Source organism: Pseudomonas sp. PSPC2-3 (assembly GCF_049898265.1).
In the GTDB taxonomy this organism is placed as follows: Bacteria; Pseudomonadota; Gammaproteobacteria; order Pseudomonadales; family Pseudomonadaceae; genus Aquipseudomonas; species Aquipseudomonas veronii.
The window spans coordinates 1-55,874 of the sequence record NZ_JAFCXJ010000007.1 but is presented as its reverse complement, the minus strand read 5'-3'; the positions used below and the strand labels follow the sequence as shown (position 1 = coordinate 55,874).

General features: G+C 61.3%; 54 protein-coding genes, 1 tRNA gene and 1 pseudogene. 22 read left to right on the top strand and 34 right to left on the bottom strand.

From position 1 onward, the window contains the following. Positions 1-36: 36 nt before the first annotated feature. From ACP7E3_RS16760 to ACP7E3_RS16725, 8 genes and pseudogenes are all read right to left on the bottom strand, one after another. On the bottom strand, positions 37-1,080 hold the full coding sequence (locus ACP7E3_RS16760; protein ID WP_426123766.1) for a hypothetical protein: 1,044 nt from the start codon (positions 1,078-1,080) through the stop codon (positions 37-39). 188 nt (positions 1,081-1,268) lie between these two features. Beyond that, positions 1,269-2,753 carry a 2-methylcitrate dehydratase gene (gene prpD, locus ACP7E3_RS16755; RefSeq protein ID WP_128192315.1) on the bottom strand — a complete coding sequence of 495 codons (1,485 nt, stop codon included), beginning with the start codon at positions 2,751-2,753 and terminating at the stop codon, positions 1,269-1,271. A 199-nt stretch (positions 2,754-2,952) separates the two neighbouring features. Next, a pseudogene (locus ACP7E3_RS16750) lies at positions 2,953-3,135 on the bottom strand (PrpF domain-containing protein); the annotation flags it as partial. A gap of 256 nt (positions 3,136-3,391) precedes the next feature. Continuing rightward, entirely contained in the window at positions 3,392-4,582 is a 1,191-nt protein-coding gene (gene prpF, locus ACP7E3_RS16745) for a 2-methylaconitate cis-trans isomerase PrpF (protein ID WP_017848471.1), read from the bottom strand. Between the two features lie 11 nt (positions 4,583-4,593). After that, positions 4,594-7,188, bottom strand: a complete 2,595-nt coding sequence (acnD, locus tag ACP7E3_RS16740) for a Fe/S-dependent 2-methylisocitrate dehydratase AcnD (protein ID WP_426123763.1) — start codon at positions 7,186-7,188, stop codon at positions 4,594-4,596. A 129-nt stretch (positions 7,189-7,317) separates the two neighbouring features. Further along, positions 7,318-8,445 (bottom strand): bifunctional 2-methylcitrate synthase/citrate synthase, encoded by a 1,128-nt coding sequence (gene prpC, locus ACP7E3_RS16735; protein WP_046382416.1) that lies wholly within the window; start codon positions 8,443-8,445, stop codon positions 7,318-7,320. A 41-nt stretch (positions 8,446-8,486) separates the two neighbouring features. Next, complete coding sequence (prpB, locus tag ACP7E3_RS16730; protein ID WP_017848474.1) at positions 8,487-9,380, bottom strand: methylisocitrate lyase; 894 nt, start codon at positions 9,378-9,380, stop codon at positions 8,487-8,489. After that, a complete protein-coding gene (locus ACP7E3_RS16725) occupies positions 9,377-10,099 on the bottom strand; it encodes a GntR family transcriptional regulator (protein ID WP_046382415.1) in 723 nt (240 codons plus the stop codon). The genes prpB and ACP7E3_RS16725 overlap by 4 nt, the downstream gene beginning before the upstream one ends. 272 nt (positions 10,100-10,371) lie before the next feature. Here ACP7E3_RS16725 and ACP7E3_RS16720 point away from each other — a divergent pair, with 272 nt between their 5' ends. From ACP7E3_RS16720 to ACP7E3_RS16695, 6 genes are all read left to right on the top strand, one after another. Then, positions 10,372-10,920 carry an ATP-dependent zinc protease family protein gene (locus ACP7E3_RS16720; protein ID WP_026140213.1) on the top strand — a complete coding sequence of 183 codons (549 nt, stop codon included), beginning with the start codon at positions 10,372-10,374 and terminating at the stop codon, positions 10,918-10,920. Positions 10,921-10,925: 5 nt separating this feature from the next. Then, on the top strand, positions 10,926-12,458 hold the full coding sequence (locus ACP7E3_RS16715; RefSeq protein ID WP_046382414.1) for an inactive transglutaminase family protein: 1,533 nt from the start codon (positions 10,926-10,928) through the stop codon (positions 12,456-12,458). Continuing rightward, positions 12,458-13,444: an alpha-L-glutamate ligase-like protein gene (locus ACP7E3_RS16710; RefSeq protein WP_057003801.1), complete on the top strand. Its 987-nt coding sequence runs from the start codon at positions 12,458-12,460 to the stop codon at positions 13,442-13,444. The genes ACP7E3_RS16715 and ACP7E3_RS16710 overlap by 1 nt, the downstream gene beginning before the upstream one ends. 99 nt (positions 13,445-13,543) lie before the next feature. Then, complete coding sequence (gene pabB, locus ACP7E3_RS16705; protein WP_426123759.1) at positions 13,544-14,887, top strand: aminodeoxychorismate synthase component I; 1,344 nt, start codon at positions 13,544-13,546, stop codon at positions 14,885-14,887. Between the two features lie 227 nt (positions 14,888-15,114). Continuing rightward, the gene (locus ACP7E3_RS16700; protein WP_046382411.1) at positions 15,115-15,417 is read left to right on the top strand and encodes a type II toxin-antitoxin system HigB family toxin; all 303 of its coding nucleotides are present in this window, start codon (positions 15,115-15,117) and stop codon (positions 15,415-15,417) included. Further along, positions 15,417-15,773: a helix-turn-helix domain-containing protein gene (locus tag ACP7E3_RS16695; RefSeq protein WP_017848481.1), complete on the top strand. Its 357-nt coding sequence runs from the start codon at positions 15,417-15,419 to the stop codon at positions 15,771-15,773. Before ACP7E3_RS16700 ends, ACP7E3_RS16695 begins: the two co-directional genes overlap by 1 nt. A gap of 115 nt (positions 15,774-15,888) precedes the next feature. Here the strand turns inward: ACP7E3_RS16695 and thrH are convergent, their stop codons facing one another. Then, entirely contained in the window at positions 15,889-16,506 is a 618-nt protein-coding gene (gene thrH, locus ACP7E3_RS16690) for a bifunctional phosphoserine phosphatase/homoserine phosphotransferase ThrH (protein ID WP_017848482.1), read from the bottom strand. A gap of 152 nt (positions 16,507-16,658) precedes the next feature. Here thrH and ACP7E3_RS16685 point away from each other — a divergent pair, with 152 nt between their 5' ends. The 3 genes from ACP7E3_RS16685 (at position 16,659) to ACP7E3_RS16675 (ending at position 20,066) form a co-directional block, all read left to right on the top strand. Beyond that, entirely contained in the window at positions 16,659-17,393 is a 735-nt protein-coding gene (locus ACP7E3_RS16685) for a phosphoadenylyl-sulfate reductase (protein WP_017848483.1), read from the top strand. A gap of 408 nt (positions 17,394-17,801) precedes the next feature. Next, positions 17,802-19,331 carry an NCS1 family nucleobase:cation symporter-1 gene (locus tag ACP7E3_RS16680; protein ID WP_046382408.1) on the top strand — a complete coding sequence of 510 codons (1,530 nt, stop codon included), beginning with the start codon at positions 17,802-17,804 and terminating at the stop codon, positions 19,329-19,331. 12 nt (positions 19,332-19,343) lie between these two features. After that, complete coding sequence (locus ACP7E3_RS16675; protein ID WP_046382407.1) at positions 19,344-20,066, top strand: aspartate/glutamate racemase family protein; 723 nt, start codon at positions 19,344-19,346, stop codon at positions 20,064-20,066. A gap of 15 nt (positions 20,067-20,081) precedes the next feature. Here ACP7E3_RS16675 and ACP7E3_RS16670 read toward each other — a convergent pair whose 3' ends face one another. Then, on the bottom strand, positions 20,082-21,005 hold the full coding sequence (locus ACP7E3_RS16670) for a LysR family transcriptional regulator (RefSeq protein WP_017848486.1): 924 nt from the start codon (positions 21,003-21,005) through the stop codon (positions 20,082-20,084). A 126-nt stretch (positions 21,006-21,131) separates the two neighbouring features. On the opposite strand from ACP7E3_RS16670, the gene ACP7E3_RS16665 reads away from it, so the two are divergent. Further along, positions 21,132-21,878 carry a 3-oxoacyl-ACP reductase family protein gene (locus ACP7E3_RS16665; protein ID WP_017848487.1) on the top strand — a complete coding sequence of 249 codons (747 nt, stop codon included), beginning with the start codon at positions 21,132-21,134 and terminating at the stop codon, positions 21,876-21,878. An 18-nt stretch (positions 21,879-21,896) separates the two neighbouring features. Here the strand turns inward: ACP7E3_RS16665 and ACP7E3_RS16660 are convergent, their stop codons facing one another. After that, complete coding sequence (locus ACP7E3_RS16660) at positions 21,897-22,586, bottom strand: HAD-IA family hydrolase (RefSeq protein WP_017848488.1); 690 nt, start codon at positions 22,584-22,586, stop codon at positions 21,897-21,899. Positions 22,587-22,676: 90 nt separating this feature from the next. Continuing rightward, entirely contained in the window at positions 22,677-23,645 is a 969-nt protein-coding gene (locus ACP7E3_RS16655; protein ID WP_426123755.1) for an NAD-dependent epimerase/dehydratase family protein, read from the bottom strand. Positions 23,646-23,738: 93 nt separating this feature from the next. Here ACP7E3_RS16655 and ACP7E3_RS16650 point away from each other — a divergent pair, with 93 nt between their 5' ends. From ACP7E3_RS16650 to ACP7E3_RS16625, 6 genes are all read left to right on the top strand, one after another. After that, positions 23,739-24,623: a LysR family transcriptional regulator gene (locus ACP7E3_RS16650; protein WP_046382404.1), complete on the top strand. Its 885-nt coding sequence runs from the start codon at positions 23,739-23,741 to the stop codon at positions 24,621-24,623. 54 nt (positions 24,624-24,677) lie between these two features. Then, positions 24,678-25,256, top strand: coding sequence for a DUF4337 domain-containing protein (locus ACP7E3_RS16645; RefSeq protein WP_017848491.1), 579 nt, complete (start codon positions 24,678-24,680; stop codon positions 25,254-25,256). Positions 25,257-25,333: 77 nt separating this feature from the next. Beyond that, a complete protein-coding gene (locus ACP7E3_RS16640) occupies positions 25,334-25,993 on the top strand; it encodes a M24 family metallopeptidase (RefSeq protein WP_046382403.1) in 660 nt (219 codons plus the stop codon). An 18-nt stretch (positions 25,994-26,011) separates the two neighbouring features. Beyond that, the gene (locus tag ACP7E3_RS16635; protein ID WP_046382402.1) at positions 26,012-26,365 is read left to right on the top strand and encodes a gamma-glutamylcyclotransferase family protein; all 354 of its coding nucleotides are present in this window, start codon (positions 26,012-26,014) and stop codon (positions 26,363-26,365) included. 92 nt (positions 26,366-26,457) lie between these two features. Beyond that, positions 26,458-26,793, top strand: a complete 336-nt coding sequence (locus ACP7E3_RS16630) for a hypothetical protein (protein WP_046382401.1) — start codon at positions 26,458-26,460, stop codon at positions 26,791-26,793. Between the two features lie 77 nt (positions 26,794-26,870). Then, positions 26,871-27,911, top strand: coding sequence for a DMT family transporter (locus tag ACP7E3_RS16625; RefSeq protein WP_177029511.1), 1,041 nt, complete (start codon positions 26,871-26,873; stop codon positions 27,909-27,911). On the opposite strand, the gene ACP7E3_RS16620 is transcribed toward ACP7E3_RS16625, so the two are convergent. Next, positions 27,908-29,500: a sensor domain-containing diguanylate cyclase gene (locus ACP7E3_RS16620; RefSeq protein ID WP_426123751.1), complete on the bottom strand. Its 1,593-nt coding sequence runs from the start codon at positions 29,498-29,500 to the stop codon at positions 27,908-27,910. The genes ACP7E3_RS16625 and ACP7E3_RS16620 overlap by 4 nt on opposite strands. Positions 29,501-29,787: 287 nt before the next feature. After that, positions 29,788-29,877: transfer RNA gene (locus ACP7E3_RS16615), tRNA-Ser, on the bottom strand. A gap of 320 nt (positions 29,878-30,197) precedes the next feature. Here ACP7E3_RS16615 and ACP7E3_RS16610 point away from each other — a divergent pair. The 3 genes from ACP7E3_RS16610 to ACP7E3_RS16600 all read left to right on the top strand — a co-directional run bounded on the left by ACP7E3_RS16610 (position 30,198) and on the right by ACP7E3_RS16600 (position 32,866). Next, positions 30,198-30,890, top strand: coding sequence for a crotonase/enoyl-CoA hydratase family protein (locus ACP7E3_RS16610; protein WP_108524793.1), 693 nt, complete (start codon positions 30,198-30,200; stop codon positions 30,888-30,890). 215 nt (positions 30,891-31,105) lie between these two features. Further along, on the top strand, positions 31,106-31,852 hold the full coding sequence (locus ACP7E3_RS16605; protein ID WP_108524795.1) for a lysophospholipid acyltransferase family protein: 747 nt from the start codon (positions 31,106-31,108) through the stop codon (positions 31,850-31,852). 42 nt (positions 31,853-31,894) lie between these two features. After that, entirely contained in the window at positions 31,895-32,866 is a 972-nt protein-coding gene (locus ACP7E3_RS16600) for a magnesium and cobalt transport protein CorA (protein ID WP_201021445.1), read from the top strand. Here ACP7E3_RS16600 and ACP7E3_RS16595 read toward each other — a convergent pair. The 3 genes from ACP7E3_RS16595 to ACP7E3_RS16585 form a co-directional block, all read right to left on the bottom strand. Beyond that, the gene (locus ACP7E3_RS16595; protein WP_017848503.1) at positions 32,844-33,587 is read right to left on the bottom strand and encodes an amidotransferase; all 744 of its coding nucleotides are present in this window, start codon (positions 33,585-33,587) and stop codon (positions 32,844-32,846) included. The two genes, ACP7E3_RS16600 and ACP7E3_RS16595, sit on opposite strands and share 23 nt — an antisense overlap. Positions 33,588-33,672: 85 nt before the next feature. Further along, positions 33,673-35,820 carry a 3-hydroxyacyl-CoA dehydrogenase NAD-binding domain-containing protein gene (locus ACP7E3_RS16590; RefSeq protein WP_426123748.1) on the bottom strand — a complete coding sequence of 716 codons (2,148 nt, stop codon included), beginning with the start codon at positions 35,818-35,820 and terminating at the stop codon, positions 33,673-33,675. 15 nt (positions 35,821-35,835) lie between these two features. Then, positions 35,836-37,041 carry an acetyl-CoA C-acetyltransferase gene (locus ACP7E3_RS16585; RefSeq protein WP_046382396.1) on the bottom strand — a complete coding sequence of 402 codons (1,206 nt, stop codon included), beginning with the start codon at positions 37,039-37,041 and terminating at the stop codon, positions 35,836-35,838. A 640-nt stretch (positions 37,042-37,681) separates the two neighbouring features. On the opposite strand from ACP7E3_RS16585, the gene ACP7E3_RS16580 reads away from it, so the two are divergent. Further along, the gene (locus ACP7E3_RS16580; protein ID WP_426123745.1) at positions 37,682-38,488 is read left to right on the top strand and encodes a c-type cytochrome; all 807 of its coding nucleotides are present in this window, start codon (positions 37,682-37,684) and stop codon (positions 38,486-38,488) included. A 1-nt stretch (position 38,489) separates the two neighbouring features. Here ACP7E3_RS16580 and ACP7E3_RS16575 read toward each other — a convergent pair whose 3' ends face one another. The 14 genes from ACP7E3_RS16575 to ACP7E3_RS16510 all read right to left on the bottom strand — a co-directional run bounded on the left by ACP7E3_RS16575 (position 38,490) and on the right by ACP7E3_RS16510 (position 50,052). Further along, positions 38,490-39,293 carry a transglutaminase family protein gene (locus ACP7E3_RS16575; protein WP_017848508.1) on the bottom strand — a complete coding sequence of 268 codons (804 nt, stop codon included), beginning with the start codon at positions 39,291-39,293 and terminating at the stop codon, positions 38,490-38,492. Beyond that, the gene (locus ACP7E3_RS16570; RefSeq protein ID WP_026140215.1) at positions 39,290-40,240 is read right to left on the bottom strand and encodes an alpha-E domain-containing protein; all 951 of its coding nucleotides are present in this window, start codon (positions 40,238-40,240) and stop codon (positions 39,290-39,292) included. Before ACP7E3_RS16570 ends, ACP7E3_RS16575 begins: the two co-directional genes overlap by 4 nt. A gap of 4 nt (positions 40,241-40,244) precedes the next feature. After that, positions 40,245-41,654, bottom strand: a complete 1,410-nt coding sequence (locus ACP7E3_RS16565) for a circularly permuted type 2 ATP-grasp protein (protein ID WP_046382394.1) — start codon at positions 41,652-41,654, stop codon at positions 40,245-40,247. A gap of 447 nt (positions 41,655-42,101) precedes the next feature. Then, positions 42,102-42,443, bottom strand: a complete 342-nt coding sequence (locus ACP7E3_RS16560) for a ribonuclease E inhibitor RraB (protein ID WP_003193463.1) — start codon at positions 42,441-42,443, stop codon at positions 42,102-42,104. Between the two features lie 213 nt (positions 42,444-42,656). Further along, positions 42,657-42,893 (bottom strand): hypothetical protein, encoded by a 237-nt coding sequence (locus ACP7E3_RS16555; RefSeq protein ID WP_046382393.1) that lies wholly within the window; start codon positions 42,891-42,893, stop codon positions 42,657-42,659. A gap of 103 nt (positions 42,894-42,996) precedes the next feature. Further along, a complete protein-coding gene (locus tag ACP7E3_RS16550) occupies positions 42,997-43,602 on the bottom strand; it encodes an START domain-containing protein (RefSeq protein ID WP_057003791.1) in 606 nt (201 codons plus the stop codon). 40 nt (positions 43,603-43,642) lie between these two features. Then, on the bottom strand, positions 43,643-43,897 hold the full coding sequence (locus ACP7E3_RS16545; RefSeq protein WP_017848513.1) for a YkgJ family cysteine cluster protein: 255 nt from the start codon (positions 43,895-43,897) through the stop codon (positions 43,643-43,645). A gap of 162 nt (positions 43,898-44,059) precedes the next feature. Next, on the bottom strand, positions 44,060-44,551 hold the full coding sequence (locus ACP7E3_RS16540) for a hypothetical protein (protein WP_057003790.1): 492 nt from the start codon (positions 44,549-44,551) through the stop codon (positions 44,060-44,062). A 104-nt stretch (positions 44,552-44,655) separates the two neighbouring features. Beyond that, a complete protein-coding gene (locus tag ACP7E3_RS16535) occupies positions 44,656-46,095 on the bottom strand; it encodes a PLP-dependent aminotransferase family protein (protein ID WP_017848515.1) in 1,440 nt (479 codons plus the stop codon). 205 nt (positions 46,096-46,300) lie between these two features. Further along, on the bottom strand, positions 46,301-47,116 hold the full coding sequence (locus tag ACP7E3_RS16530; protein WP_426123741.1) for an OmpA family protein: 816 nt from the start codon (positions 47,114-47,116) through the stop codon (positions 46,301-46,303). Further along, positions 47,113-47,475 carry a DUF4398 domain-containing protein gene (locus ACP7E3_RS16525; protein ID WP_026140217.1) on the bottom strand — a complete coding sequence of 121 codons (363 nt, stop codon included), beginning with the start codon at positions 47,473-47,475 and terminating at the stop codon, positions 47,113-47,115. The genes ACP7E3_RS16530 and ACP7E3_RS16525 overlap by 4 nt, the downstream gene beginning before the upstream one ends. 9 nt (positions 47,476-47,484) lie before the next feature. Further along, a complete protein-coding gene (locus ACP7E3_RS16520; RefSeq protein ID WP_046382389.1) occupies positions 47,485-48,303 on the bottom strand; it encodes a substrate-binding periplasmic protein in 819 nt (272 codons plus the stop codon). A gap of 67 nt (positions 48,304-48,370) precedes the next feature. After that, positions 48,371-49,300 carry an electron transfer flavoprotein subunit alpha/FixB family protein gene (locus ACP7E3_RS16515; RefSeq protein ID WP_017848519.1) on the bottom strand — a complete coding sequence of 310 codons (930 nt, stop codon included), beginning with the start codon at positions 49,298-49,300 and terminating at the stop codon, positions 48,371-48,373. A gap of 2 nt (positions 49,301-49,302) precedes the next feature. Beyond that, positions 49,303-50,052 carry an electron transfer flavoprotein subunit beta/FixA family protein gene (locus tag ACP7E3_RS16510; protein WP_017848520.1) on the bottom strand — a complete coding sequence of 250 codons (750 nt, stop codon included), beginning with the start codon at positions 50,050-50,052 and terminating at the stop codon, positions 49,303-49,305. Positions 50,053-50,582: 530 nt separating this feature from the next. Here ACP7E3_RS16510 and ACP7E3_RS16505 point away from each other — a divergent pair. Next, positions 50,583-52,247 (top strand): electron transfer flavoprotein-ubiquinone oxidoreductase, encoded by a 1,665-nt coding sequence (locus tag ACP7E3_RS16505; RefSeq protein WP_017848521.1) that lies wholly within the window; start codon positions 50,583-50,585, stop codon positions 52,245-52,247. A gap of 180 nt (positions 52,248-52,427) precedes the next feature. On the opposite strand, the gene ACP7E3_RS16500 is transcribed toward ACP7E3_RS16505, so the two are convergent. Continuing rightward, on the bottom strand, positions 52,428-53,321 hold the full coding sequence (locus ACP7E3_RS16500; protein ID WP_046382388.1) for an AraC family transcriptional regulator: 894 nt from the start codon (positions 53,319-53,321) through the stop codon (positions 52,428-52,430). A gap of 181 nt (positions 53,322-53,502) precedes the next feature. On the opposite strand from ACP7E3_RS16500, the gene ACP7E3_RS16495 reads away from it, so the two are divergent. After that, positions 53,503-54,555: an NAD(P)-dependent alcohol dehydrogenase gene (locus tag ACP7E3_RS16495; RefSeq protein WP_201021447.1), complete on the top strand. Its 1,053-nt coding sequence runs from the start codon at positions 53,503-53,505 to the stop codon at positions 54,553-54,555. On the opposite strand, the gene ACP7E3_RS16490 is transcribed toward ACP7E3_RS16495, so the two are convergent. Both ACP7E3_RS16490 and ACP7E3_RS16485 read right to left on the bottom strand, forming a co-directional pair. Further along, positions 54,556-55,359: an IclR family transcriptional regulator gene (locus ACP7E3_RS16490; protein ID WP_046489321.1), complete on the bottom strand. Its 804-nt coding sequence runs from the start codon at positions 55,357-55,359 to the stop codon at positions 54,556-54,558. A gap of 188 nt (positions 55,360-55,547) precedes the next feature. Further along, positions 55,548-55,874: ABC transporter permease subunit (locus ACP7E3_RS16485; protein ID WP_426123737.1), on the bottom strand; the 327-nt coding region annotated here is incomplete at its 5' end.

Here is a 55,874-nt window from a genome sequence, read left to right as displayed (position 1 = left end):
ACCGCCCCACATTGACCCGTTTTTCTATCGCTGAACTTAACCCTTCAGCGCTTTGATCTGGTTATTCAGCTGCTCGATTTGCTTCTGCAGTTCGGAAATCACCTTGGAAAATTCAGCCATCATCTGGTCGATGCGTGTGCGAAGTTGCTCATTGTCGCGTGCGAGATCCTCGAGGGTACGAGGCGCCTGGTTTGATTCATCGGACCGGGCCGACGGGTTGCTTTCGTTGGACTGCGCCGCACCTTGCTTGCCTTGACCGGAAGAAGCACCCTGATTGGCCTGCCCCTGACCCTGACCCTGCGCTGCGCCTTGCTTGCCCTGGCCGGAAGAAGCTCCCTGATTGGCCTGACCCTGCCCCTGCGCCGCGCCTTGCTTGCCTTGACCGGAAGAAGCACCCTGATTGGCCTGCCCCTGACCCTGCGCCGCGCCTTGCTTGCCCTGACCGGAAGAAGCTCCCTGATTGGCCTGACCCTGACCCTGACCCTGCCCCTGCCCCTGCGCTGCGGGAGGCATCCGGGTCTGGGGAGTATCCGCGCCCAACCTCTTACTCAAATCACCGATCTGGTCTTGAAGCCCTTTAACGACCGAATTGAAACCGGACTCCAACTTATTGAGCCTATCGCCCAGTTGCTTATTTTCGGCAGTCAAGCGCTCAAGGGAGGGAGGAGCATCCCGCCCGGCCCCTTGTGTATTGTCCATACGGCCGCGCGCTTCAGGCGACGTGCCGTTCTGCTTCGCCGCAGGATCACCACGAGTACTGGGGTTCGACGGTGCCGCCTCTTTTCCAGACGCTGCCTTCACCTTGGGGTGCTGCGCAAGCTGGTTCACTTGCTCCTGAAGCTTCATGATTTGCGGCGTTAACTTGGCGACCATCTGATCATATTTTTCGGCCAACTGTTTGTTCTGGCCAGAGAGGTGTTCCAGATGAGCGGGTACCGCGTTTTTTGCCGCAGACGACGCCTTGGCCAGAGGACTGTCAGGTACTCTGAGGCTCTCGTCGGCGCGACGGAGCCTGGCGTTCGGCGACATGTCATAGCCGACGGTGTTGGGCATTGGCGGGCGATTGTTTACGCTATTCATAAAAGGGCCTTTTCAGATTCAGGTGTTTGATCCGCAAGCATCGCTTGCCAGATGACCTGCGCCTGCAGGGCATCTGACACCTGATTGGCTTCTATCTGAAAACGGTTCCGAAGATGTAGGACGCATCAATCGCAAAGTATGTCAGTGTCAAAACCTGCCCTTCGCGAGCGTGCGCAACCACGGCGCGTTCATATCACCCATAAATCCACAAAGCGATTCACCGGCGTCGCTTCAAGCCGCGCCTGATCCTTGCACAACGCAAAAATCTCGGCACTGCGCTGGGCCGTAAAGCGCGTCGCCAGGTTGGCCTTGAACTTGTCTTCCAGCAACGGAATACCGTCCACCCGGCGCCGACGATGCCCAATCGGGTACTCCACCGCGACCTGCTCGGTGTGGGTGCCATCGTTGAAGAACACCTGCACCGCGTTGGCGATGGAACGTTTGTCCGCCTCCAGGTATTCGCGGCTGTAGCGGGGCTCTTCGACGATCACCATCTTTTCGCGCAGCTCGTCGATGATCGGGTGCGCAGCGTGGAACTCATCTTCGTACTGCTCGGCCACCAGCGTGCCGAAGGCCAGCGGCACGGCGGTCATGTATTGCAGGCAGTGATCGCGGTCGGCCGCATTGGCCAATGGGCCGACCTTGGAAATGATCCGAATCGCCGACTCATGAGTGGTGATCACGATGCGTTCGATGTCGTGCAGGCGATCCACAACCTGCGGGTGCAAGGTCACCGCAGCTTCGCAGGCGGTTTGCGCGTGGAACTCGGCGGGAAAGCTGATCTTGAACAGCACGTTTTCCATCACATAGGTGCCGTAGGGTTGGGACAGGCTGAAGGTGCGCTTGTCTTCGGGCTTGAGCGCCAGGTCCTTGTTGGTGTGGCTGAACAGCACATCGTAGAAGCCCCATTGCGGCGCGCTCAACACCCCGGGGATGCCCATCTCGCCGCGCAGCGCGATGTCTGCCAGCCGCACACCGCGACTGGAGGCATCGCCCGCCGCCCAGGATTTGCGCGAACCGGCATTCGGTGCGTGCCGATAGGTGCGCAATGCCTGACCGTCGACAAAGGCGTGGGACAGCGCCGACAGCAGTTGCTCGCGGTTGGCGCCCATCAGCTTGGCGGTGACCGCCGTCGAGGCGACTTTCACCAGCAGCACATGGTCGAGACCGACACGGTTGAAGGCGTTTTCCAGGGCAATCACACCCTGGATCTCGTGGGCCATGATCATCGCCTCCAGCACTGCGCGCACGGTCAGCGGCGCGTCGCCATTGGCCACGCGTCGTTGCGAGAGGTGATCGGCCACGGCGAGGATGCCGCCGAGGTTATCCGAGGGGTGGCCCCATTCGGCGGCGAGCCAGGTGTCGTTGTAGTCGAGCCAGCGCACGATGCAGCCGATGTCCCAGGCGGCCTTGACCGGGTCGAGCCGGAACGACGTGCCCGGCACCCGCGCGCCGAACGGCACCACCGTGCCCTCGACCAGCGGCCCCAGGTGCTTGGTGCATTCCGGGAACCGCAGCGCCAGCAGGCCGCAACCGAGGGTGTCCATCAGGCAGTAGCGCGCAGTGTCCAGCGCGGCTGGGGAGTCGATCCGGTAGTTGAGGACGTAGTCAGCGATGTCCTGCAAAACCTGGTCGTAGTCGGGGCGGGTGTTCTGGTCGACGTTGGCGCTCATGGCTGTTCTCCAAAGTGGGTGGGGGGTCAGTCCTCGGGCTCACGGTTACTGGAAGCAGATCTTCGATGCCTGCCTTGGAATAGAGATCCCTTGTGGGAGGGGGCTTGCCCCCGATGACGGTGGGTCAGTCAATGAATGTGTCGACTGGTACACCGCTATCGGGGGCAAGCCCCCTCCCACATTGGATGTGTATCGAGCCTTAGAAGGCGTCGCCTGGGACGCGTACAAAGCCTTCCATCAACACCCGCGCGCTACGGCTCATGATGGCCTTCTTCACCACCCATTCGCCGTTGACTTGAGTGGCTTCAGCGCCGACCCGCAAGGTGCCGGACGGATGCCCGAAGCGCACCGCGTTGCGTTCCACGCCGCCCGCCGTCAGCGATGTCCTGCAAAACCTGGTCGTAGTCGGGGCGGGTGTTCTGGTCGACGTTGGCGCTCATGGCTGTTCTCCAAAGTGGGTGGGGGGGCAGTCCTCGGGCTCACGGTTACTGGAAGCAGATCTTCGATGCCTGCCTTGGAATAGAGATCCCTTGTGGGAGGGGGCTTGCCCCCGATGACGGTGGGTCAGTCAATGAATGTGTCGACTTCACACCGCTATCGGGGGCAAGCCCCCTCCCACAGGGGATTGGTGTTGGGTTTTAGAAGGCGTCGCCTGGGACGCGTACAAAGCCTTCCATCAACACCCGCGCGCTACGGCTCATGATGGCCTTCTTCACCACCCATTCGCCGTTGACTTGGGTGGCTTCAGCGCCGACCCGCAAGGTGCCGGACGGATGCCCGAAGCGCACCGCGTTGCGTTCCACCCCGCCCGCCGCGAGGTTGACCAAGGTCCCGGAAATCGCCGCCGCCGTGCCGATCGCCACCGCTGCGGTGCCCATCATCGCGTGGTGCAACTTGCCCATGGACAAGGCACGCACCAGCAGGTCGATATCGCCGGCCTTGATCGCCTTGCCGCTGGAAGCCACGTAGTCCGCAGGCGGTGCCACGAAGGCCACCTTCGGCGTGTGCTGACGCTGGGCGGCTTCGTCCAGATGCTTGATCAGGCCCATGCGCAACGCGCCATAGGCCCGCACCGTCTCGAACATCGCCAGGGCTTTCGGGTCGCCGTTGATCGCGCCTTGCAGCTCGGTACCGGTATAGCCCAGGTCTTGCGCGTTGATGAAGATCGTCGGGATACCCGCGTTGATCAGCGTGGCCTTGAAAGTGCCGACGCCCGGCACCTCCAGGTCATCGATCAGGTTGCCGGTGGGGAACATCGAACCACCGCCGCCCTCTTCTTCAGCGGCCGGGTCCAGGAACTCCAACTGCACTTCGGCGGCAGGGAAGGTCACGCCGTCCAGTTCGAAGTCGCCGGTTTCCTGCACCGCGCCGTCGGTGATCGGTACGTGGGCGATGATGGTCTTGCCGATATTGGCCTGCCAGATCCGCACCACGGCCACGCCGTTGCGCGGCACGCGGGCCGGGTCGACCAAGCCCGCGCTGATGGCGAAGGAACCCACCGCCGCCGACAGGTTGCCGCAGTTGCCGCTCCAGTCGACGAACGGTTTGTCGATGGCGACCTGGCCGAACAGGTAATCCACGTCATGCTCGGCGCGGCTGCTCTTGGCCAGGATCACGGTTTTGCTGGTGCTCGACGTGGCGCCGCCCATGCCGTCGATCTGCTTGTCGTAGGGATCGGGGCTGCCGATCACCCGCAACAGCAGGGCATCGCGTGCGGCACCCGGGACCTGCGCCGACTCGGGCAGGTCCTGGACGCTGAAAAACACACCCTTGCTGGTGCCGCCTCGCATGTAGGTGGCGGGGATCTTGATTTGCGGTACGTGTGACATGGTTATCCTCTTCAGGCGGTCGCCGCCGATTCCAGGAAGTCCTGGGCAAAACGTTGCAACACGCCGCCCGCCTCGTAGATCGACACTTCTTCAGCGGTGTCCAGGCGGCAGGTCACCGGCACTTCGACACGTTCGCCATTCTTGCGGTTGATCACCAGGGTCAACTGCGCGCGCGGGGTGCGTTCGCCGACCACGTCATAGGTTTCGCTGCCGTCGATCTTCAACGTGTGACGGTCGGTGCCCGACAGGAACTCCAGCGGCAACACGCCCATGCCCACCAGGTTGGTGCGGTGAATGCGTTCGAAACCTTCGGCGGCAATCGCTTCCACACCCGCCAGGCGCACGCCCTTGGCCGCCCAGTCGCGGGACGAACCCTGACCGTAGTCGGCGCCGGCGATGATGATCAGCGCCTGCTTGCGTTCCATGTAGGTTTCGATGGCTTCCCACATGCGCGTGACCTTGCCTTCCGGCTCGATGCGCGCCAGGGAGCCCTGCTTGACCTTGCCATTTTCCACCACCATTTCGTTGAACAGTTTCGGGTTGGCGAAGGTCGCGCGTTGCGCGGTCAGGTGGTCGCCACGGTGGGTCGCGTAGGAGTTGAAGTCGACTTCCGGCAGGCCCATTTTCGCCAGGTATTCGCCGGCGGCGCTGTCGAGCATGATCGCGTTGGACGGCGACAGGTGGTCGGTGGTGATGTTGTCCGGCAGCACTGCCAGCGGGCGCATGCCCTTGAGCGGCCGCGCACCGGCCAGCGCGCCTTCCCAGTACGGCGGACGGCGGATATAGGTGCTTTGCGGGCGCCACTCATACAGCGGCGCGACTTTCGGGCCGGTGTCTTCGTGGATCGCGAACATCGGGATATACACTTTGCGGAACTGCTCCGGCTTGACCGACGCCTTGACCACCGCGTCGATTTCTTCGTCGCTCGGCCAGATGTCTTTCAGGCGGATTTCCTTGCCGTTGGCGTCGAGGCCCAGTACGTCCTTCTCGATGTCGAAACGGATGGTGCCGGCAATCGCATAGGCCACCACCAGCGGCGGCGAAGCCAGGAACGCTTGCTTGGCATACGGGTGGATACGCCCGTCGAAGTTGCGGTTACCCGACAACACGGCGGTGGCGTACAGGTCGCGGTCAATGATCTCTTGCTGGATCACCGGGTCGAGCGCACCGGACATGCCGTTGCAGGTGGTGCAGGCGAAGGCCACCACGCCGAAACCGAGTTTTTCCAGTTCGTGCCCAAGGCCGGCTTCTTCGAGGTACATGGCCACGGTTTTCGAACCGGGCGCCAGGGACGACTTAACCCACGGCTTGCGGCTCAGCCCCAGCTTGTTGGCGTTGCGCGCCAGGAGGCCGGCGGCGATCACGTTGCGCGGGTTGCTGGTGTTGGTGCAACTGGTGATCGCGGCAATGATGACCGCACCGTCGGGCATTTGCCCCGGTACTTCTTCCCACTGGCCGGAGATGCCTTTGGCGGCGAGGTCGCTGGTGGCGACACGGGCGTGCGGGTTGCTCGGGCCGGCCATGTTGCGCACGACGCTGGACAGGTCGAAGGTCAGGCCGCGTTCGTATTTCGCGCCCTTGAGGTCGTCGGCCCACAGGCCGGTCTGGCGAGCGTACTGCTCGACCAGGGCGACTTGTGCGTCTTCACGGCCAGTGAGTTTCAGGTAGGCGATGGTCTGCGGGTCGATGTAGAACATCGCCGCGGTGGCGCCGTATTCCGGGGCCATGTTGGAGATGGTCGCGCGGTCGCCCAGGGTCAGTGCCGATGCACCTTCGCCGAAGAACTCGAGCCATGCGCCCACCACTTTCTGTTGACGCAGGAACTCGGTCAGCGCCAGCACCATGTCGGTGGCGGTGATACCGGGTTGCAGCTTGCCCGTCAGCTCCACGCCGACGCTTTCCGGCAGGCGCATCCACGAGGCGCGGCCGAGCATCACGCTCTCGGCTTCGAGGCCGCCGACGCCGATGGCGATCACGCCGAGGGCATCCACGTGCGGGGTGTGGCTGTCGGTGCCGACGCAGGTGTCGGGGAACGCCACGCCGTCACGCACCTGGATCACCGGAGACATTTTCTCCAGGTTGATCTGGTGCATGATGCCGTTGCCCGGCGGGATCACGTCGACGTTCTTGAAGGCTTTTTTGGTCCACTCGATAAAGTGGAAGCGGTCTTCGTTGCGGCGGTCTTCGATGGCGCGGTTTTTCTCGAACGCGTCCGGGTCGAAACCACCGGCTTCGACGGCCAGGGAGTGGTCGACGATCAGTTGGGTCGGCACCACCGGGTTGACCTGGGCCGGGTCGCCGCCTTGCAGGGCGATGGCATCGCGCAGGCCGGCGAGGTCGACCAGGGCGGTCTGGCCGAGGATGTCATGGCACACCACCCGCGCCGGGAACCAAGGGAAGTCGAGGTCGCGCTTGCGCTCGATCAGTTGGCTCAGGGAAGCGTTGAGGGTGGCCGGGTCGCAACGACGCACCAGGTTTTCCGCGAGTACGCGGGAGGTGTAAGGCAAGGTGGCGTAGGCGCCGGGGGTGATTGCATCGACAGCCGCGCGGGCGTCGAAGTAATCGAGGCGGCTGCCGGGGAGCGATTTGCGAAATTCAGTGTTCATCGTCAGGACTCGGTCACGGTGATTACAAAAGGAACCCACTGATCCAGATTTGAAATGCGATTCAAATGTGGGAGGGGGCAAGCCCCCTCCCACCTTTTGACCTCATTTCAATCCTGGAATCGTCGGCCTTCAGCGACGTTCGATTGGCACGAACTTGCGCTGTTCGACGCCGATGTACTCAGCGCTTGGACGGATGATGCGGTTGTTGGCGCGCTGTTCGAACACATGCGCGGCCCAGCCGGTGAGGCGCGAGCACACGAAGATCGGGGTGAACAGCTTGGTCGGGATGCCCATGAAGTGGTACGCCGAGGCATGGTAGAAGTCGGCGTTGGGGAACAACTTCTTCTGCTCCCACATGACCTTGTCGATGGCTTCGGAGACCGGGAACAACACTTTGTCGTCCACTTCTTCGGCGAGCAGTTTCGACCAGCCCTTGATCACTTCATTACGCGGGTCGCTGTCTTTGTAGATCGCGTGACCGAAGCCCATGATCTTGTCCTTGCGCGCCAGCATGGCGAGGGTGCCGTCGACGGCGTCCTCGGCCGACAAGAAGCGCTCGATCATTTCCATCGCCGCTTCGTTGGCGCCGCCGTGCAGCGGGCCGCGCAGCGAACCGATGGCGGCGGTGATGCACGAATACAAGTCAGACAGGGTCGACGCACAGACACGCGCGGTAAAGGTCGACGCGTTGAATTCGTGCTCGGCGTACAGGATCAGCGACACGTTCATCACTTTGACGTGCAACTCGCTCGGCGCCTTGCCGTGCAGCAGGTGCAGGAAGTGACCGCCGATGGAAGGTTCGTCGGTCACACAGTCGATGCGTTTGCCGTCATGGCTGAAGCGGTACCAGTAGCACATGATCGCCGGGAAGGCAGCGAGCAGACGGTCGGTGACATCGCGCTGTACGCTGAAGTCCTGCTCCGGCTCGAGATTGCCGAGGAACGAGCAACCGGTACGCATCACGTCCATCGGGTGGGCGTCGGCCGGGATGCGCTCGAGCACTTCCTTGAGCGCCTGGGGCAGGTCACGCAGCTTGCTCAGCTTGGCGCTGTAGGCAGCCAGTTCGGTCTTGGTCGGCAATTCGCCGTACAGCAGCAGGTAGGCGACTTCTTCGAACTGCGCATCAGCGGCCAGTTCGCGCACGTCGTAGCCGCGATAGGTCAGGCCGGCACCGGCCTGGCCCACGGTGGACAGTGCGGTCTGCCCGGCCACCTGGCCACGCAGGCCAGCGCCGCTCAGTACTTTTGCTTCAGCCATGGTTACTCTCCAATTTTGTAGTTATCCGGGAGGCGCGTTCGTTACTTCTTGGCGGCGAACAGCGCGTCGAGCTTCTGCTCGAAGGTGTGGTAGTCGATGCGATCGTAAAGCTCCATGCGGGTTTGCATGGTGTCGATCACGTTCTGTTGGGTGCCGTCGCGACGGATCGCGGTGTAGACGTTTTCGGCGGCCTTGTTCATGGCGCGGAAGGCCGAGAGCGGGTACAGCACGATGGAAACATCGGCAGATTTCAGTTGATCGACGGTGTACAACGGGGTTGCACCGAACTCGGTAATGTTAGCCAGGATCGGCGCCTTTACCTTTGACGCGAACAGCTTGTACATGTCCAGCTCGGTGATGGCTTCCGGGAACACCATGTCGGCGCCGGCCTCGATGCAGGCGGCGGCGCGGTCCAGGGCGGATTCCAGGCCTTCGACGGCCAGCGCATCGGTACGCGCCATGATCACGAAGCTGTCATCGGTGCGCGCATCCACGGCGGCCTTGATGCGGTCGACCATTTCCTGCTGGGACACGATTTCTTTGTTCGGGCGATGACCGCAGCGCTTGGCGCCGACCTGGTCTTCGATATGGATGGCCGCGGCACCGAACTTGATCATCGACTTGACGGTGCGTGCCACGTTGAACGCCGAGGAGCCGAAACCGGTGTCCACGTCCACCAGCAGCGGCAGGTCGCACACGTCGGTGATGCGGCGCACGTCGGTCAGCACGTCATCGAGGCCGGTGATGCCCAGGTCCGGCACGCCGAGGGAGCCCGCGGCCACCCCGCCACCCGACAGGTAGATCGCCTTGAAACCGGCGCGCTTGGCCAGCAGTGCGTGGTTGGCATTGATCGTGCCGACCACCTGCAATGGGTGTTCGCTGGCGACCGCGTCACGGAAACGCTGGCCTGGAGTGCGGTTGTTATTGGAACTCATGACTCACCTCGCTGAGTGGCTGTCTGGGGAGCACCGCCTGGGAAGTGGCGGGCGATATTGCGTTTGGAGGCGCCGATGTGACGACGCATCAACAACTCGGCCAGTTCACCGTCGCGATCGGCGATCGCGTCAAGAATACGGTGATGCTCGGCAAAGGCCTGGCGTGGACGATTGGGGGTCGCGGAGAACTGGATGCGGTACATACGCACCAACTGGTACAGCTCGCCGCAGAGCATTTGGGTCAAGGTGCGGTTGCCCGCACCCTGGATGATCCGGTAATGAAAGTCGAAGTCGCCTTCCTGCTGGTAATAGCCGACACCCGCCTGGAACGCCGCATCCCGTTCGTGGGTGTGCAGCACCTGGCGCAGTTCTTCGATCTCCGCATCGGTCATGCGCTCGGCGGCCAGGCGGCACGCCATGCCTTCGAGGGATTCGCGGATTTCATAGAGTTCGATCAGTTCCGCGTGGCTCAACGACACCACGCGAGCGCCCACATGGGGCACGCGCACCAGCAGGCGCTGGCCTTCGAGACGGTGGATCGCCTCACGCAACGGGCCGCGGCTGATGCCATAGGTGCGCGCCAGTTCCGGCTCGGAGATCTTGCTGCCGGGGGCGATCTCGCCTTTGACGATAGCGGCCTGTATACGCCTAAAGACGTTCTCCGACATTGTCTGGGATTCTTCCGGGGAGACCACCGGAGCTTCCGATTGATCCAGCATATTGTCGACACCTTTAAAAGCAATGCCGCAAAAACTAGCCAATAAGCCCTACTTAGTCAAAGAATAAATCAACATTGTCGACAATCGTCTAATAACCGCCGTTGTAAGCAACAAGGGCATGGCCGCCTGCCAGCGCTGGCGCCAAAAAAGCATCATGTTAGAATAGACGCCGCTTTTGCCTGACATCTCTTGATGAAACGGCGCACGAGGGAGCTTGCGCAGCAATGCCAGTCGCCTTGAATTGAACATCGCACTGCACCGCCTCAGGATTTATGAGACTCAAGCCCTTCCCCCGATTGTTTTGCCTACTGTTCATACCAGGACTTATGCCGGGGCTATGCGCTGCCGCCGAGAAGACCGTGTATGGCCTCAACGAATACGCCAAGCTGGCGGATATCGACCTGGAAGTGGCGGCCAAACTCGACACCGGCGCCAAGACCGCTTCGTTGAGCGCCCGCGATATCAAACGCTTCAAGCGCAATGGCGAATCCTGGGTACGCTTCTACCTGGCCATCGACACTGCCCATTCCCACCCCATCGAACGCCCACTGGCCCGCGTCAGCAAGATCAAGCGCCGCGCCGGTGACTACGACCCCGATGAGGACAAGAACTACACCGCCCGTCCGGTGATTGCCCTGGATATCTGCATGGGCAGCGCTTTACGCAGCATCGAAGTGAACTTGACTGACCGCAGCGCTTTCCAATACCCGCTGCTGATCGGCTCCGAAGCGCTGAAACGCTTTGATGCGCTGGTCGACCCCAGTCTTAAATACGCAGCGGGCAAACCTGCCTGCGCCGCCGACGCTCATACCGCCGAGTAAACCGAATGCGCTCTCTGACCCTGCACCTGAAAATCCTCATCACCCTCCTGGTGGTGCTGGGTATTTCGGTCACCGCCTACCAGATCTTCGTGCTGGGCATTCCCGTCACCGAGGACGCCACCGACGACTTGTGGAACATCGACGCCAAGGTCGAGTTCGTCGCCAACCCGAAAGACCCGGTGAAGATCCAGATGTTCGTGCCGCCCCTGAGCCGCGACTTCGTCAGCCTCAATGAGAGTTTCATCTCGAATAACTACGGGGTCAGCGTCAACCGCATCGATGGCAACCGCAAGGTCACCTGGTCGGCGCGCCGGGCCAAGGGCAAGCAGACCCTGTATTACCGCCTGGTGCTGACCAAGCGTTACAGCGGTGAAAAGGTCAAGATCAAGGGCCCGACCTTCCGCGACAGCATCGCCGTGGAAGGCCCGGAAAAAATCGCCGCCGAAGCCCTGCTCGCGCCGATCCGCCAGCACTCGGCCGATGTGGAAACCTTTATTACCGAAGCCATCAAGCGCACCAACAACCTCAACGACGACAACGTCAAGCTGCTGCTGGCGGGCGACCCGTCGACACCGCACAAGGCCAAGATCGTCGAACTGCTGCTGTCCATCGCTCACGTGCCGGTGGAAAAGGTCCACACCATCCGCCTCGTCGCCGACCAGCCGCAAACCCCGGAACTGTGGCTGCGCAGCTTCAATGGCAATGACTGGCTGTACTTCAACCCGGAAACCGGCGAACCAGGCCTGCCCGCCGACCGCCTGCTGTGGTGGACCGGCGATGAAAACCTGATCACCGTCGATGGCGGCAAGAAAGCCATGGTCACCTTCAGCCTGAACAACAGCGAAATGAACGCGATCCGCCTGGCCAAGCTGACCGACGAAAACACCGACGCCAACTTCCTCGAATACTCGCTGTACGGCCTGCCGCTGCAAACCCAGCAGACCTTCATGATCATGGTGATGATCCCGATCGGCGTGCTGGTGATCCTGATCCTGCGCAACCTGATCGGCCTGCAGACCCTGGGCACGTTTACCCCGGTGCTGATCGCCCTGGCGTTCCGCGAGACTCAGTTGGGCTTTGGGATTGTGCTGTTTACGATCATCACCGCGCTGGGCTTGTCGCTGCGCTCGTACCTGGAACACCTGAAGTTGCAGATGCTGCCGAGGCTGTCGGTGGTGCTGACCTTCGTGGTGGTGCTGATCGCGGCCATCAGCCTGTTCAGCCATAAACTGGGGCTGGAGCGCGGGCTGTCGGTGGCGCTGTTCCCGATGGTGATTCTGACCATGACCATCGAACGCCTGTCGATCACCTGGGAAGAACGCGGCGCCAGCCATGCGCTGAAAGTGGCGATCGGCACGCTGTTCGCGGCGTCCCTGGCGCACCTGATCATGAGCGTGCCGGAGCTGGTCTACTTTGTGTTCACCTTCCCGGCGATCCTGCTGATCCTGGTGGGCTTCATGCTGGCCATGGGGCGTTATCGCGGCTACCGCCTGACCGAGCTGGTGCGCTTCAAGGCCTTCCTCAAGGCTGACTCGTAATGTTCGGCTTCTGGAAGACCTGGAAGGCCCTGGAAGCGCGGGGCATCATGGGCATCAACCGGCGTAATGCGGACTACGTGCTCAAGTACAACAAGCGCAGCCTGTACCCGATCGTGGATGACAAGATCATCACCAAGGAACGGGCGCTGGCGGCCGGCATCCATGTGCCGGAAATGTACGGGGTGATTTCCACCGAGAAGGAAATCGACAAGCTCGACGAGATCATCGGTGGACGCAACGACTTCGTGATCAAGCCGGCCCAGGGCGCCGGCGGTGACGGCATCCTCGTCATCGCCGACCGCTTTGAGGGGCGTTATCGCACGGTGTCCGGCAAGATCATCAGCCATGAGGAAATCGAGCATCAGATTTCCAGCATCCTCACCGGCCTGTACTCCCTGGGCGGCCACCGCGACCGCGCGCTGATCGAGTACCGCGTGGTGCCCGACCAGATTTTCAAGAGCATCAGCTACGAAGGCGTGCCGGATATCCGCATCATCGTGCTGATGGGCTACCCGGTGATGGCCATGCTGCGCTTGCCGACCCGCCAGTCCGGCGGCAAGGCCAACCTGCACCAGGGCGCGATCGGCGTGGGCGTCGACCTGGCCACCGGCCTGACCCTGCGCGGCACCTGGCTGAACAACATCATCGCCAAACACCCCGACACCACCAACGCGGTGGATGGCGTGCAACTGCCCAACTGGGACGGTTTCATGAAACTCGCCGCCGGCTGCTATGAGCTGTGCGGGCTGGGCTACATCGGCGTGGACATGGTGCTGGACCAGGAAAAAGGCCCACTGATCCTCGAACTGAATGCGCGGCCGGGGCTGAATATCCAGATCGCCAACGACTGCGGCCTGACCCTGCGCACCCACGCGGTCGAGGCACGACTGGAAACCCTGAAAGCTGCTGGCGTGACGGAAACGCCGGAAGAACGGGTGAAATTCGTGCAGGCCATGTTCGGGCACATCCCCGCCGTCGAAGGCTGAGCCGGCCTTCGATCTGTCTATCCCCGACATCCCCTCTAGGACCAAATCCTACGGGGGTCTACAATCCCCTCCCCCACGCCATCAGCTGATCCACCCCGCATGTCGACCTGTTCCGTACACCCACTGCCCTACCGGGCCAACCCCGCCGAGTATTTTGCGGCGATTCGCCATGCCCCTGGCGCGGTGCTATTGGACAGCGGCCGCCCGACCGCCGAGCGGGGCCGTTATGACCTGCTCAGCGCCTGGCCCGAAGCGACGCTGGCGGTGCAGTCTGACGAGAGCGGCAGCGAGTTCCTGCAACGCCTGCGGGAAAACCTTACACAGTTGGGTGAGGCGGCATTGCCGGCTGGCTACGAGTTACCGTTCGCCGGCGGCCTGATCGGTTACCTGAGCTACGATTTCGGCCGGCACCTGGAACATTTACCGCACCACGCGGTGGACGATCTGCACCTGCCGGACGCACGTTTTGGGCTGTATGCCTGGGCCCTGGTCAGCGATCACCAGGCGCAGACCAGCCAGTTGGTGTTTCACCCGACACTGGCCGATGGCGAGCGGCAGCGACTGATCAAGCTGTTCAGCCAGCCAGCCGCCGAGATAGCCGCCAACTTCAAGCTCCACGGCCCCATGACACCCGACATCAGCGCCCAGACCTACGCCCAGGCCATCGCCCGCATCCACGACTATATCCGCGCGGGCGACTGCTACCAGGTCAACTTCACCCAGCGCTTTCGCGCAGCGTGCAGCGGCGATCCGTGGGCGGCCTACTGCGCCTTGCGCGAAGCCTGCCCGACGCCATTTTCCGGGTTCCAGAGCCTGCCGGATGACGGCGCGGTACTGAGCCTGTCGCCGGAACGTTTCGTCAGGATCAGCCAGCGCCAGGTCGAAACCCGCCCGATCAAAGGCACCCGCCCGCGCGGCCTGACGCCTGAAGAAGACGCCGCCAACGCCGCCGAACTGCTGGCCAGCCCCAAGGATCGTGCCGAGAACCTGATGATCGTCGATCTGTTGCGCAACGACCTCGGGCGCACCTGCCGCACCGGCTCGGTGAAAGTGCCGGAGTTGTTCAGCCTGGAAAGCTACCCCAACGTGCATCACCTGGTCAGCAGCGTCACCGGCGAATTGGCTGACGACAAGGACGCCCTGGATTTGATCGCCGGCAGCTTCCCTGGCGGCTCCATCACCGGCGCACCGAAGATCCGCGCAATGCAGATCATCGACGAACTGGAGCCAACCCGCCGCGGGCTGTACTGCGGCTCGCTGGTGTACCTGGACGTGCGTGGCGAGATGGACAGCTCCATCGCCATCCGCAGCCTGCTGGTCAAAGACGGCCAGGTGTGCTGCTGGGGCGGCGGCGGGATCGTCGCCGACTCGCAATGGCAGGCGGAATATCAGGAGTCGCTGACCAAGGTGCGGGTATTGTTACAAACCCTGGAAAGCCTGTAACGCAGCGCCCTTCCTGGCGTTGGGAGGCAACGCCCGGCCGCGGAAAAAACCTGAATCAGAACCGCTGTGGACGGCCTGTGAACCGGAGGATAGCGTCCGGTTTCGACCGTCCACCCGCCATCTGTGAAGGATCACATGAAGCGATTGCTTACTCGTCAGAAAATATTTCCAAGATTGCATCTGCACTTGCCTGAGCCTAATGTCTCCCAAATTGGGAGGTCTGACTCATGCGGATAATCGCGTTCTCGACCTTACGTCTCTTCTGGGAGAGCCACCCAGCTTGTATCGACGCCAAAACACCGCTGGTCGAGTTGTATCGCCATATGGAGAAGGCTGCATACCCAACGCCGCAAGCGCTCAAGGCGGAGCTCGGAACCGCGAGCATCCTCAAAGGCAGCAGGGTTGTATTCAACGTGGGCGGCAACCGGTATCGAGTGATCATGGCGATCAATTATCAGCGTCAGCTTGGGTTCATACGTTTCGTGGGAACCCACGCACAGTACGATCAGATCAACGCGGAGACCGTGTGATGAACATCAAACCCATACATTCCCAAGAAGACCTCACCGCCGCGCTCGCACGCGTCGAACAGATATGGGAAGCGCCAATCGGCTCGCCTGAGGGCGATGAGCTGGAAATTCTTGCGGTCCTCATTGAAAAGTACGAGGCCGAACATTATCCGATGCCGCCGTCGGACCCGGTGGAAGCCATCCGCTTTCGCATGGAGCAGCTCGGCATGACGGCGCGCGACCTGGAGGCCTTCATCGGCACCAGCGGCCGGGTGTCCGAAGTGCTCAACCGCAAGCGCAAGCTGAGCCTGTCGATGATCAAGCGCCTGCATGAAGGCTTGAGCATCCCGTATGAGCGGTTGCTGGCAGGGGCTTAAGAACTCAGGCGGCTGTAAGCCCGCGCCCACATTCGACCGCGCTTCCAGAGGATAAACGCGGTCGAATGTGGGAGCGGGCTTGCTCGCGATGGGGCCGCCAACTGCGCGGAACGACTTACAGGCTCAACGGCCGGTTCGAAGCCTTGATGAACTCGTTCTTCAGCTCTTCAAACGTATGCACCGCCGGGAACTGCGGGAACTCGCGGATCACATTCTCCGGCGCATGGAACAGAATCCCGCGGTCGGCCTCGCCCAGCATGCTGGTGTCGTTGTACGAATCACCGGCAGCGATCACGCGGTAGTACAGGCTCTTGAACGACAGCACCGACTGGCGCTTGGGGTCTTTCTGGCGCAGTTGGTAGCTGACCACGCGGTCGGTTTCGTCAGTGATCAGGCGGTGGCACAACAGGGTCGGGAACCCCAGCTGGCGCATCAGCGGCTGGGAGAATTCGTAGAAGGTGTCCGACAGGATCACCACCTGGAAGCGCTCGCGCAGCCAGTTGACGAACTCGATGGCACCGTCCAGCGGCTTGAGGGTAGCGATCACTTCCTGGATATCGGCGAGCTTGAGCCCGTGTTCGTCGAGGATGCGCAGGCGTTGCTTCATCAGCACGTCGTAGTCGGGAATGTCCCGGGTGGTCGCCCGCAGGGATTCAATACCGGTTTTTTCGGCGAAGGCGATCCAGATTTCCGGAACCAATACCCCTTCCAGGTCGAGACAGGCAATTTCCACGAGACACTCCTATTTGTATTGTTCAAGTCGAGCGAGCAAAAAGACTGCCGAACTCTAGCGATTCAAGGCGGCGGCCGCAACGCAGGGCGGATTTTGATACCATCACTCTCCTATAGAGCGCTCAGCGCCACTGACCTGTAGGAACCGTCCTGATGAACCAAGCCTTCGATGTCGTTGAACTCGCCACGACCTATGCCAACAAATCTGCCCAGGACATTCTCAAGCTGGCGTTCAGCCAGTTCGGCGATGACCTGTGGATTTCCTTCAGCGGTGCCGAGGATGTGGTGCTGGTGGACATGGCCTGGAAGCTGAACAAGAACGTCAAGGTGTTCAGCCTCGACACCGGCCGCCTGCACCCGGAGACCTACCGTTTCATCGAACAGGTGCGCGAGTTCTACAAGATCGACATCGAGCTGATCTCGCCGGACCAGAGCAAACTGGAACCCTTCGTCAAAGAGAAAGGCTTGTTCAGCTTCTACAAAGACGGCCATGGCGAATGCTGCGGCGTGCGCAAGATCGAGCCGCTGCGCCGCAAGCTCTCCGGCGTGCGCGCCTGGGCTACCGGCCAGCGCCGCGATCAGAGCCCCGGCACCCGCAGCCAAGTGGCGGCGCTGGAAATCGACACGGCCTTCTCCACCCCGGAACGCACCCTGTACAAGTTCAACCCACTGGCGCAGATGACCAGCGAAGAGATCTGGAGTTACATCCGCATGCTGGAGCTACCGTACAACAGCCTGCACGAGCGCGGTTTTATCAGCATCGGCTGCGAGCCCTGCACCCGCCCGGTGTTGCCAAACCAACACGAACGCGAAGGCCGCTGGTGGTGGGAAGAAGCCACGCAGAAGGAATGCGGGCTGCATGCCGGGAATCTCATCAGCAAGGCCTAAGCGCTGACGCAGTCAACCATGTGGGAGGGGGAGCAAGCCCCCTCCCACATTTGTTTTGTGCCGAGCGTAAAAATGTACACACAAATGTAACCATCGGTGCCATTTATGTGTGCAATCCATCGACCTTCGCACCAAAACGTAACATCTCCTCTCTGCCGCTGTTTATCCTCTAAACAGAGGTTCTGCCCCGTCAAAAATAAATACCTGTTCAAACGGTCAATTTATATCGCTTTGAATTCAGTCAGTTATTTATAGAACCTATAAAAACGAAATTAACCAAGGTTTTCATAGATCGAAAACTGGCACGTATGTGGCTTAAGGTGAAGTACGCTTTGTATACAATAAATACAAAACATACATACACTTTCCCGCTGCGGCTTTGCTGCAGCAGTGCTGGAGCCTGCCGGAATGCGTACACGCCTCTCGAACACCCTCGCACTGGATCTGCCCTCCTCCGCCCTCAACCCCGAGGCCGCGAGCCCTGGCCCGCTGGTACTCAGCCCGCGCCTGCACAACCGGGACCTGGCGCCGACCAAGGTCGAAGGCCGACGCTGGGGGCGCTACAGCATCTTTGCGTTATGGACCAACGACGTACACAACATCGCCAATTACTCGTTCGCCATTGGCTTATATGCGCTGGGCCTGGGTGGCTGGCAGATTCTGTTATCCCTGGGGATCGGCGCGGCGCTGGTGTACTTCTTCATGAACTTGTCGGGTTATATGGGGCAGAAGACCGGGGTGCCGTTTCCGGTGATCAGCCGCATCAGCTTCGGCATTCACGGCGCACAGATTCCGGCCTTGATCCGTGCGGTTATTGCGATTGCCTGGTTTGGTATCCAGACCTACCTGGCCTCGGTGGTGTTCCGAGTATTGCTGACGGCGATTCATCCGGGGTTTGCCGACTATGACCACAACTCGATCCTGGGCCTGTCGAGCCTGGGCTGGGCGTGCTTTGTGACGATCTGGTTCGTGCAACTGGTGATCCTGGCCTACGGCATGGAAACCGTGCGTCGCTACGAAGGCTTCGCCGGGCCGGTGATTTTGCTGACCGTCGCTTCGCTGGCCGGTTGGATGTACTTCCAGGCCGACGGCCACATCGCCTGGTCGATCCGCGAGCCGCTCACCGGTGGCGAGATGTGGCGCAATATCTTTGCCGGCGGCGCGCTGTGGCTGGCGATCTACGGTACGTTGATCCTCAACTTCTGCGACTTCGCACGCTCTTCGCCGTGCCGCAGGACCATCCAGGTCGGCAACTTCTGGGGCCTGCCGGTGAACATCCTGGTGTTCGCCGCCATCACCGTGTTGCTCTGCGGCGGGCAGTTCCAGCTCAATGGCCGGGTGATCGAAAGCCCGACCGAGATCATCGCGGCGATCCCCAATACGTTCTTCCTGGTACTCGGCTGCCTGGCGTTCCTGATCGTCACCGTGGCGGTGAACATCATGGCCAACTTCGTCGCCCCGGCCTTTGTGCTGAGCAACCTGGCGCCCAAGTACCTGAACTTCCGCCGCGCCGGGTTGATCAGCGCAGCCGTGGCGGTGCTGATCCTGCCGTGGAACCTCTACAACAGCCCGCTGGTGATCGTGTATTTCCTTTCCGGCCTGGGCGCGCTGCTCGGGCCGTTGTACGGGGTGATCATGGTCGATTACTGGCTGATCCGTAAAAGCCAGGTCGACGTGCCGCAACTGTACAGCGAAGACCCGAATGGCGTTTATTACTACAGCCGTGGCGTGAACATGCGCGCGGTGGCGGCATTTATTCCTGCGGCGGTGATCGCCATCCTGCTGGCGCTGTTGCCGGGGTTTGCCAGTGTCTCGCCGTTTTCCTGGTTGTTTGGCGCCGGTATTGCAGGGCTGTTGTACCGGCTGATCGCCAAGCGCCAAGCGTTCTACGCTGATGTCAGCGGTGAAAGCATTGCAGTCGATAACGTCAGTCATTAAAAAGGACATTCCATGCGTATCCTCGTGGTCAACGTCAACACCACCGAATCCATCACCCAGACCATCGCCGAGCAAGCGCGGTCCGTGGCCTCGCCGGGCACCGAGATTATCGGGCTCACGCCGTACTTCGGCGCCGAATCGGTGGAAGGCAATTTTGAGAGCTACCTGGCGGCCATCGCGGTGATGGACCGCGTGATGGCCTACGACCAGCCGTTCGATGCGGTGATCCAGGCCGGGTATGGCGAACATGGGCGCGAAGGCCTACAGGAATTGTTGAATGTGCCGGTAGTGGACATCACCGAAGCGGCAGCCACCACCGCGATGTTCCTCGGCCACGCCTACTCGGTGGTGACCACCCTGGACCGCACCGTACCGCTGATCGAGGACCGCCTGAAACTCGCCGGCCTGTATCAACGCTGCGCCTCGGTGCGGGCCAGCGGCATGGCGGTGCTGGAGCTGGAAGAACACCCGCTGGCGGCCATGGAGGCCATCGTGCGGCAGGCGGAACTGGCGATCCGCGAGGACAAGGCCGAGGTGATCTGCCTGGGATGCGGCGGCATGGCCGGGCTGGACGAACGCATTCGCCAGCGCACCGGGGTGCCGGTGGTGGACGGGGTAACGGCGGCGGTGACGATTGCCGAAGGGTTGGTGCGATTGGGGTTGTCGACGTCGAAGGTCAGGACCTACGCCACCCCGCGGCCGAAGACTGTCATCGGCTGGCCGCGCAGCCGATAGAACAGGTCGCGGCGATCAAATCGCGCTGAAGCGCTGCGCCAGTCCCGCGATTAAAAACTGCTCGAGGATGAAGTCGACAAACGCCCGGGTCTTGCCGGGCAGCAGTTTGTGTTCGGCGTAGTAGAGGGAGATGTTGCCGTCATCGACGTACCAGTCGGGCAGCACCCGCACCACCGCGCCACTGTCGAGGAACGGCACTGCCATCGGCATGCTCACCAGCGCAATGCCCATCCCCTGGGCACTCGCGCAACAGGCGGCCTCCGAGTCGCTCAGGGTCATGCGCGGCTTGAGCGCCAATGGACGCTGTTCGCGCTCGCGGCTGGTCAGTTGCCAGGAGCGCACGCGGCCGGTTTGCGGGGAGCGGATCAGGATGCCCAGGCAGCGCGCCAAATCCTCGGGCGCCAGTACCGGCGGGCGTTGCGCCAGGTAATCCGCTGACGCCACCAACACCCGGTGCGCGGGCGTCAGCTTGCGTGCAACCACGCCCTGGGGCAGCTCAAAACCACCGCCGATGGCCGCATCGAAGCCCTGGCCGATCAGGTCGACCTGGCGGTTGTCAAAATGCCAATCCGGGCTGATATCCGGAAAACGCCGGACGAATTCCCCCAGCAACGGCATGACATAACGATTACCGAACACCGTGCCCATACTGACCTTGAGCGTCCCCACCGGCCGCCCCTCGGCGCTGGCCAGGTTGGCCACGGCGTTCTGAATGGTGATGAGGCTGTCGCTGACTTCGGCGAGGAACCGCTTGCCGGCTTCGGTCAGGGTCAGGCGCCGGGTGCTGCGCTGGAACAGCCGCACCCCCAGGCGCGCTTCCAGCTTGGCGACACTTTTGCCCACCGCCGCCGGGGTCAGGCTCAAGCGCCGGGCCGCTTCGGCAAAGCTGCCGCCTTCGGCGCTGCGCACAAAGCATTCGATACTGCCGAAGCTCTCCATATCCGCCCACTCTAAACTTTTGGTTTACACAGACTATAGCAATCCGGGTCTACCGACAGCGGCGGGTGAGGTCGATACTCGGCTGCATCCACAAGGCATCCCGCCTTGAACAGTGAGGAGATCAACATGACTACCCAGAACCTCAGCGGCAAAGTCGCCTTGATTCAAGGCGGTTCACGCGGCATCGGCGCCGCCATCGTCAAGCGTCTTGCGGCGCAAGGTGCGGCCGTCGCCTTTACCTACGTCAGTTCCGCCGCCAAGGCCGCAGAACTGCAGAACAGCGTGATCAGCGCCGGCGGCAAAGCCCTGGCGATTCAGGCCGACAGCGCCGATGCCACGGCGATTCGCAACGCGGTCAACGCCACGGTCCAAGCCTTTGGGCGCCTGGATATCCTGGTGAACAACGCCGGCGTGCTGGCCATCGCGCCGCTGGAAGACTTCAAACTGGAGGACTTCGACCAGACCCTGGCAATCAACGTGCGCAGCGTATTCATCGCCACTCAGGAAGCGGCCAAGCACATGGGCGAAGGCGGCCGCGTGATCAACATCGGCAGCACCAACGCCGAACGCATGCCCTTTGGCGGCGGCGGGCCGTATGCGATGAGCAAGGCGGCGCTGGTCGGCCTGACCAAGGGCCTGGCGCGGGACCTGGGGCCACGTGGCATCACCATTAACAACGTGCAGCCAGGGCCGGTGGACACCGACATGAACCCGGCGAACAGTGAGTTCGCCGAGAGCCTGATCGGGTTGATGGCGGTGGGCCGTTATGGCCATGTCGAGGAGATCGCCAGCTTTGTGGCCTACCTGGCCGGGCCGGAAGCGGGTTACATCACTGGGGCCAGCCTGACCATCGACGGTGGCTTCAGCGCATAACCGCCTGTAGGCGCCGGGTCAGGACATGGGCGGCAGGCCGTAGGCGGCGAGGTCGAAGTCCGCGAGTTTGCGGATGATCTGGTCGGCGTGGTGGTACTTGCTGTCGGCCATGGCTTCGTCGGGCACGGCGATGGCGGTCATCCGGGCCGCCTTTGCTGCGGTGACGCCGAACGGCGAGTCTTCAAACACCAGGCAATCTTGCGGCGCGATGCCCAGGCGCCGCGCGGCGGTGAGGAAGATGTCCGGCGCAGGTTTGGCGGCACCGACTTCCGGGTCGTCAGCCGTGACGATGGTGCCGAACAGGCCAAACCATTCGCGGTGCAGCGTGGTCTTGTGGCCAAAGGAGTTGCGCGACGAACTGGTGCCCACCGCAATCGGAATATTGTGCGCGTTCAGGTGCCGTACCAACGCTTCGGCGCCGGGCATGCCCAACGCCCTGGGGAAACGCTCGCTCATCAGCGGCTCACGGATTTCGAGGAACTCAGCCGCCGTGATCGGCAGGTCCAGCGCCTTGACCACGTAGTCGGCCAGGTCCTGGGCCCCGCGCCCGATGATGTGCTGTTTGATCCCCCAGTCATAGGTACGCCCGAAGCGTTCGGCGATGATCTGCGTCACTTCGGTGTAGATGCCTTCGGTATCCAGCAACAAGCCGTCCATATCGAAAATCACGGCCTTGATCGGACCGACTGCGCTACGCGGTGCATTCATCGTGACGAAACCCTGGAGGTAGGACTAAAAGGATTCAGCACAATAACGGCCACGCTTGTCGGCAGGCAACCTTTTAGGCTGTGCGCCTGATCAGGCCGGCGTGGGCAGGCAGCCCAGGCTGGTCAATGCGGCCTCCACCGCGTGCTCCAACGGCGTATGGGGTTCGTGGCCCAGGGCCGCAAGCAAGCGTTGGTTATCCATACGCAACGGGGTTTGCCACAGATAACGCATCTCCTGTATCTCGCGAAAGGTCACGACAAACGGCGCAGCCAACTTCAACAGCCACCAGGGAAATACGCCTACACGCGGTTGCAGGCCCGTCCTGCGTAACACTACGCGCTGGATCGCCTGGCTCATCTGCGTGCCATCACTGTCCACGTGCCCGGCCATATGAAAGCAGGCAAAGGCGTCGAGGGCGGCGCGGCGCTCAATCAACTCGAGCATGGTGCGCGCCACATCCGGCAGGTAGGCCCATTGGTGGGCGACGCCTGGCGCACCTGGGACGCTGACCGCGCGCACCGGTTTACCGGGTTTGACCAGGCCTTGGGAGAACCAATTGTTGGCCGCTCCGGCGCCGAAAAAATCCCCGGCACGCACGATCACTACACGAGCGCCCTCGCGGGAAGACTGAAGCAAGCGCTGCTCCAGTTGCACACGTATCGCGCCCTTGCGGGTCAGCGGGTGCTGGGGTGAGTCTTCGGAAAGCACCGGGAACGCATCCGGCCCGAAGTTGTAGACCGTGCCGGGCAACACGATGGTCGCGCGCTCGGCGATGGCGGCTGCAATGGTGTTGTCGATCATCGGCAGCACCTGCTCGGCCCAATTGCGATAGCCCGGCGGGTTCACCCCATGGATGATCACCGCGCAGCCACGGGCGGCAGCGATGACGTCCTGGCGATTGAGCGCATCGCCTTTGAGCCAGGTATAGGCGGCATTCTGGCTACGGGCCTTGGCGACATCCCGGGTCAACGCACACACCTGCCAGCCCGCCACGCTCAACTGTCGCGCCACTTCGCCGCCGATACCGCCGGTTGCACCCAATACCAGTACCTTGCTCATCACCCGCTCCCACGTTGGTTGGAGTGGCCATTCTGTTCGCAACCTGGCTATAGAGGAATTGCCGAAGACCATCCAGACGCTATACATTTACGCATGGCATTGAACATTGGTTGGGAGCTTTACCGATCGTTTCTTGGCGTACTCAAGGAAGGATCGCTGTCGGGGGCCGCACGGCAGCTCGGCATCACACAGCCCACCGTCGGTCGGCACATTGCCGCGCTGGAAACGGCCCTGGGCGTGGTGCTGTTCACTCGCTCCCCCACCGGCCTGCTGCCGACGGCAGTGGCTCACACCATGAGGGCCCACGCCGAGACCATGGAGCGCACGGCCGCCGCCCTGGAACGCAGCGCCTCCTCCCAGGGCGACGAAGTGCGCGGCGTGGTGCGTGTCTCCGCCAGTGAAGTGGTCGGCGTGGAAGTACTGCCGCCGATCATCACGCGGTTGCGCCAACAGCATCCTCAGCTCAAGGTCGAACTGGTCCTGACCAACCGCCTGAGCGACCTGCTGCAATTGGAAGCCGACATCGCCGTGCGGATGGTCCGCCCCAGCCAGGAGCAATTGCTGGCACAGCGCATCGGCCTGATCGAAGTCGGCCTGCATGCCCGCGACGATTACCTGCACCAGCACGGTACGCCGCAAGAGTTGAAAGACCTGACCGACCACGCGGTGATCGGCTACGACCGGGAAAACGCGTTTATCCGCAGCCTGGCCGTCAAAGGCTTCGAGCGCGGCACCTTCGCCCTCAGCAGCGACAGCGACTTGGCGCAACTGGCGCTGATCCGTGCCGGCGCCGGCATCGGCGGATGCCAGGTCAAGCTGGCCCAACAAGACACGCGCCTGCGCCGGGTACTGCCGGAGGCATTCGCGCTCAAACTCGACACCTGGGTCACCATGCACGAAGACCTGCGCAACAGCCCGCGCTGCCGGGCGACGTTTGATGCGCTGGTGGCGGGTTTGCAACGTTACGTACAGGATTGAGACAGCTTCGCTGAGGAACAATGAAAATCCCTCAATCCCTTCACAGCCGCCGCCATGACCGAAGCCTTCGAAGTCCCCAGCCCCCACGAAAAACACATCGAACACACTACCGAACATGCCCACGCGCGCGGTGACAATTTCGCCAGCCGCATTGCCGTGATGACCGCGCTGATGGCCACCCTTGGCGCCATGCTCAGCTACCAGGCCGGCTCCACCGAAAGCGAAGCGGCGATGGACAAGAACAACGCTGCCATTTTCAAGACCGAAGCCGCCAACCAGTGGAACTACTACCAGGCCAAATCCAGCCGGCAAAACCTGGCGGAACTGGCTACCCATATTCCCGGTGTGGACGCCGCGCATTACAAGGATGAGAGCGAGCGCTACAAGGGCCAGAAGGAAGACGTGCGCAAACAGGCCGAAAAGCTGGAGGCAACCTCACGGGAATGGGATCAGAAATCCGAAGAAGCCTTGCACCAGCATCACCGCTGGGCCCAGGCGATGACGGCGATTCAGATCGCGATTTCGTTGGCGGCGATCACGTTGTTGACGCGCAAGGAATGGTTGAAGCGCCTGTCGTATACCGCGGGCGGTGTGGCCTTGGTACTGGGCGGCCTGGCGGGGCTGCATTTCTGATAATTTCGCTTGGGCGCCCAACACCCGTCGCTATATAGTAAACCGCATAACGCTAACCACCGCACAAGGAGATACCGGTGTCCGTACTACCCAAAGAAGCCGTGGGCGCCGCCTACAGTATCGAATCCATGCGTTACGCCCAGGCCATGACCTGGCAGGCAATCGAACAACTGGCCCAACGCATCCGCCCCGGCATGCTCGAATCCGAAGCGCGCGAGTTGGGCAAACACGTCCTCGCCGACCTCGACATGCAGCGCATCTGGCACCCGCTGCTGGTGCGCTTCGGCGCCAATACCCTCAAGGCCTTCAAGCAACACTCCGACGGCGACCCGGTACTGGGTGAAAACGATATTTTCTTCATCGACATGGGCGCCGTCTGGCAAGGTCACGAAGGCGACGCCGGCGCCACGTTCACCACCGGCACCGACCCGGACATGATCGCCTGCGCCAACGCGGCCAAAGCGCTGTTCGACCGCGTGCAAGCGCGCTGGAAAAACGACCAGGTCATCGGCCTCGAACTCTACCGCTACGCCGAGGCACAAGCCCAGGCCATGGGTTGGCAGTTGAACCTCGACATCAAGGGCCACCGCGTCAGCGACTTTCCCCACGCGATCCATCGTGGCGGCAACCTCGGCGACTTCGAGCACTACCCGAATGCAGGGTTGTGGATTCTGGAGATCCAGATCGCTCACCCGAGCAAGCCGTATGGCGCATTCTATGAAGACCTCCTCGCTTAATCGTTCAAAGGAACCAGAATGGAACGCTACGCCGAATTTCCCGTGCTGTTGTTTTCCTACGGCACCCTGCAGGACAAAGCCGTCCAACTCGCCAACTTCGGCCGAGAACTGGCAGGCCAGCACGACGCCATGTTGGGCTACTCGAAAAACTGGGTAGAAATTACTGACCCGCAAGTGCTGGCCACCAGTGGCAAGACCCACCACCCGATCGTCGCGCCGAGCACCGAACAAGGCGCCAGCGTTGAAGGCATGGTGTTTCAGATTAGCGAGCAGGAGTTGGCGGCGGCGGATGCGTATGAAGTGTCCGACTACAAGCGGGTCAGCGTGGCGCTGGCATCGGGCCTCACGGCTTGGGTGTATGTGCAAGCCTGAACGACGGGCGATTGATTTCAATCTGTTACAGGAGCGTTTAGAGTATCGCCCCCGAGAATTGAATCTCGGGATTCAGTCCATGGAGTTACTCAGTGAAGTACGTCAGTAAAGTGGTTGCAGCAGCAGTTCTCGGTTTCACCCTCGCCGGCTGCACCGGCACCGCCATCAAATCCCCGCAATACGACAGCAGCCAATACACCGTGCTGGGTCACAGTGAAGCCAGCGCCACCGGCATCATGCTGTTCGGCGTTATCCCGATCGGCCAGAACAGCCGTTTCGTCCGCGCCCAGACGGCTGCCATCCAGGCAAAAGGTGGCGACGCGCTGATCAATACCGAAGTCCAGGAAAAATGGTTCTGGGCTTGGGTGCTGAGCGGTTACACCACCAAGATCTCCGGTGATGTGGTCAAGCTGAAAACTGCACACTAAGCCGGACGTTGCTCTATTTGCGCGGGATTTAACCTGAGCAAGCGACGTATCATGGGCCAACCTTTCGAGGATGGCCCATGAACCTCAGTATCCTTTACGCACTCGCCGCCGCCGCGCTGTTCGGCGCCAGCACCCCGCTCGCCAAAAGCCTCGGCCTGGGCCTCTCGCCCGTGCTGCTCGCAGGCCTGCTTTACCTCGGCAGCGGTGCCGGACTCGCCATCGTGCGCCTGATCCGCGATCGCGGCTGGACCCCAACCGGCTTGACCCCCTCCGAATGGCCCTGGCTGCTCGGCGCCATTGCGTTCGGCGGCATCCTCGGGCCCGTGGCCCTGATGTTCGGCCTGACCCGCACCTCGGGCGCCACCGCGTCGCTGATGCTCAACCTTGAATCGGTATTGACCGCGTTGATCGCCTGGCTCGTGTTCAGGGAAAACGCAGACCGTCGCATCGTCCTCGGGATGATTGCGATTGTGCTGGGTGGCGTGGCGTTGTCATGGCCCCAAGGCGGCGCCGACAGTCACGATTGGACCGGGCCGCTCGCCGTGGCGGTGGCCTGCCTGTGCTGGGGCATCGATAACAACCTGACACGTAAAGTGTCGGCCTCGGACGCATTGTTTATCGCCGGCGCCAAAGGCTTGATCGCGGGCGTGGTCAACTGCAGCCTGGCGCTGTATCTCGGCGCGCAGATCCCCGGCCTGGCGCAGCTCGCGCCGATCTTGCTGGTCGGGTTTCTCGGCTATGGCATCAGCCTGGTGCTGTTTGTGCTGGCCTTACGCGGGCTGGGCAGTGCGCGTACCGGCGCTTATTTCTCTACCGCGCCGTTCCTCGGCGCCGCGCTGGCCTTGCTGGTGCTGGGCGAGTCGGTGACCGGCGCGTTCTGGATTGCAGCCGCGCTGATGGCCGCCGGAGTGTGGCTGCACCTGACCGAGCGCCACGCCCATGCACATCAGCATGAGGCGACGGAACACGGGCATCGGCATGTCCACGATGAGCACCATCAACATGAACACCCGTTCGAGTGGGACCCGGCGATGCCGCACAGTCACCTGCATACCCATAGCCCGATCAAGCATAGCCATCCACATTTTCCGGATATTCATCATCGGCATCGGCATTAAAGGCTTGACCCGATAGCCACAGCCTCCCATCGAGCCTGCTCCGCTACCACCCGATTACGCCCGCTTTGCTTGGCTTGATACAAAAGCTGATCAGCCCTCTCCAGCACAGCGGATATCGAATCGCCACCGGGATGCCATAGCGCGACGCCCAGCGAAACGGTGATGTGCCCGACCGTTTCGATGTTGGCGGCATCGATCGAGGCACGCAGTCGCTCGGCGACATCCGTTGCAACCTGAAGCGAACTATTGGGTAACAACAATACGAACTCCTCGCCACCGACCCGACAAGGCAGGTCGTTGGACCGAGAATTCTGCTGCATGAGCCCCGCAATGGCGCGCAGCGTTTCATCGCCCACACCATGGCCAAACGTATCGTTCACGCGCTTAAAGTGATCGATGTCCATGGACACGACCGCGAACGCTTTGTCAGCATCCTGCCAGCGCAACAGAACGTCCTGCATCGCCCGGCGATTGGCCAGCCCGGTCAACACGTCGGTTTGCGCTTGCTGGTTGAGTTTGCCGATCTTTTCCTGCAGCAGGGTGGCGCCGAGCAGCAGCGCTCTGCGAATCTGCCAGCTTTCGAAATAGCGCGTCGGGATTGCGCTGATACGTTCGTAGCTGTCCGGCGAATCCAGCCGTTTGGCGCAATCGGCAAGCCTGGACAACGGCACCGAAATTCGCGCGCCCAGCCACCAGATCAACACGATTCCGAACAGCGCCAGCGGCGCGATGCCCTGCGCCACCTTGGCCATGGTGTGTCGCAGGATGGCTTGGATGTTATCGAGCGGCTGCTGCGAGATCACCCCCCAACCGCTGATGGGCACCCTGGCGAAACCGGCGAGCATTTGCACGCCATCGGCATCTATCGCCTGCAATGTTCCCCCGTCGCGACTGAGCGCCGCGTCGTCGATCAACCCCTTTCCAGCGACAGTCCCGATGTGCTCGGGATCGGAGTGATAGAGCACCCGGCGGGCGCTGTCGACAAGATAGACATGCGCCCCGTCCTTGCGCACATTGGTGTCCATCAGCGCCTGGAGCGTATTCCTCTGCTCAAGTCGGACACTGCCCCCGATCAGCCCCAGGTACTCTCCTTTCGCGTCGAATATGGGGTGGCTGACAAAGACCACCAGATTGCCAGCCATGGACTTGAACGCGTTGCTGATTATCGGCACGCGAAGGCTGAGAGGCTCGCGGTGTTGCAGCGTGCGCCCATCGAGGTGGAGGTTTTCGGGAGCCGAGGCAATGATTGTCCCCGTCGCATCGGCGATCAACACGGAGTTGAAACTGGCGTCTTGCCCAAACAGTCGCTGGGCTTCCTCCGTCAAATTCTGCTTATCACCAAACGCTTTGCCAATGACGAACGAGCTGTATTTCAATTTATCGAGGTCGGAATTGAGTACCTGCTCCACACTCCGGGCGATCCGAGAGGCGTAGGCCTTGTTCACTTCCAGCGCATTCTCGATCAACTCCTGCTTCTGAATCGCGAACGTCACCCAAAAACTGTTGGCCAGGGTTGCGATTGCCGAAAGCATTACAAAGATAAGAATCAGAATACGAAGGTTGAGTTTCGGCTTCGGTCGGGTGGTCATATTACGCAGTCCGGATGGGCGGAAGAATTGCAAACGATTCGATGCAGGATGAATCGTCCTTGTTTTCGCAGGCACCTCTTCGACCATCGTTGACCGAAGCAGCCCGTTTAACCAGCTTGGAAGCCCACCTGCCAATTCTGAACGCGCCGAGCGAGCGTGTCCGAAGGCTGACGGAAAAAAACAGCGTCAGTCCCACATTGGGCCTATATGGCCTTTTTTTTCAGCCGCAAGAAACCACAAACCCCCGACTTTCACTAGGAAAATCAGGGGTTTGTGTTTGCAGAATGTGGCGGTGAAGGAGAGATTCGAACTCTCGATACAATTTCTTGTATACACACTTTCCAGGCGTGCTCCTTAAGCCACTCGGACACTTCACCGTATCTCGTCAAACCAGTTCAGTCTGTCGAGGCGCGCTAATGTAGTCGAAAGACTTGCTGATGGCAAAGGTTTTTTTCAGAATTTTCATGCGGTTAGACCGGTATTCCGTGACGGGCCAGGCGAGGGCGATGATTCTGCCATTCTCAGGCATCGACGGCACGCGTCTGGGACGGTTGCTGCGCCCTGCCCCAGGCGGTTTATCGCCGGGTATAGAGGGAAAGCCTGACTGGCCAGTCAGTCACAGCGCTTTACCAGGCCGGGCGTGGTGAGTAACGTCTGCGCATGCACCTCTATAACAAATCCTACAAGGAACCACGTCATGAGTGAGTTGATCTCCTACCACCTGGAAGACGGTATCGCGACCCTGACCTTGAGCAACGGCAAGGTGAATGCCATTTCTCCGGCGGTGGTCAGTGCATTTAATGAAGCGCTGGATCAGGCCGAGAAGGATCGGGCGGTGGTGATCATCACCGGAACGCCGGGGATTCTGTCGGGTGGCTATGATTTGAAAGTGATGACCGCCGGTCCTAAAGAGGCGATCGGCCTGGTGACGTCGGGCTCGACGCTGGCGCGGCGCCTGTTGGCGCATCCGTTCCCGGTGATCGTCGCGTGCCCTGGGCATGCGGTGGCCAAGGGCGCGTTCCTGCTGTTGTCGGCGGATTATCGGATCGGGGTCGAGGGCCCGTTCAGCATTGGCCTGAATGAAGTGGCGATCGGCATGACCATGCACCATGCGGGGATCGAATTGGCGCGCGATCGTTTGCGCAAGTCGGCGTTTCAGCGTTCGGTGATCAACGCCGAGATGTTCGACCCGCTAGGCGCATTGCAAGCCGGCTTCCTCGACAAGGTGGTGGCGCCAGAAGCGTTGCACACCGCGGCACTGGAAGCAGCGCGGCAGTTGAAGAAGCTCAATATGAACGCCCACAAGCAGACCAAATTGAAAGTGCGCAAAGCCCTGCTCGAAGCCTTGGACGAAGCAATCATCCAGGACCAGGGCCATATTTTGAGCTAAGCCGCCTGCATGTGCCGTATCAAAGCCCGACCTTGAGTCGGGCTTTTTCTTACAAAAACAACCGACTAATCCTTGGCCGCTCTAGTCTGCCCCTGCTGGCACTTATTGAAACATGTACTTAAACATCGCCTATCTCCTACCTCTATCGGGGCAATTGCCGAATACAGTGTACATCCGTACACTGCGCCACCTTTTGTCTCGATGGTGCCGTGTCGATGCTGTTTCTGTTGCGTATGTCGTTGATGGGCCTGCACTTTATCCTCGCCGGCGGCTTAGGCGTGTTGCTGGGGATCTGTCGGCCGTTCAACCCGGACAATAGCCGTCTGTGCGCGCGCCTGTATGCGCTGCCGGCGATGCGAATACTGGGGCTGCGCGTCAAGGCCGATGTCGATTCGCTGCGCAACAAGCCCGGCAGTTGCCTGATCATCGCCAACCACCAGTCCAACTATGACCTGTTTGTGCTGGGCACCGTGGTGCCGCACCGCACCGTGTGTATCGCCAAGAAAAGCCTGAAATGGGTGCCGTTGTTCGGCCAGTTGTTCTGGCTGGCGGGCAACGTGCTGATCGACCGCGGCAATGCGTACAAGGCACGCCGTGCGATGCTCACCACCACCCGGACGTTGCAGCATAAGGACACGTCGATCTGGGTCTTCCCGGAAGGCACGCGCAACCTGGGCAAGGGCCTGCTGCCGTTCAAGAAAGGCGCGTTCCACATGGCGATTGCCGCCGGCGTGCCCATCGTGCAGGTGTGCGTGAGCAATTACGTCACCCATATGCAACTCAATCGCTGGAACAGTGGCGATGTACACATACGCTCGCTGCCGCCGATTCCTACCACCGGACTGACTGCGGATGACATCCCGGCGTTGATGCAAGCCTGCTACGCGCAGATGGATGAATGCATCAAGGCGATGGACCACGAACTGCAAAGTGCCATAACAATAGAACTCGCTTCCAGCTAAGCTGCCCAACATCTGTTCCCCTGATAAGAAGTGATCGGCACCATGGGTAGAGTTGTTGCGGCCGCGGTTTACAGTGCCGGAAAGAAAGTTACCGATATCACCCTCGACGAAGGCGCGGCCTGGGCCGCCAAACCCGGGCATTTTGTCTGGATCGGCCTGGAAGAGCCCGACGCCCGCGAGCTGGCCAACCTGCAACGCCAGTTCAACCTGCATGAACTGGCCATCGAAGACGCCCTGGAAAAACACAGCCGTCCCAAGCTGGAAACCTTCGGCGACGCACTGTTTATCGTCACTTATTCTCCGGTGCGCGAGAACGGCAAGCTGGAGTTTATCGAAACCCATATCTTTGCCGGCAACGGCTACATCATCACGGCGCGCAACGGGCACTCAGCGTCCTACGGTTTTGTGCGCCAGCGCTGTGAGGCACGGCCATTGTTGCTGGAGCATGGGGAAGATTTCGTACTCTATGCACTGCTGGATTTCGTCACCGAAAACTACCAGCCGGTCAGCGAGGCGATCCACGCCGAGATCGATGAGCTGGAACGCAACGTGCTGTGCAGCTCACTCAATGAGCACGATATCCAGAACCTCCACGGCCTGCGCCGTGACGTGCTGCGCCTGCGCCGCTACGTGGCACCGATGGTGGAGATCAGCGAAGAGCTGCAGAAGCTGAGTTTTCCATTCATTGACAAGAACATGCGCCCGTATTTTCGTGATGTACAAATCCACGTCACACGGCAGATGGAAGACCTGGCCACCCTGCGCGACATCGCCAGCCAGACCATCGAGATCGGTGTGTTGCTGGAGGCGTCGCGCCAGAGCCTGGTGCAGCGCAAGTTCGCCGCGTGGGCGGCGATCCTGGCGTTCCCCACCGCGGTGGCAGGGATTTACGGGATGAACTTCCAGAACATGCCCGAGCTGCAATGGCATTACGGTTATTTTGGCGTGCTGGGGTTCATCGCCGTAGGGTGCAGCGGCTTGTGGGCCAGCTTCAAGCGTTCGGGCTGGCTTTAACCTTGGCTTCAGGCTTGTGCGCAACGAAGCGCATCATCCACTCCGCCACGGTCACACCGTGGTGGTCGCGCTCGAGGCTAGCCACGCCATTCTTGTAGACCTTCTCGCCCAAGGTTGTCTGAAGAATCTCCAACAGCTCGCGGGAATAGTCGTGGATGAACTCGGGGTGCCCCTGGAAGCACAGCACCTGATCGCCGATGTGGTACGCCGCAAACGGGCAAAACTCGCTGGAAGCGATGACCGTGGCATTGTCCGGCAAGGTGGTCACCTGGTCCTGGTGGCTGATCAACAACGTCAGCTCCGGTACCTCAGGGCTCATCCACGGCGCCTTGGCATCGATTTTGTAATCGTGGATGCCCATGCCCCAGCCCTGGCCGGCGCGCTCGGTCTTGCCGCCTAGCAGCAACGCCAACAATTGGTGACCGAAACAGATGCCCAACAACTTGTCGCCGCGCTCATAACGGTCGAGCAGGTAGGTTTTGAGCGTCTGAATCCAAGGGTCGGTGCCAAACGAATCGGCCTTGCTGCCGGTTACCAGATACGCGTCAAACACTTCATCATCCGACGGGTATTCACCCTGCACCACGTTGTACACGACAAACTCGGCCGGGATCGGCTGCTTGGAGAACAGGCGCTTGAACATCTGCCCGTAACCTTGGTACTGATCGATCAAGCCTGGACGCAGGATATCGGTTTCCAGGATGCAGACGCGTAGCGACATAAAAAATACCTGACACGGCGATGGGAATATTGAACACCTCCAGAGCCTGCCTTGAAATGTACCTGCAAAGCAAGCCCCGCATCGTTCACCGAAATACTTCACCCTGTGCGGCTTTCTGCAGCAACAACGCCGGCGGCGAGAAGCGCTCGCCATACTGCTCGGCCAGGTAGCGCGCCCGTGCAATAAAGTCGTTCAAGCCGTACTGGTTGATAAATTGCAAAGCGCCACCACTCCACGCCGCGAAGCCGATACCGAAGATCGAGCCAACGTTGGCGTCCGCGGTGGACATCAACACGCCCTCCTCCACGCAGCGCACGGTTTCGATGGCCTGGATAAACAACAAACGGTCGCGCACGTCCTGCGCTGAAATGCGTTGGTCGGGGCGTTCGAAGCGGCTTTTCAGTTCCGGCCACAAATACTTCGGCCCACCTGCGGGGTACTCATAGAAACCGCCCCCCGCCGCCTTGCCCATGCGCTGGTATTCGTTGACCAACAGATCAATCACCTGCGTCGCCGGATGGGTTGGCACGGCTTTACCTTCGGCCTGCAGATCCTTGGCTGTCTGCTGTCGGATATGGCTCATCAGGCTAAGCGACACTTCGTCGGACACCGCCAGCGGTCCCACCGGCATACCGGCCTTGCGCGCTTCGGTCTCGATCATCGGCGCAGCCACGCCTTCGCCGAGCATGGCAATGCCTTCGTTGGTGAACGTGCCGAACACCCGTGAGGTGAAGAAGCCGCGACTGTCGTTGACCACAATCGGGGTTTTCTTGATTTGCAGGACGAAGTCGAAACCACGGGCCAGGGTTTCGTCCGAGGTCTGTGTACCCTTGATGATTTCCACCAGGGGCATCTTGTCCACCGGGCTGAAGAAATGCAGGCCGATGAACTTGGTCTGATCCGGCACCGCCGTGGCCAGGCCACTGATAGGCAAGGTGGACGTGTTGGAAGCGATCACCGCGTCCAGGCCGACCACGTTTTGCGCGGCCGCAGAGACTTTGGCCTTGAGCTCACGGTCTTCGAACACCGCTTCGATGATCAGGTCGCAGCCGGCCAGGTCGGCGTCAGACTGCGTAGGATGGATACGCGCCAGAGTGGCTTCGCGCTGCTCGGCGGTCAATTGCCCACGGCTGACCTTCTTGTCCAACAGTGTGGCCGAGTGCGCCTTGCCTTTCTCGGCGGCTGCGAGGTTGATGTCCTTGAGCACCACTTCAACGCCTGCACAGGCGCTGACATAGGCGATCCCCGCGCCCATCATTCCGGCACCGAGCACGCCGACCTTGCGCGTCAGGTAAGGCGCAAAACCCTCAGGGCGCGAACGCCCGGCGTTGATGTCATTGAGCTGGAACCAGAAGGTGCCGATCATGTTTTTCGCCACCTGCCCGGTGACCAATTCGGTGAAGTAGCGGGTTTCGATCAGGTGCGCGGTGTCGAAATCCACCTGGGCACCTTCCACCGCCGCGCAGAGAATTTTCTCCGGCGCCGGCAAGCAGCCATTGGTTTTGCTGCGCAGGATCGAGGGCGCGATGGCGAGCATCTGCGCGACTTTCGGGCTGGACGGCGTGCCTCCGGGGATCTGGTAAGCCTTGTTGTCCCAAGGCTGCGCGGCGTCGGGGTGGGCGAGAATCCAGGCGCGAGCCTTGGCCAGCAGTTCGTCGCGATCCACTGCCAGCGCGTCGATCAGGCCCGCCTGCAGGGCCTGCCGTGGGCGGATCTTCTTACCTTCGAGCAAATACGGCAGGGCTTTTTCCAAGCCCAACAGGCGCACCATCCGCACCACACCACCGCCGCCCGGCAGCAGGCCTAGGGTGACTTCCGGCAGCCCCAGTTGTAGCGACTGGTCGTCCAGCGCGACCCGATAGTGACACGCCAGGCAAATCTCCCAGCCGCCGCCGAGGGCCGCGCCATTGATGGCGGCGACCACCGGTTTGCCAAGGGTTTCCAGGCTGCGCAGTTGCGCCTTCAGTACCCGCACACTGTCGGAAAATTCCTTGGCGTGGGCCTTGTCGACCTTGATCAGTTCATTGAGGTCGCCACCGGCAAAGAACGTCTTCTTCGCCGAGGTGATAACCACGCCGGCGATCCCGTCCTTTTCCGCTTGCAGCCGCGCCACGGTGGCCGCCATGGCCTCGCGGTACACAGCGTTCATGGTGTTGGCGCTCTGGCCGGGCATGTCGAGGGTCAGGACCACGATCTGGTCCTGGCCTTTTTCGTAACGAATGGCTTGGGTCATGACAATTCCTTGGGCTCAGAGGCGTTCGATAATGGTGGCGATGCCCATGCCACCGCCGACACACAAGGTGGCCAGGCCGTAGCGTTGTTGGCGCACTTCCAGTTCGTCGAGCAAGGTGCCGAGGATCGCGCAACCGGTAGCGCCCAGCGGGTGGCCCATGGCGATCGAGCCGCCGTTGACGTTGACCCGGGCGGCGTCGATGCCCATGTCTTTGATGAACTTGAGTACCACCGAGGCGAACGCCTCGTTGACCTCGAACAGGTCGATGTCTTCGACGCGCAGCCCGGCCTTGGCCAACGCCTTGCGCGTGGCTGGCGCCGGGCCGGTGAGCATGATGGTAGGGTCGGTGCTGGTGACCGCCGTGGCGACAATCCGCGCCCGCGCTTGCAGGCCCAGCTCGCGGCCCTTGGCCTCGGAGCCGATCAACATCAACGCGGCACCGTCGACGATACCGGAGCTGTTGCCGGGGGTGTGGACATGGTTGATCCGCTCGACATGGCTATAGACCCGCAGCGCGGTGGCGTCGAAGCCCATCTGCCCGATCATCTCAAAGCTGGGCTTGAGCTTGCCCAGGCCTTCGAGGGTGGAGTCGGCACGGATAAATTCATCGTGGTCCAACAGCACAAGGCCGTTCTGGTCCTGCACCGCGATCAGCGACTTATTGAAGGAACCGTCTGCGCGCGCCCGGGCCGCTTTCTGCTGGGAATGCAGGGCGAAGGCGTCGACGTCCTGACGACTGAAGCCTTCCAGGGTCGCGATCAAATCCGCGCCAATGCCCTGGGGCGTGAAATGGCTGTGCAGATTGGTTTGCGGATCGAGCACCCAGGCGCCACCATCGCTGCCCATGGGCACGCGGGACATCGACTCGACGCCACCGACCACCACCAGGTCTTCGAAGCCGGAACGCACTTTCATCGCGCCCAGGTTCACGGCCTCGAGGCCCGAGGCGCAGAAGCGGTTGACCTGGACACCGGCGACGCTGACGTCCCAGTCCGCCACCAGCGCGGCGGTCTTGGCGATGTCGGCGCCCTGGTCGCCCACGGGGGTGACGCAGCCGAGGACGATGTCATCGACCTGGCGGGTATCGAGGTCGCTGCGCCGGGCCAGCGCCGTCAACAAACCCGCCACCAGGTTTACCGGCTTGACGCTGTACAAGGCACCGTCGGCCTTGCCTTTGCCCCGGGGCGTGCGTATCGCATCAAAGATCAAAGCTTGGGTCATGACATCCTCGAACCGCTGTGCATGTGTGCCCTTACCTTAGGCCCGATTGACACGGTTTCAATGACGGATGCGCTCATTGCGTTTGACCCCCTCGCTCGGACGAACGGTAGCAGATGAGTGCAACCGTTTGATTAATCGTTTTAGCGGTCTAGCCAAGGCATTGGCGCCAAGATGGCGATAGGCCTCATACCTTTTTCAGTAAAAAATATGACAAGTTGATATGAAATGGATCTAAGCCACGCAGAACGAGGGCTCTAAGGTTCACTCAGTAGGAAGTTGCTGCCGGGTTTTGCTGGAGCAGCTGTAAGAAAAGCGACACGTCACGTTGCGATACTGAAATAAACCGGCACGCATTTGACGCTCAGGAATAACAACAAAAGGCAGTCAGCCATGTTCAAGCATTCGAAAATACGTCAGGCGGGACTTATTCTGTTCGCCACCACACTGATTCTGATCTTGCCCAACCTGACCAAGGTGCTTGGGTGACGAATCACACGCGCCATTCTGTACATCAGGCTTGCAGTTTTTGGCAGCTCCTGCGAGGACATTGCGTATAGCGGTCCTGTTGCAGGGGCTGCCGTTTTGCCTGGGAATTTTCCGGTATCTTAGGCGCCACTTCTTCTCGCACCGGGCCTCTCTCTTGAAATCGATCCTCGCCCTCTTCGCCTTGTTCCTCGCCCTGCCCGTTGCCGCCGCGCAGTTGACCATCGAGCTGGACCACACCAGCAAGACCTGGCAGACCGAAGACCTGCTCAAGCACCCCGATGCACAGACGGTGCCTATCGTTGATGACATTTCCTACAAGCGAAGCATGACGTATCGCGCAGTCCCACTGGCGGTACTCCTACCGGGTCTGCAGACGGAAAACCATCTGCAGGCCATCGCGCTCGACGGGTTCGCCGCCGAACTGAGCGCCGCGCCTTTGCTGGAAACACACGGCGCCCGCGCCTGGCTGGCGGTGGAAGATCCCACCGATCCGTGGCCCGCGCTGGCCGCCGACAAGCCGAGTGCCGGGCCGTTCTACCTGGTGTGGACGAACCCTCAGGCCGGGCACATCAGCCCCGAGCAATGGCCGTTCCAGATCTCCGGGATCAAGCAGTTGAAGACGGTTGCCGAGCGTTTTCCGGCGTTGTTGCCCGATCCGAAGCTGGGTGCGAATGATCCGGTCAACCAAGGTTTTGCGCTGTTCCAGAAAAACTGCCTGGCCTGTCACCGCCTCAATGGGGCTGGCGATGCACAGGTAGGGCCGGACCTGAACCTTCCCTACAACCCCACCGAATATTTCAGCGGCGATTTCCTCAAGCGCTATATCCGCGACCCACAAAGCCTGCGGCGCTGGCCCCAAGCGAAAATGCCAGCCTTCGCCGCCGGCGTGTTGCCCGACAGCGAGCTGACGTTGCTGGTGGGGTATTTGAAGCATATGGCCGGGCGTAAGCAGCAGCCCTGAGCTATTGCTGCTGCACCGAAACCAGCGGCGTCGGCGCCACCGACACCTTGGCATGCATCTGCTCATGCCCGCCGCCGCGCCGCATGCCGCGTACCGGGCAGGCGTCCAGATAATCCAGGCCCACGGCCAGTTTCAGGTGCCGCTCCGGCCGCGCCAGTTGGTTGGTCACGTCAAAGCTGTACCAGGCGTCGTCCAGCCAGGCTTCGGCCCAGGCGTGACTGGCCAGGTGCGTGCTGTCCTCGGTGTACAAATACCCCGACACATACCGCGCTGGAATCCCCAGGCTGCGCGCGCAGGCCAGGAACGCATGGGTGTGGTCCTGGCACACCCCCGCACGCCCCGCGAAGGCCTGCGCGGCGCTGGTGTCGACCTCCGTGGCGCCGGGCGTGTAGACCATCGAGTGGTTGAGCGCGTGCATCAGGTCGATCAAGGCGCTGCGGTCGCGGCGCTGATGGCAATGCTGCTCGGCAAAGCGGCGCAGGGCTTCGTCGGGCTCGGTCAGCCGCGTACTGCGCAGGAACGGGTAGGCGGACTGGCTCTCGTGCTCAGCCTCGCGCAACTCGTCGATATCGACTTGGCCCCGGGCGCCGATGATGATGGCGTCGTGAGGCTCGTCCAGGGTCAGCACATGCAGGATATTGCCGAACGGGTCGACCTGGGCGCGCACCGGACGCGGTAGATCCAGTTGCCAACTGAGTACGTGCTGGCGTTCGCTGTCGTGGGGCGTAAGGCGCAGGTACTGGATGCTGGCGCGCACCTGATCGTCGTAGTGGTAGGTGGTTTCGTGGCTGATGGAGAGTCTCATGCCGCCTCCAGGTAGGAACTGTAGATGGCGTCGCCCAACTGGCGGACCAAGGGAATAAAGTCGGTCAGCCAGGCATGCAGGCCTTCCTCGAGGATTTCGTCGATGGCGGTAAAGCGCAGGCGCGCATCCATTTCGGCGGCCAGGCGCTGGGCCGGGCGGCCGTTGAGGCCGGGCAGGCTGGCGAGGATCTGGTCGATCTCTTCGCTGCAGGCCCGCAGCGAACGCGGCACATCGGCGCGCAACAGCAACAGCTCCGCCACTTGCCGGGCGCCGGGGGCGTCGCGGTAGATCTCGGTGTAGGCCTCGAACGACGACAACGCACGCAACAAGGCACTCCACTGGTAGTACGCGTGGGCCGTGCCATCGCTGACCGCTTCGGCCTGGTCGCCAGCCATTTCATAGCGTGCGTCCAGCAGGCGCAGGGTGTTGTCGGCGCGCTCGATGAAAGTGCCCAGACGGATAAAGCGGAAAGCATCGTTGCGCATGATCGTGCCGTAGGTGGCGCCGCGAAACAGGTGCGAACGCTCCTTGACCCACTCACAGAACCGGCTCATGCCGTAGCGGCTCAAGCCTTGCTGGGCGATGTCGCGGATATCCAGCCAGGTGGCATTGATGTTTTCCCACATGTCGGCCGTGATTCGCCCACGCACCGCATGGGCGCTGGCCCGCGCAGCACCGAGGCAGCTGTAGATGCTGGCCGGGTTGGCCGCGTCCAGGGCGAAAAAGTGCAGCAGGCGTTCGGCGTGCAGCTCACCGTGTCGCGCGTGGTAGTCGTCCAGCGTGCCGGTGATCAGCAACGGCATGGCCAGTTCATGCAGGCCGTCGCCGCGCCCGTCCTGGGGCATCAGCGACAGCGAATAGCTGACGTCGAGCATGCGCGCGAGGTTTTCCGCGCGTTCGAGGTAGCGCGACATCCAGTACAGATCCGAGGCAGTTCTACTCAACATGGCATCAGTCCTCAACCACCCAAGTGTCTTTGGTGCCGCCGCCCTGGGACGAGTTGACCACCAGTGAACCTTCGCGCAGGGCCACGCGGGTCAGGCCGCCGGGCACCACGCGGGTTTCCTTGCCGGACAACACGAACGGGCGCAGGTCGATATGGCGCGGGGCGATACCGTTTTCGACGAAGGTCGGGCAGGTGGATAAACACAGGGTCGGCTGTGCGATATAGGCGTGGGGCTTGGCCTTGATACGCGCGCGGAAGGCTTCGATTTCCGCCGCCGTGGAAGCCGGACCGACGAGCATGCCGTAGCCGCCGGAGCCTTGGGTTTCCTTGACCACCAGGTGCGGCAGGTTAGCCAGTACGTGGGACAGTTCGTCGGGCTTACGGCATTGGAAGGTCGGAACGTTCTTCAAGATCGGTTCTTCATCCAGGTAAAAACGGATCATCTCGGTGACAAAGGGGTACACCGACTTGTCATCCGCCACCCCGGTGCCGATCGCGTTGGCCAACACCACATTGCCCGAACGATAGGCGGCAAGCAGGCCGGGGACGCCGAGCATGGAGTCCGGGTTGAAGGCCAGCGGGTCGAGAAACGCATCGTCGAGGCGGCGATAGATCACGTCCACGGCCTTGGGGCCGTCGGTGGTACGCATGAAAACGCGGTCATCGCGCACGAACAGGTCGGCGCCCTCCACCAGTTCCACGCCCATTTCCCGGGCGAGGAAAGCATGCTCAAAGAACGCACTGTTGAAACGCCCGGGGGTCAACACCACCACGCTGGGGTTATCCAGGGGGCTGGCGCTTTTCAGGGTGTCGAGCAGCAAGTTGGGGTAGTGGTCGATCGGTGCGATACGCTGGGCCGCGAACAGTTCGGGGAACAAGCGCATCATCATCTTGCGGTCTTCGAGCATGTAGCTGACGCCGCTGGGCGTGCGTAGGTTGTCCTCCAGCACGTAGTAAGTGCCGTCACCATCACGCACGAGATCGACACCGGAGATGTGGGAATACAGATCGCGGTGCAGATTCAAGCCCTGCATAGCCAACTGATACTGCTCGTTGGCCAGCACCTGTTCGGCGGGAATGATCCCGGCCTTGATGATGCGTTGTTCATGGTAGAGGTCGGCGAGAAACATGTTCAGCGCCTTGACCCGCTGAATGCAGCCACGTTCGACAATCCGCCATTCACTGGCGGGAATGCTGCGCGGGATGGTGTCGAAGGGAATCAGGCGCTCGGTGCCCTGCTCATCCCCGTAGAGGGTGAAGGTGATCCCGGCGCGGTGAAACAGCAAATCGGCTTCACGCCGGCGCTGGGCCAGCAGTTCAGCGGGGGTTTCGGCCAACCAGCGGGCGAACTCGCGGTAATGAGGGCGAACCTGCCCTGCCCCATCGTACATTTCGTCGTAATAAGTGCGGATCATGCCGTACTCCTTGTCACCCGGACGCAAGAATCATCGCAAGGCCCGTGCCAGCGGCATAAACACTTAAAAATCAGTGAGTTAAATAATAGCGGGGAGTTAAGTGCACCATCCTGGTGCGCGGAATGCCCGGTGTCTTGTCGCGCGCTTCATCACAATGCGGGCTTTGACTATCAACAGCATAGCCAGTGTTGATTTCACTGCCCGCCCCCCGGTGCGGATAATCACCGTCATCTGCTGAACAGGACTCGTCCTACAGCCTTACCCATCGAGCAATCGGTACCGTGTGATCTCGTGTATCGACCGACTCCTCCGGTCTTCCCTTTCGACCACCCCACTCGGGTGGTTTTTTTTGCCTGGAAATACCGCGCGAGTTGCGTCTGATTTCAGACGCCACAAACAAAATCGGCCGACCCAAAGGTCAGCCGATACGCTGTGTTTCTCATACTGCTACATGGGTAACCCACGCACCTCCTGCTTGACGCCCCATCCTTCGATGATCCCGCCCAGCGGCTCGACCACCGCTTCAAAGTCTTGCTCGAAGTCTCCTATGCCGTCGTAGGTTGCAAACATGATCTTGCTCAGTTCCAGGTACCAGGCGCCATCGTCGCGCGCGCTGACCTGGGCATTCAGGGATTCGCCACGAAACCGACCCGCAGCCCTGCGCGCCCGTTCCTCGTCCGGGAAAATGGCGTAGAACTCGATGGGGTGGAACCGTGAAAAATCGAAGCCGCCTTCTTTCATGCGGCGCAGAACGTTGGTGCTGATGTCTTCTTGATAGGCTGTGCTCATGAAACGTCCTCCTCAAACCGATGGATAGACTTTCCGTGCTTCCCGAAGCCCACGCCTTACTGGCGCGGGTACTACGGCAATGACATCACCGCTGGAAAACAAGCATGTAGCTGACAAGACCAGACCTTAGCGATTCATTCGCTGATCTCACTTGCAGAGTAGCGCGAAGCTATCACCTCCACCAGAGGCGCTTGAATGGCAGACAGGGAATGTTCAGACGACGGGAGAGATGTCGAGGATCTGGATACTGTTCTGGTCTTTGAGGATCTTGACCGTCGGTTCGGGTTTACGGCCTTCCAGGTCATTGAGGTCCAGTTCGGCGGCCACCGGCACCAGCTTGTCGCGAATCAAGTGTGCCGCATCTTCGAGGCTGGGCTTGCGCTCGCAGGTGAACTGCTCCACGGACTGCACGCCGTGATCATCAACGAAGGTAATCTGCCACTTTTGCATCGGTGCCTCCTCGATAAAGCCCGCGTGTGGGCTTACCTCTATCTGGACCTTGAGGGCTCGCTAAACGTTCCACTCAAGGTCGCAGGCACCGGGTCTACCGCGCTTACTTCTCGGCGCGTTCCCTGAGGGCTTTCAAGGTGTTGAACGGGGCGTCCACCACGAACTTGTTGGCCAACCACGAAGGCACGCTGCCGCCTGGCTCGGTGTGTACCTGGTAGGTCACTTCGGTTTCGTTGGCGCCTTTAGGCACCAGTTTCCAGTAGCCGTCGACCTGGGCCACGCGCACATAACCCTTCACTTCCGGCTGATAGGTCGGCACTTCCAGCAGCGCGCGGGTCACGCTGCCGTCGGCGGCCTTGGACGTGGTGATTTCCAGGATCGAATCGCGGTCGGTCACTGGGAACGGGGCCTTGAATTGGGTGTAGGTCCAGCTCTTGACGCCCTCCTGCTTGAGCAGTTTTTGCGACTTGCAGTCATGAATCCAGGCGCAGGCACCGACCGCATCTTCCTGCAAGGCCTCGATCTTGGCCACGGGGGCCTTGATCACTGTCACACCGCGATACGCCTTGTACTTGGAACCGGCGACTTCGCTCAGCGACACCTTGATCCCGTCTTCATCCTTGGCGACTTGCCAATCCTCAGCCTGAGCAGTGGCAGCAAACAACACCGTAAAACCGCACAACACAGCCATTCGTTTCAGCGAACCCATTGTTGTATTCCTTATTGTTGAAGTTCCGATAGTAAAGCCATCAAGCCGCCGTCATCTGCTCCCACCAGCCGATCAACCTGATCGCATCGGCCTGGTCGGTGCCGCAGACCTCGATATCCGCCTTGAAATCACTGCACACCGCCGGCCGTTCCGGTTGTCCGAACAGCAGGCATAACTGTTCGACCGACAGGTGCAGGCAGCGTTCGCCCGCGGGTTTGCCGTGGGGCATTCCCGGCAGCGGTGAACTGATGGAGGGGGCGATGCAGCAAGCGCCACAGCCTTCACGGCATTTCATGAGCAACAGGTCCTCGACGGCTCAATAGGGACGGCCGGGCTAGAGTACGCCCTTAAACAGCCGTTTTAAAATGGTCTAACAGGGGTTTTTCGCAGAAAATAAAAGTGACTGACCAGTCTGCGACAGATGGTCGGGTGTCGACGTCACCTTCGTCGGAAAAGTTTATTGTTTGAATTCGAAATCCAGCGCCGCGCCTTCCACCTCACGCCGTTCTTCGTTGCGCAGTTGCAGCTTCATCTCATTGCTGAGCAGGCGACCGTTGATCTGGAACGCACTGTTGTCAGCCGGCTTTTCACCAAACATCGGCGGCAACAACGGTACGTTTTTTGGCGCGGGCATGCTGCCGATGGGCTGCAGATGCCTGACCATGTCGGAAGGCAGGGACAAGTCCAACTGTGCCGGTGGCAAGTGGGTCTGGGCCACTTCGCGGGCGGACTTGGACTTGCTCGCAATCGGCGCGCGTTTTTTTGCCGACGCGTTTTTTTTGTTGGTCGCCGGGGCTTTTTTCGCCGGGGTCGGTTTTTTTGCGGGGGTTGTGTGCTCGGTACTCGCGGTCGGTGCGGGGTCCGCCACAGGCGTCGCCGCCAGCGTGACGCCGACGTGACTCAGGCTGAACAGGCTAATCACTAAAACAGCGCGAAAAATAGAAGTCATATTGCCAACAGCTTTAACGGCAGAAGGCCATATGCTCGCTTGTTGAGGGCAGCATGACAAGCGCGGTGATTGGCCAGCTATCAGAACTGGCTGCTTGGCGAGCCTCACAAGCCGGCCGCTGTCTCCAGGCATAACTGACTGGCGAGCATCCCCAAAGTCATCAGCGCCCGCTCTGCCTCGCGATTCCACGGCGTGCCGCAGTTCAGACGAATACAGTGGTTGAACTGTTCCGTATTACTGAAGATCAACCCCGGTGCGATGCTGATGCCCTGCTGCAATGCACGCACGTGCAGTTCCTGGGTATTGACCCGCCCCGGCAAACTGACCCACAGGATAAAACCGCCGGTCGGACGGGTCATCTGGGTGCCTTCGGGAAAATACTGCTGAACCGCCAGTTGGAACGCGCTGAGGTTCTTGCGGTACTCCTGGCGGATGTAACGCAGGTGCCGATCGTAACCGCCGTTCTCCAGGTACGCGGCGACACCCATCTGGGTGACGCTGCACGCCGAATGGGTGCTGAACATCTGCAAACGCTGGATTTCCTGCTGGTACTTGCCGGCGATCATCCAGCCGATACGCACGCCGGGTGACAAGGTTTTGGAAAAGCTCGAGCAATAAATCACGCGGTCGAGGCGATCGTAGGCTTTCAGGGCTTTGGTGCGCCCCAGTTCGAACATCAGTTCGCCGTAGATATCGTCTTCGACAATCTGGATATCGAAATCCGAGGCCAGGCGCAGCAAGTGTTTCTGGCGCTCCTCGGGCATGGTGCCGCCCAACGGGTTGCTCAGGCGCGTGGTCAGCACCAGGGCTTTGATCGACCACTGGTTAGCGGCCAATTGCAGGGCTTCCAGGCTCATGCCGGTGGCGGGGTCGCTGGGGATCTCGATGACCTTGAGGCCCAGCAGATCCGCCAATTGCAGCAAGCCGTAATAGGTCGGCGACTCGGCGGCGATCAGGTCGCCCGGCCGCGTCAGCACCCGCAACGACATCTGCAGGGCATCGACGCAGCCGTGGGTGATCACCACTTCGGAGGGGTCCACCACCACGCCGGCATCGCGCATGCGGATCGCCACCTGGCGGCGCAACGGCTCGAAGCCAGGGCTGAACATGTAGCTGAACGCCCGCGGGCTCTGGAAGCGCGTGACCTTGGCCAACTGCTGGTGCAGTGCGCGTACCGGCAAGTAATCCACACTCGGCACGGCCGCGCCCAGCGGGAATACGCCTTCGCGACGCGACTCCACCAACACTTGCTGAATGATGCTGCTGCGCGTCACCAACCCCGGGCGCTCGACCCGGGCGATATCCGGCGTCGGCGCCGTCAGCGCCGGTGTCTGGTGTACGTAATACCCGGACTGCGGCCGTGCGCGAATCAAGCCCTGATCTTCCAGGTTGGCGTAAGCCTGCAACACCGTGGCATGGCTGACGTTGAGCTGGGAGCTCATCTTGCGCACCGAAGGCACGCGCTCGCCCGGTTGATAGACACCGCGCCGGATATCCTCAGCCAGTTGCTGGGCGATACGTTGGTAAAGCAACAGATTGGTCATGACGCAGCACTCGATTTCACGGCTATTTTATTTTTGTGTGAAACATACCGGCACAGTTTAGAAGTGTACGGGGACAGTTGCCACAATAGTCGAGCGCGAGCGGCAGTGATAGAAAAAACTGTAAGGGTGGCCTGAGGCGTTTCGGGTACCCCGAAAAAAATGTGGGAGGGGGCGCCCCCTCCCACATTTTGCTTGCGCCAGGTTCCTAGCGGGCGGCGCCCAACTGGCCCTTCGCGTCGGAGAACACGATCTCTACCCGGCGGTTCTGCGCGCGGCCGCGCTCGGAAGCATTGGCCTCCACCGGGTACTGGTCGCCATAGCCTTCGACCTGGATGCGCTTTTCGTCGATCCCCAGGTCCACCAGCACATCCGCCACCGATTGCGCGCGGTCGCGGGACAGTTGGAGGTTTTCCTGCTCGCCGCCGGTGCTGTCGGTGTAACCCTCGATACGCACGATGCGCTTGGGGTTCAGTTGCAGGAACTGGACGATTTTCAGCACGGTGCGGTTGGCCGAGTTTTTCAGTTCGGCTTCACCGGTGTCGAACAACACGTCGCCCAGGGTCATCACCAGGCCGCGATCGGTCTGGGTGGTGGCCAGGCTGGCGATCTGTTCCTCGAGCCATTTGCCCTGCTGCTGCACGCTGATCAGCTTGCTCTCGCGCAGGGCCAGTTGCAGGCGCTGGCGTTCCAGTTCGAGTTTGGTGCCGCGTTCCTGATTGAGCGCCTGCTCGGTGTGTTCGCGGGCGATCACGCTGTAGCGCTGGCTGAGGTAGGCGTAATGCACCACGTCGGCACCGCTGCCCCAATAGCTGGATAAGCGATCGGCACGGGCCAGGGACTCTCCGGCGCGGATCACGTCCTTGGGCGCGAAGCGCAGCACGTTGGCGTCTTCCTTGACCTTCTGGAAGTCGCTGCCCGCCTGTTGCAGGGCCTGCTCGCCATTCGGGTGGCTGGCGCAACCGCCCAGGGCCGCGCTGCCCAGCAGCACGACGCAACTCAAGCCACGGATCATCGGGCTCATTGGGCTTCTCCCAGCTGCAATTGCTTGCGCAGGCGGGTGATACGGGTATTGAGCACGTTCAGTTGTTCCTGACTCTTGCGGGTCAACACTTGGGCTTCGGCGAGACGCGCATCCAGCTCGGCCTGTTCGGCCTGCATGCGCGCGTTCTTGTAGGACTGGTCGGCCATATCAGCCTGAGCCTGGGCGAATTTGCCTTCAGCCAGTTTCAGTTCGGACGATTCATCGGAGTTGGCACCCACGGCGTTGGCTTGTTCCAACGCTTGCTGGGTGAGGCGTATTTGTTCATTCGGCGCAGGATCGGCTGCACATCCCGCCAGAGCAACGACGGCGAGGGCCGCTAAAAAAGGTCGAAAAATCACTGAAAATCCCTACTTTGTTGGGGTGCCGACGGGTTGTTGCAATTGCGCTTTCCAGCGCTCCAGATTGCGCTGCAGCGCAGCTTGCGCCACACCAGACCCGGACAATTCTGTCATCTTTTTCGCCAGCTGTCCGCGCAGCCAGGGGTCATTGCACGCGGAGTTGTGGGAAATCGCCAGGTACAAGCCAGGCTGATCGACGGGCACGTCGCGGGCGAACAGGTCATTGCTCATGCCCAGGGTCTCGGCCATGGCCATGCCGGAGTAACGCCCGGCGAGTACGTAGTCCACTTCCCCCAGCAGCAGTTTCTGAAACGCCGGAGTCAAGGTGGGCAGGCGTTGCAGGGTCAATTGCTGGGCGGCGAAGGTTTCAAAGTCGTGGCTCAACCGCGCCCGTTCCGACACCGCGCCCTGATGGCCGTGCAGGTCGGCGGCCGTGGCATAGGCCAGCGCCGAGTCCTTGCGGGTCCAGACCAGATAGTCGATCTGCACCAGCGCCGGGTGGAGGTAGTCGAGGGTTTCCAGCTCGCCGATATTCAACGGCGCATCGGCCAGCAGATCCATGCGCCCGCTGCGCACTTCGTCCAAGGCCTGGGAACGCTTGCCGCCATAGAGCAGGTCGATTTTCAGCCCAAGGTCCTGGGCCACTTGCTGCAACATGTCGGCGGTGGCGCCGATCAAGTGCGTGGGGTCCTGGGGATCGCGCCAGAGCAAAGGCGGAGCGTCCGGGCTGCCGGTAGCCACCAGGCGCTCGCATTTGCCGGCCGCCAGCGACAGGGTCGGCAGCAACAGTGTGAAACCCAGCAGTGTGGCCCAGGGGCGCAATTCCATGGCGAGGTGCTCCGATAATAAAAAGCCCGGTCAAAAGACCGGGCTCTTTATAAGTGAAGCGACTGGATTAGACCAGCTTCTCCAATTCAGGTACGGCTTCGAACAAGTCCGCCACCAGGCCGTAATCAGCCACCTGGAAGATCGGTGCTTCTTCGTCCTTGTTGATCGCTACGATCACCTTGGAGTCTTTCATGCCGGCCAAATGCTGGATCGCGCCGGAGATACCGACGGCGATGTACAGCTGTGGCGCAACGATCTTGCCGGTCTGGCCGACCTGCATGTCGTTGGGCACGAAACCTGCGTCGACCGCAGCGCGGGAAGCGCCGACGGCAGCGCCCAGCTTGTCGGCCAGGGCGTACAGGTGCTTGAAGTTGTCGCCGTTCTGCATGCCACGCCCGCCGGAAACGACGATCTTGGCAGCGGTCAGCTCAGGACGATCCGACTTGGCCAGCTCTTCGCCGACGAAGCTGGAAATGCCCGCGTCATGGGCCGCGGAGACGGCTTCAACGGCGGCCGAACCGCCTTCGGCGGCAACCGGGTCGAAACCGGTGGCGCGCACGGTGATGACCTTGACCGCGGCGGTCGATTGCACGGTGGCAATGGCGTTGCCGGCGTAGATCGGGCGCTTGAAGGTGTCGGCGCTTTCGACCGAGATGATCTCGGAGATCTGGTCAACGTCCAGTTGCGCGGCAACCCGCGGCAGGATGTTTTTGCCGTTGGAGGTGGCAGCAGCCAGGATGTGGCTGTAGCCAGCACCCAGCTCGGCGACCAGAGGCGCGACGTTTTCCGGCAGTTGGTGAGCGTAAGCGGCGTTGTCGGCCAGCAGTACTTTGCTCACGCCAGCGACTTTCGCCGCGGCTTCAGCCACGGCGCCAGCGCCCTGACCCGCAACCAGCACGTGGATGTCACCACCGATTTTCGCCGCGGCGGCCACGGTGTTCAGGGTGGCCGGAGCCAGTACCTTGTTGTCGTGTTCAGCGATTACCAAGATAGTCATGATTAGATTACCTTCGCTTCGTTTTTCAGTTTCTCGACCAGTTCAGCCACCGACTTGACCTTGATGCCCGCGCTGCGTGCAGCCGGCGCTTCGACTTTGACGGTCTTGTTGGTAGAGGCGGTGGAAACGCCCAAAGCATCCGGAGTCAGCACTTCGAGAGGCTTCTTCTTGGCTTTCATGATGTTTGGCAGAGACGCGTAGCGCGGCTCGTTCAAACGCAGGTCGGTGGTGACGATGGCCGGCAGTTTCAACGAAACCGTCTGCGCGCCGCCGTCGATTTCGCGGGTCACGGCAACGCTGTCGCCGCTCACTTCGACTTTCGAGGCGAAGGTGCCCTGGCCGTAACCGGTCAGTGCAGCCAGCATCTGGCCAGTCTGGTTGTTGTCGCTGTCGATGGCCTGTTTGCCGAGGATCACCAGCGATGGCTGTTCCTTGTCGACAACGGCTTTGAGCAACTTGGCCACGGCCAGGGAGGTCAGTTCTTCAGCGGACTCGACCAGGATGGCGCGATCGGCGCCCAGGGCCAGAGCGGTACGCAGCTGCTCTTGAGCAGTGGTCGGGCCGATGGTAACCACGACGATTTCAGTCGCCACGCCTTTCTCTTTCAGGCGCACGGCTTCTTCCACGGCGATTTCGCAGAAAGGGTTCATCGACATCTTGACGTTAGCGAGGTCGACGCCGGAATTGTCCGCCTTGACGCGAACTTTCACGTTGTAATCGACAACGCGTTTGACAGCTACAAGAACCTTCATGGATTCCTCGTTACTCTCCGGTGAAAAGAAAGTCGCCTAGGCGAACCTGGCGGTTGATGCTCATCGGCACACAAGGGCACCTTCAAAACCTTCGGCAAGTGACGCAGCGATGGAGAGTGATGACCGTTCGTCAGTGGTGACTGGGAGGTCATTCATGATCGCGACGTGTAAACTGCGCGCCAGCATTGGGCACGCGTCACTCTTTTTCGCCTTCGCCTGTCTTTAAAGGTGCTCTTGAAACCTACAGTCAGCCTACGGCGAGCGCAAAACCGACCGTATCTTGACCGGAACGCCTATTCTGGTCAATACGGCAAAATGGCCAGTCATAAGCCCCGTTGCTTTGATTTACCTAGCTTCCAAGCAATTCAAACAAACGTTTGTATTGGACGCTGAGAGTGGTGTAGATATAATGCGCCACCTAGAGAGAAAGGTGGTCATCCGCCTGCCCAGTGAACGCAGCGATGACGCTTACGACACCCAACCTCCACCCATTAGAAAAAAAGCCTGTGAGCCTGAGTAGGAGATAGCCTGTGGAACGCGAATACATGGAATTCGACGTGGTCATCGTCGGCGCTGGCCCGGCGGGCCTGTCTGCCGCCTGCCGACTGAAGCAGAAGGCCGCCGAAGCCGGTAAGGAAATCAGCGTCTGCGTGGTCGAGAAAGGCTCCGAGGTCGGCGCACATATCCTTTCCGGTGCCGTGTTCGAACCACGCGCCCTGAACGAACTGTTCCCGGACTGGAAAGAACTCGGCGCTCCGCTCAACACCCCGGTGGTGCGCGATGACATCTATGTGCTGCGCAGCGCCGACACCTCGACCAAGGTGCCTGACTTCTTTGTGCCCAAGACCATGCACAACGAAGGCAACTACATTATCTCCCTGGGCAACCTGTGCCGCTGGCTGGCTCAGCAGGCCGAGAACCTCGGCGTGGAAGTCTACCCAGGCTTCGCCGCGCAGGAAGCGCTGTTCGACGAAAACGGCGTGGTGCGCGGGATCATCACCGGCGACCTCGGCGTCGACCGCGAAGGCAAGCCGAAGGAAGGCGTCTACACCCCCGGCATGGAACTGCGCGGCAAGTACACGCTGTTCGCCGAAGGCTGCCGTGGCCATATCGGCAAGCAACTGATCCAGCGCTTCAAGCTGGACAGCGACGCCGACGCCCAGCACTACGGCATCGGCCTGAAGGAAATCTGGGAAATCGACCCGGCCAAGCATCAACCCGGCCTGGTGGTCCACACCGCCGGTTGGCCGCTGGACATCATGAGCAACGAGAACACCGGTGGCTCGTTCCTCTATCACCTGGAAAACAACCAGGTGGTGGTCGGCCTGATCGTCGACCTGTCCTACAGCAACACTTTCCTGTCGCCGTTCGATGAGTTCCAGCGCCTCAAGCATCACCCGGTGCTGGCCCAGTATCTGGAAGGTGGCAAGCGCGTCAGCTACGGCGCGCGCGCGCTGGCCAAGGGCGGCATCAACTCGTTGCCGAAGATGGTGTTCAAGGGCGGCGCATTGATCGGCTGTGACCTGGGCACCATGAACGTGGCCAAGATCAAAGGCAGCCACACCGCGATGAAGTCCGGCATGCTCGCCGCCGACGCCGTGGCCGAGCGCCTGTTGGCCGACGCCGAAGGCGGTGACGAGCTGACCAACTACGTCGACGCGTTCAAAGCCAGCTGGCTCTACGAAGAACTGTTCGCCACCCGTAACTTCGGCCCGGCGATGCACAAGTTCGGCCCGATCATCGGTGCCGGCTTCAACTGGTTCGACCAGAACATCCTCGGCGGCAAAATGCCGTTCACCCTGCACGACACCAAGCCGGACTACGCCTGCCTCAAGCTGGCCAAGGACTGCCAGAAGATCGACTACCCCAAGCCCGACGGCAAGCTGAGCTTCGACAAACTGAGCTCGGTGTTCATCTCCGGCACCAACCACGAAGAAGAACAGCCGTGCCACTTGAAACTCAAAGACCCGAGCATCCCGATCGGCACCAACCTGCCGCTCTACGATGAACCGGCGCAGCGCTACTGCCCGGCCGGTGTGTATGAAGTGGTGACCAAGGAAGACGGCGAGAAGCGCTTCCAGATCAACGCCCAGAACTGCGTACACTGCAAGACCTGTGACATCAAAGACCCTTCGCAGAACATCACCTGGGTCACGCCGGAAGGCGCGGGTGGGCCGACTTACCCGAATATGTAAAAGGGTTGCATGACCCAGGAGGCTCCCAGATCGGGAGCCTTTTTTGTGGCTGGCATCAACTCAATGTGGGAGGGGGCTTGCCCCCGATAGCGGTGGAACAGTCAGCACATCGATGGCTGACCCACCGTCATCGGGGGCAAGCCCCCTCCCACATTTTTAATCCCGTTGAGCCAGGGAGAATCAGGCAGCGCGCTCTTCGCCCGGGTTGCGCTCGAAGTAGCGCTTATATTCGCGGCTGAACTGCGACGTACTCTGATACCCCACCCGATGCGCCGCCTGTGCCACGCCCATGCCTTCCACCAGCAACAACTGCTGCGCCTTGAGCAAACGCAAACGCTTCAGATACTGCACCGGCGACAACAAGGTGCAGCGCTTGAAGTGTTCATGAAAAGTCGACGCACTCATGTGCGCGTAACCTGCCAACGTCTCGATATTCAGCGGCTCGGCGTAATGAGCATGCAGGTGATTCAACGAGGTGGCGATCCGCGAGAACTGCCCCTGCTGTTCCACCAACGCCCGCAACACATCGGCCTGGGGCCCGCGCAAGGCGGTGAAGAGTAATTCGCGCACACGCGCCGGGCCCATGATCCGGCTTTCCAACGGATCGTGCAGGCATTGCAACAGGCGCTCGACGCAACCGCGCATGGCGTCATCCAGCACCACCGAACTCATCGACTCCAAGGTCTGCGCCGTCGGCGGCGGCCCGGCCTGCATGCCCATGGCCATCACCAATTCGCCCAGTACCACCCGATCAATCCCCACCGTCACCCCCAGCAGCGGTGCGCCGGGCGCCAGGGCGAACGTCTCGCACTCGAACGGCACCGGCATCGCCTGGATCAGGTAGTGCCCCGCGCCGTACTCCAGGGTACGCGGGCCCAGGTACGCGACTTTGCTGCCCTGGGCGACGAACATCAGGCTCGGCTCATAGATCTGCGGCCCGCGTGCGACGTCGCAACTGGCGCGCAGCACCTGCACGCCCGGCAGGTGGGTCGGGGAGAAACCGTCGCAGGGCGTCAGCCTCTCGATCAAGGAAACCAGGGTGGCGTTGGCGTCGAGATGGCGGGTCAACAACATGGCAAAAAACTTCGCGAATAAGGGATGAGAGCATCATCGCAGGTCTGGCGCGCCGTGCATCCAAACCAGGCGTACTGCCGGACGAATAGGCATGAGACTCGGAGCAATCGCCATGGCCGCCTCCGGGGTCGGCGCGGAAAATGGCCCACCTCACTTGTCACTGCTTCTGCGAGGTTCACTCATGTACACCGCTATCGGTTATGCCGCCCAGTCGGCCACCACTCCCCTCGCCCCCATGTCGTTTGAACGCCGCAGCCCGCGCGCCGATGACGTGGCGATCGAAATTCTGTACTGCGGCGTCTGCCACTCTGACATCCACCAGGCCCGCAACGAATGGGGCATCGCCGTGTACCCGCTGATGCCGGGCCATGAGATTGTCGGCAAAGTCACCGCCGTCGGCGCCAGCGTCACCGCGCATAAGGTCGGTGATCTGGTCGGCGTCGGCTGCATGGTCGACTCGTGCCGCCATTGCGACGCCTGCCAAGCGGACCTGGAGCAATACTGCCTCGAAGGCCCGACCATGACCTACGCCACCCCGGACCGTGTGGACGGCAGCAACACCATGGGCGGCTACTCCGACAGCATCGTGGTCAGCGAACACTTTGTGGTGAAGATCCCGGCCAAGCTCGACCTGGCCAGCGCCGCACCGCTCCTCTGCGCCGGCATCACCACCTACTCGCCGCTCAAGCACTACGGTGTGAAGGCCGGCGATAAAGTCGGGATTCTCGGCATGGGTGGCCTGGGCCATATGGGCATCAAGTTCGCCAAGGCGATGGGCGCCGAAGTCACGCTGTTCACCCGCTCCGCGAGCAAGGCCGAGGAAGGCCGCCGCCAGGGCGCGGATCATGTGATCGTGTCCACCGACGCCACGCAAATGCAAGCCGCCGCCGGGCACTTCGACTTCCTGCTGGACACCATCCCGGTGCAGCACGACCTGAACCCCTACCTCGATGTGCTGCGCTTTGACGGCGTGCATATCCTTGTTGGCCTGATCGAGCCGGTGGACCCGCCCGTCAACGCCGCCAAGTTGGTGCTGGGGCGTAAAATGCTCGCCGGTTCGCTGATCGGCGGCATCGCAGAAACCCAGGAAGTCCTGGATTTCTGCGCCGAGCATGGCATCACCTGCGACATCGAAATGCTCGACATTCGTCAGATCAACGAGGCGTTCACGCGCATGATCGCCGGCGATGTGAAGTACCGCTTTGTCATCGACATGGCGACCTTGAAGGCCTGATCAGGCCTTCGCGCCCAACTCCGCAGACAGCCGCGCCGCAACCTGTTTGATCACAGGAATCAGCTCGGCCATTTTCTCCAGCGGCATGTAGGGCACAGTACTGGCGATGCTGATGCCGGCGACGATTCGCCGGCTGGCATCGCGCACCGGTGCCGCCACGCAGCGGATCGACGGTTCGTTGTCTTCCAGGTCGAACGCATACCCGCCCAGCACATACTCATGCATGCGCTGCTCGAACTGCGCCCAGGATTGCTCGGGGTGTTGCGGCCACTGCAGGTGTTTCCCTGCCGCCGGCTGGCTGACTTCGTACAGGCGCTGCCACTCTTCGACGCTGTCATCCAACAGCAACGCCTTGCCGATGCCGGTCCGCGCCAGCGGCATGCGGTGGCCGACCCGCGAGCGCATTTCCGGACCGTTGCGCCCGGGGTTCTTGTGCAGGTAGAGCACGTCGTCGTCTTCGCGAATCGCCAGGTGGATGGTGTCACCGGTCAGCGCCGACAACTCATCCAGGTACGGCACCGCCAGGGTCACCAACGGCAACTCTTCGCGCGCCTGAAACCCCAGCTCGATCAGCTTCGGCCCCAGCAGGTAACCGACTTGCGGCACCACGCGCAGGTAGCGCTCCTCCACCAGGCAACTGGCCAGGCGGTGCGTGGTGCTGCGGGTGGTGCCGATGCGCCGGGCGATCTCTTTCAGATCCCGCGCACCAGCCGCCACCGCCTGCACCACGCCCAAGCCACGCAGCAAGGTCTGGGTGCCAGTGGGGGCGGCGTCTTTGACGGGGGTGTGGGCGGTTTCCTGCATATCGGGCCTATGTGGTGGTACGAAAACGAGCGGCATTATGGCAAATACCGAACCTCAATACAGTTGAGATCCAAATGTGGGAGGGGGCTGGCCCTCGATAGCGGTGTGCCAGTCTGCACATCTGTTACTGATAGACCGCCATCGGGGGCAAGCCCCCTCCCACACTTAGACCTTCACATGGCATGAATTCAGCGCTGCTTCATGCGGTCGATAATAACCGCCAGCAGCAGGATCGAGCCGCGGATCACGTACTGGTAGAAGGTGTCGATGTTCTTCAGGTTCATCGCATTCTCGATGATCGCCAGGATCAGCACCCCGGCGATCACATGGCGGATCATGCCGATGCCACCGCTGAGCGATACCCCGCCCAGCACGCAGGCGGAAATCACCGTCAGTTCGAAGCCCTGGCCGATCATCGGCTGGCCCGAGGTCATGCGTGACGCGAGGATCACCCCGGCCAACGCACCGATCAGGCCATGCACGGCAAAGATCAGGATCTTCGTGCGGTCCACGTT

Excerpts from the sequence above, each read along its gene's own strand:
- ACP7E3_RS16760 (WP_426123766.1), bottom strand. The coding sequence starts at position 1,080 with ATGAATAGCGTAAACAATCGCCCGCCAATGCCCAACACCGTCGGCTAT.
- prpD (WP_128192315.1), bottom strand. The coding sequence starts at position 2,753 with ATGAGCGCCAACGTCGACCAGAACACCCGCCCCGACTACGACCAGGTT.
- prpF (WP_017848471.1), bottom strand. The coding sequence starts at position 4,582 with ATGTCACACGTACCGCAAATCAAGATCCCCGCCACCTACATGCGAGGC.
- acnD (WP_426123763.1), bottom strand. The coding sequence starts at position 7,188 with ATGAACACTGAATTTCGCAAATCGCTCCCCGGCAGCCGCCTCGATTAC.
- prpC (WP_046382416.1), bottom strand. The coding sequence starts at position 8,445 with ATGGCTGAAGCAAAAGTACTGAGCGGCGCTGGCCTGCGTGGCCAGGTG.
- prpB (WP_017848474.1), bottom strand. The coding sequence starts at position 9,380 with ATGAGTTCCAATAACAACCGCACTCCAGGCCAGCGTTTCCGTGACGCG.
- ACP7E3_RS16725 (WP_046382415.1), bottom strand. The coding sequence starts at position 10,099 with ATGCTGGATCAATCGGAAGCTCCGGTGGTCTCCCCGGAAGAATCCCAG.
- ACP7E3_RS16720 (WP_026140213.1), top strand. The coding sequence starts at position 10,372 with ATGAGACTCAAGCCCTTCCCCCGATTGTTTTGCCTACTGTTCATACCA.
- ACP7E3_RS16715 (WP_046382414.1), top strand. The coding sequence starts at position 10,926 with ATGCGCTCTCTGACCCTGCACCTGAAAATCCTCATCACCCTCCTGGTG.
- ACP7E3_RS16710 (WP_057003801.1), top strand. The coding sequence starts at position 12,458 with ATGTTCGGCTTCTGGAAGACCTGGAAGGCCCTGGAAGCGCGGGGCATC.
- pabB (WP_426123759.1), top strand. The coding sequence starts at position 13,544 with ATGTCGACCTGTTCCGTACACCCACTGCCCTACCGGGCCAACCCCGCC.
- ACP7E3_RS16700 (WP_046382411.1), top strand. The coding sequence starts at position 15,115 with ATGCGGATAATCGCGTTCTCGACCTTACGTCTCTTCTGGGAGAGCCAC.
- ACP7E3_RS16695 (WP_017848481.1), top strand. The coding sequence starts at position 15,417 with ATGAACATCAAACCCATACATTCCCAAGAAGACCTCACCGCCGCGCTC.
- ACP7E3_RS16685 (WP_017848483.1), top strand. The coding sequence starts at position 16,659 with ATGAACCAAGCCTTCGATGTCGTTGAACTCGCCACGACCTATGCCAAC.
- ACP7E3_RS16680 (WP_046382408.1), top strand. The coding sequence starts at position 17,802 with ATGCGTACACGCCTCTCGAACACCCTCGCACTGGATCTGCCCTCCTCC.
- ACP7E3_RS16675 (WP_046382407.1), top strand. The coding sequence starts at position 19,344 with ATGCGTATCCTCGTGGTCAACGTCAACACCACCGAATCCATCACCCAG.
- ACP7E3_RS16670 (WP_017848486.1), bottom strand. The coding sequence starts at position 21,005 with ATGGAGAGCTTCGGCAGTATCGAATGCTTTGTGCGCAGCGCCGAAGGC.
- ACP7E3_RS16665 (WP_017848487.1), top strand. The coding sequence starts at position 21,132 with ATGACTACCCAGAACCTCAGCGGCAAAGTCGCCTTGATTCAAGGCGGT.
- ACP7E3_RS16660 (WP_017848488.1), bottom strand. The coding sequence starts at position 22,586 with ATGAATGCACCGCGTAGCGCAGTCGGTCCGATCAAGGCCGTGATTTTC.
- ACP7E3_RS16655 (WP_426123755.1), bottom strand. The coding sequence starts at position 23,645 with ATGAGCAAGGTACTGGTATTGGGTGCAACCGGCGGTATCGGCGGCGAA.
- ACP7E3_RS16650 (WP_046382404.1), top strand. The coding sequence starts at position 23,739 with ATGGCATTGAACATTGGTTGGGAGCTTTACCGATCGTTTCTTGGCGTA.
- ACP7E3_RS16645 (WP_017848491.1), top strand. The coding sequence starts at position 24,678 with ATGACCGAAGCCTTCGAAGTCCCCAGCCCCCACGAAAAACACATCGAA.
- ACP7E3_RS16635 (WP_046382402.1), top strand. The coding sequence starts at position 26,012 with ATGGAACGCTACGCCGAATTTCCCGTGCTGTTGTTTTCCTACGGCACC.
- ACP7E3_RS16625 (WP_177029511.1), top strand. The coding sequence starts at position 26,871 with ATGAACCTCAGTATCCTTTACGCACTCGCCGCCGCCGCGCTGTTCGGC.
- ACP7E3_RS16620 (WP_426123751.1), bottom strand. The coding sequence starts at position 29,500 with ATGACCACCCGACCGAAGCCGAAACTCAACCTTCGTATTCTGATTCTT.
- ACP7E3_RS16610 (WP_108524793.1), top strand. The coding sequence starts at position 30,198 with ATGAGTGAGTTGATCTCCTACCACCTGGAAGACGGTATCGCGACCCTG.
- ACP7E3_RS16605 (WP_108524795.1), top strand. The coding sequence starts at position 31,106 with ATGCTGTTTCTGTTGCGTATGTCGTTGATGGGCCTGCACTTTATCCTC.
- ACP7E3_RS16600 (WP_201021445.1), top strand. The coding sequence starts at position 31,895 with ATGGGTAGAGTTGTTGCGGCCGCGGTTTACAGTGCCGGAAAGAAAGTT.
- ACP7E3_RS16595 (WP_017848503.1), bottom strand. The coding sequence starts at position 33,587 with ATGTCGCTACGCGTCTGCATCCTGGAAACCGATATCCTGCGTCCAGGC.
- ACP7E3_RS16590 (WP_426123748.1), bottom strand. The coding sequence starts at position 35,820 with ATGACCCAAGCCATTCGTTACGAAAAAGGCCAGGACCAGATCGTGGTC.
- ACP7E3_RS16585 (WP_046382396.1), bottom strand. The coding sequence starts at position 37,041 with ATGACCCAAGCTTTGATCTTTGATGCGATACGCACGCCCCGGGGCAAA.
- ACP7E3_RS16575 (WP_017848508.1), bottom strand. The coding sequence starts at position 39,293 with ATGAGACTCTCCATCAGCCACGAAACCACCTACCACTACGACGATCAG.
- ACP7E3_RS16570 (WP_026140215.1), bottom strand. The coding sequence starts at position 40,240 with ATGTTGAGTAGAACTGCCTCGGATCTGTACTGGATGTCGCGCTACCTC.
- ACP7E3_RS16565 (WP_046382394.1), bottom strand. The coding sequence starts at position 41,654 with ATGATCCGCACTTATTACGACGAAATGTACGATGGGGCAGGGCAGGTT.
- ACP7E3_RS16560 (WP_003193463.1), bottom strand. The coding sequence starts at position 42,443 with ATGAGCACAGCCTATCAAGAAGACATCAGCACCAACGTTCTGCGCCGC.
- ACP7E3_RS16555 (WP_046382393.1), bottom strand. The coding sequence starts at position 42,893 with ATGCAAAAGTGGCAGATTACCTTCGTTGATGATCACGGCGTGCAGTCC.
- ACP7E3_RS16550 (WP_057003791.1), bottom strand. The coding sequence starts at position 43,602 with ATGGGTTCGCTGAAACGAATGGCTGTGTTGTGCGGTTTTACGGTGTTG.
- ACP7E3_RS16545 (WP_017848513.1), bottom strand. The coding sequence starts at position 43,897 with ATGAAATGCCGTGAAGGCTGTGGCGCTTGCTGCATCGCCCCCTCCATC.
- ACP7E3_RS16540 (WP_057003790.1), bottom strand. The coding sequence starts at position 44,551 with ATGACTTCTATTTTTCGCGCTGTTTTAGTGATTAGCCTGTTCAGCCTG.
- ACP7E3_RS16535 (WP_017848515.1), bottom strand. The coding sequence starts at position 46,095 with ATGACCAATCTGTTGCTTTACCAACGTATCGCCCAGCAACTGGCTGAG.
- ACP7E3_RS16530 (WP_426123741.1), bottom strand. The coding sequence starts at position 47,116 with ATGAGCCCGATGATCCGTGGCTTGAGTTGCGTCGTGCTGCTGGGCAGC.
- ACP7E3_RS16520 (WP_046382389.1), bottom strand. The coding sequence starts at position 48,303 with ATGGAATTGCGCCCCTGGGCCACACTGCTGGGTTTCACACTGTTGCTG.
- ACP7E3_RS16515 (WP_017848519.1), bottom strand. The coding sequence starts at position 49,300 with ATGACTATCTTGGTAATCGCTGAACACGACAACAAGGTACTGGCTCCG.
- ACP7E3_RS16510 (WP_017848520.1), bottom strand. The coding sequence starts at position 50,052 with ATGAAGGTTCTTGTAGCTGTCAAACGCGTTGTCGATTACAACGTGAAA.
- ACP7E3_RS16500 (WP_046382388.1), bottom strand. The coding sequence starts at position 53,321 with ATGTTGTTGACCCGCCATCTCGACGCCAACGCCACCCTGGTTTCCTTG.
- ACP7E3_RS16495 (WP_201021447.1), top strand. The coding sequence starts at position 53,503 with ATGTACACCGCTATCGGTTATGCCGCCCAGTCGGCCACCACTCCCCTC.
- ACP7E3_RS16490 (WP_046489321.1), bottom strand. The coding sequence starts at position 55,359 with ATGCAGGAAACCGCCCACACCCCCGTCAAAGACGCCGCCCCCACTGGC.